The following is a 47,530-nucleotide window of genomic DNA, read 5'->3' as shown; positions in this document are numbered from 1 at the left end:
TTTTTTGTGTGCCTGCGGCCCGCCGAGGGCTGAGAGCCAAGGGCCGAGGGCAAAAAACAATTCAAACGAACATCTTTGATAAAGGTGCAGCACACTGTCTTGTACATAACAGGAGACCACATATTGGTCTCTTTGTCCGCTGCACCTTTATTTGCGTTGGTTTGTGTTTGTTTAAAGCCTTGACACCAGAAACTCTGGAGTCTACCTTGCTCTCGGCTCTCGGCTCTCGGCTCTCGGCTCTCGGCTCTCGGCTCTCGGCTCTCGGCTCTCGGCTCTCGGCTCTCGGCTCTCGGCCTTTCGCCGTATATGCCAGTGTGCATTTCACCCTAGGGTTTTTCACGCAAGCCGTGACATAATGCTATGCATGAGCATCATTCCATACGTCATCGAGCAAAGCGGCCGCGGCGAGCGCATGTACGACATCTATTCTCGCCTGCTGAAAGACCGGATCATTTTTCTGGGTACGCCCATTGATTCTCAGGTGGCGAACACCGTGGTGGCTCAGTTGTTGCTGCTGGACAGCCAGAACCCCGAGCGGGAAATTCAGATTTACATCAACAGCCCAGGTGGCGAGGTGTACGCAGGTCTGGCCATCTACGACACCATGCAGTACATCAAGGCGCCTGTTTCCACCATTTGCGTGGGCATTGCCATGAGCATGGGTTCCGTGATCCTGATGGCCGGAGACAAGGGACGCCGCAAGGCCTTGCCCCACTCCCGCATCATGATTCACGCTGGCTCTGCGGGCTTCCGTGGCAGCGTGCCTGACCTGCAGGTGCAGGCCCAGGAGGTCATGGCCCTGCAAGACATTCTGGTGGGGATGTACAATAAACACACCGGCAAAAGTGACGAGCAGGTCCGCAGAGACTTGCAGCGTGACTTCTTCATGACCCCCGAGTTGGCCCTTGAGTATGGCCTGATCGACGAGGTGGTCCAACCGACCCCCAAAGGTGAGATGCAATAATGGCAGACCGTTGTAGTTTCTGTGGGCGTGCGTACCCACAGATCGCCCACTTGATCGAATCCCCCACCCGCAATGCTTTCATTTGCAATGAATGCGTTGAGCGTGCCCATGAAATCCTTGGCACCCAGAAGGTGAAGCACGGAGACTTTGAGCTTTCCGACCTCCCGAGCCCCAAAGAAATCAAGTCTTACCTTGATGAATTTGTGATCGGTCAGGACGAGGCCAAACGTGCTCTGGCGGTTGCTGTGGTCAGCCACTACCAGCGCCTCAAGCACCCCGAGGCCGGTCTGGGCAAGAGCAACATCCTCTTGATTGGCCCCACCGGAACCGGCAAAACCCTGCTGGCCCAGTCTCTGGCAGAAATGCTGGAAGTGCCTTTCGCCATTGCAGACGCCACCACCCTCACCGAAGCAGGTTACGTCGGTGACGATGTGGAAAACGTGATTGTGCGCCTCCTGCAATCTGCCGACTACGATGTGGCCGCTGCCGAACGGGGCATCATCTACATTGACGAGATCGACAAGATTGCCCGCAAGTCCGAAAGCACCTCCATCACCCGTGATGTTTCCGGTGAAGGGGTGCAGCAGGCCCTGCTGAAAATCATCGAAGGGACCACCAGTCAGGTGCCCCCACAGGGTGGCCGCAAGCACCCCCATCAGGAACTCATTCAGGTGAACACCCGCAACATCCTGTTCATCTGCGGTGGGGCTTTTGATGGCCTTGAAGACCTTGCCCGTCAACGCAGCAACAAGCGCTCTCTGGGCTTTGGTCGCGTGAACAAGGGCGACAAGGAACTCGAAGACCTGCGCTTCGAACCCGATGACCTCGTCAAATTCGGTCTGATCCCCGAGTTTGTGGGCCGTCTGCCCCTGACCGTGCAACTTCAGGAACTCGACGAAGACGCTCTGGTGCGCATCCTCACCGAACCCAACGGTGCGATCATCAAGCAGTACCAGGCCCTCTTCGAATTCCAAGGTGTGAACCTGCACTTCAAGGAAGAAACCCTCAAAGAGGTGGCCCGCCGTGCCCTGAGCCGCAAAACCGGTGCCCGTGGCCTGCGTGCCGTCATGGAAAAAGCCATGACCGACCTGCTCTTTGAACTTCCCATGCCCGGCCTGACCGACATCGAGTTTGGACCTGAGCACATCGACAACCCTCTGGGTGCGATTCCGGATTACCTGAAAAGCGCTTGACCCGGGCGAGGCATGCCTCGCCCCTACAGGTTGTCCCCCTTAACGAAGGGGGACATTTTGTTTTATATCCAACGCTAATGGGGTCATTTGCAAGCAACGGGGGATCTGTACCCCAGCACACCCACACCCAATTCCAAAACTGTTATTCCAGACGGTATGCTCCATCCTTCCAGAGTCAAACCCCTCAACAATGCCCCTGAGCAGTCCGGGGCTTACGTGCTGTACTGGATGCAGGCGTCTGTGCGCAGCAGGTACAACCACGCACTGGAACACGCCATTCAGGAGGCCAACCAGAGACAGTTGCCGGTGCTGGTGTGTTTTGGCCTCACCCCATCTTTTCCAGAGGCCAACCTGCGACATTACGCTTTTCTTTTTGAGGGCCTGAGGGATGTGCAAAAAAGCCTTGCTGCCAGACGGATTCCTCTGGTGGTGGGTTTGTCAGATGAACCGTGGCAGTGGGCTTTCAAGTGGTCGGAAAAAGCGGCTCTGGTGGTCACGGACATGGGTTATTTGCGGATTCAAAGGCAGTGGAGGCAAAAACTGGCCGCTCAGGTGCAGTGTCCTCTGGTGCAGGTGGAATCTGAAGCGGTGTTGCCTGTTGAGGCAGCATCTCAGAAAGAAGAATTTGCTGCCCGAACCCTCAGGCCCAAAATCCACAAACTGCTGCCTGAGTTTCTGAAACCTCTGGACATGCAGGAGGTGCGGTTTCCTTTTGCAGAGGGGTTTGACTCTCTGGACCTTTCAGAGGACTTGCTGTACACCTTGCCTGTGGACCAGTCTGTGAAGCCATCTCAGCACTTTCAGGGAGGGGAGACCGAAGCGCAGCGCACCTTGCAGCAATTTATTCAGAAGAAATTGAAGTTCTACGCAGAGAACCGCAACGAACCTGCGCTGGACCTCACCAGCAACCTTTCTCCTTATTTGCATTACGGACACATTTCGCCACTCGACATTGCTTTGCAGGTGAGCCAGACCTCACATGAAAAGGCCATCGAAGAATTTCTGGAGGAAATCATTGTTAGACGAGAACTCAGCTTCAATTTCTGCCACTTCAATGACCGTTATGACCAATTTGAAGCCCTGCCAGAGTGGGCCCTCAAAACCATGCAGGACCACGCAGCAGATGAAAGGGCTTTTGTGTACGACCTGAAGGCTCTGGAGGCAGGCGAAACCCACGATCCTTACTGGAATGCCGCCCAGAAAGAAATGGTTCTGACGGGAAAAATGCCCAATTATTTGCGGATGTACTGGGGCAAAAAAGTGATCCAGTGGAGCCGCACCCATGAAGAGGCCTTTGACATGCTTCTTCACCTGAACAACAAATACAATCTCGATGGTCGAGATCCCAACAGCTTTACAGGCGTGGCATGGTGTTTTGGCAAACATGACCGACCTTGGGCGCGCAGGCCGATTTTTGGCACCCTCAGGTACATGAATGCTGGGGGTCTGGAACGCAAGTTTGACATGAAACGCTATGTGCAAAAGGTGCGGCAGATGACCTGAAAAAAGGCCTCCTTGTGGGAGGCCTCTGGATTTGAGGGCTTCAACGGTTGACAGAACTCATGTCTGGGTAACGGGTTCCTGCCACAGCATCTTTGGGTGCGATGGCGTCCAGTTGCTCCAGTTCTGCTTGGGTCAGTTCCACATTCAGGCTTCCCAGATTGTCTGCAAGGTATTTGACCCGTTTGGTGCCGGGAATGGGCACGATGTCCTGTCCTTGTGCCAGCACCCACGCCAGAGCCACCTGTGCCGGAGTGGCGTTTTTGGCGGCTGCAAATTCCTCGATTTTCTGGACCAGTTCAAGGTTCTTGTAGAAGTTCTCGCCCTGAAAACGGGGGTTGTATTTGCGGAAGTCGGTGTCTGGAATGTCCTCAGGGGTTTTGAAGGCCCCGGTCAGGAAGCCGCGTCCCAGAGGGCTGTAGGCCACAAATCCCACGCCCAGTTCACGCAGGGTGTCTAAAAAACCGTCTTCTGGATCGCGGGTCCACAGGGAGTATTCGCTCTGGACAGCGGTGATCGGGTGAACCTTGTGGGCGCGCCTCAGGGTTTCAGAGGACACTTCAGAGAGGCCGATGTGACGCACCAGACCCGCCTGCACCAGTTCGGCCATGGCACCCACAGTGTCCTCAATGGGGGTGTTGGGATCCACACGGTGGAGGTAGTACAAATCCACATGGTCGGTTTGCAGGCGTTTCAGGCTGCCTTCGATGGCCTGTTTGACGTACTCGGGTTTGCCATTGATCCCGAGGCGCTCGGTTTTGCTGCGCATGATGCCGAATTTGGTGGCCAGCACCACCTGATCCCGTCGGCCTTTCAGGTACCTGCCCAGCAACTCTTCATTGGTGTGTGGGCCGTACATGTCGGCAGTGTCCAGAAAGTTGATGCCGTGCTCCAGAGCATGATCGAGGGTCTTGAAGGATTCGGTGTCGTCGGTTTCGCCGTAAAACTCGGACATGCCCATGCAGCCCAGTCCCAGAGCGCTGACTTCCAGTGTGCCCAGTTTGCGTTTTTCCATGTTTTTTCTCCTCAGTTTTGGGTTTTGCGGTACAGCTGAATCTTGTATTCAATGGCCTTCAGGGCGTCTTGCAACTCTGCAATCTGGTCCAGCACCTGCTGGTGGTGGCGCTCCAGCATCCTCTGGCGTTCCATCTGGGTGCTTTCTCCCTGCCGTGCCAGTTCGATGTACAGGCGCATGTCCTGAATGCCCATTCCGGTGGTGCGCAGTTTGCTCAAAAAAGTCAGTCGGGTGATGTCCTGCTCGGTGTACCTTCGGTGCCCGCTGGAATTGCGATCAATCGGATCAAGGAGTCCCGCTTTTTCGTAATACCTGAGGGTATGCTTGGAAAAACCGGTCCGCTGGGTGATGTCCTCGATGCTGTAATCCATGGGGCCTCCAGATGGGGTGCAGCGCTGCACTGTTTTACTGTAAGAGTTGGAGCGCACTCTAAGTCAAGAGGAGGCTGCGCCTCGCCGAGGGCTGAGAGCCAAGGGCCGAGGGCTCAAAAGGCTTTTGCTAAAGCGTTCAGGGCGCAGCACGCTGCGCCCCTACAGGTATCTTGACGATTTTTTCGGCGTATTGGACGATGCTCTCGGCTCTCGGCTCTCGGCTCTCGGCTTCAAGGCGAGGTACGCGTAGCCCCTACAACCCCACTTACCCTTCGACTTTTTCCTGAGTCTCAACCACAAATTTCACTTCAATGTTGCCACGGGTGGCATTGCTGTAAGGGCAGATGTGGTGGGCTTTTTCCACCAGCTCCTCCGCAAGGGTCTGGTCCATGCCGGGCAGGTAAAGTTGCATGTCCACGGCCAGACTGAAGGTGCCGTTGTCCAGTTTGCCGATGCCCACATGTGCGGTGATGGTGCCTTCTTTGGGCAGGGGGGTTTTGTTGCGGAAGGCCACGCCCTGCAAGGCGCTCTGGAAGCAGGCTGCGTATCCAGCAGCGAAAAGCTCCTCGGGGTTGGTGGCAGTCAGGCCGGGGCCGCCGAGGCCTTTGGGGGTGCTGAGTTGCAGGGTGAGTTGTCCATCACGGGTTTGAATGGTGCCTTCGCGTCCACCTTGAACGGTGGCCTCTGCAGTGTAAAGAATCTTCATGAGGTTTATTTTGACCCGGTTGAAAAATCCAGAAAGCAACCCATGCACGGTGCTTTTGTCACAAATCTGACGGAGCAATGGGCCTGTGAAGCCTGAAATACAATTCTGCAACAATACAGACCTTTAAGGGTCCATAAAGGGAACCTAAACTTTTGATGACCCTGCGTAGCTTTTAACACATTCTGAAAGGTGATAGATTTTGAACAAAGGTCGGATGGCGTTTTTGCCGTCTGATGACTGTGTTTTCGTGCCCAAAACATTCATTCAACAGGAAGTCCGAAACTTTCTGTGAGGAGTTGTCATGTCCAAAAAAACCGCTCTGGGACTTGTTGTGCTGGCCCTCACCCTTGGGGCCTGTGGCAGTCAGAATGTGCCCCAAACCCGAGACCTCCCCTTGCCCACCGTCACCACTGGTGAGAAAAAAGCTCCGGTGATTGATGTTGATCCTCAGAATGCCGTACCAGAGCAGTACATTGTGGTGCTCAAGAAGCCTGTAGGAGGCATTGGTGCACAAGGGGTCAGCAAACTGAGCCGTGAGATTGTGGTTTCCAAACTGGGTTTGCAAAATGCTGCCAGTCGGGTCAAGAAGGTTTACAACGATGCCCTGTACGGGTTCAGTGCCCAGCTTTCCAAGGCAGAGGTGCAGTCTCTGCAGAACAACCCTCAGGTGGCTTACATCCAGCCTGTGCAGAAAGTGCGGAAATTTGGCACCCAGAGCAACCCCCCTTCTTGGGGATTGGACCGTGTGGACCAGCGTGACCTGCCCCTCAACAACAGTTACACCTCTGCCACCGACGGCTCTGGTGTGACGGCTTACGTGATTGATACGGGTATTTTTGTGGGTCACAGCAATTTTGGAGGCCGGGCCAGTGTGGGCCTTGACACTGTGGGAGATGGCAAAAACGGCATCGACTGTGATGGTCACGGCACCCATGTGGCAGGCATCATCGGCAGCAGCACCTATGGGGTGGCCAAAAACGTCAAACTGGTGTCGGTACGCGTGCTGGACTGTGAAGGCTCTGGCACCATGGATGGGGTCATTCAGGGCATCGACTGGGTGGTCAAGAACGCCAAAAAGCCTGCGGTGGTGAACGTCAGCTTGGGTTCTGAAGCAGATCAGGCACTCGATCAGGCCATCAAAAATGGCATTGCTGCAGGTCTGACTTTCGTGGTGGCTGCGGGCAACCAGAATGAGGATGCCTGCAAGTACAGTCCTGCCCGAGTCCCCGAAGCCCTCACCGTGGGGGCCACCGACTCTGGAGACAAGCGCACCTATTTCTCCAATTACGGCAGTTGTGTGGACCTGTTCGCTCCGGGCATGGACATCACCTCCACAGTTTTGAATGGTCAGACCGATTCCTACAGCGGAACCAGCATGGCTGGGCCCCATGTGGCGGGTGCAGCAGCCCTGTACCTCCAGAGCAACACCTCTGCCAGCCCTGCACAGGTCGGTCAGGCCATTCTGGGCAATGCCACCCCCAACAAGGTTTTGGATCCTGCTGGAACGCCCAACAAGCTGCTTTACATTGGCAATGCACCCATCACCACCACTCCACCTCCCACCACCACGGGGCCTTGCTCTGGAGCGAACTGCACCACCTACACCGGATCCTTTAAAGCTGCAGGAGAATACTTCTTCCCACCAGCCAACGATTACTTTGAGTACACGGGTGGCACCCTGAAAGGCTGGCTGAAAGGCCCCTCTGGCACCGATTTTGACCTGTACCTCTACAAGTGGAATGGTTCTGACTGGGATGTGGTGGGCCTGTCCGAAAGTCCCACCAGCGACGAGAGCATCACCTATACTGCCACCAGTGGCTATTACATCTGGTTGGTGACCTCTTACACAGGCACTGGAACGTACAATTTCTGGATGCAGAAATAACCTTCACAGCAAACACAGGACAGCAAACACAGGGCACCTTCGGGTGCCTTTTTTGTGTTTTTGGGTTGGCACTAAGCCAGATGGAGGATGCCTCAAAATACTTAAACGTTTAATAATTAATTCATGAATGATTGGAGTGTTTCATGTTGCTGATCTGGATGCTGGCGGTGCTGGCTGGAGCCCTGCTTCCGATCCAGTTGCTGGTCAATTCTTCACTGGCGCAGGCCAGTGGATCGGCCATTTATGCCGCGATGGTGTCCATGGCAGGAGGCACCTTGCTGCTCCTCTTGACCGGACGGGCCAGAGGTTTTTCTTTTGCCACCGTGCGCAGTGCGCCTCCTTTCATCTGGTTGGGCGGGTTCTGGGGCAGCATTTACATCCTGACCAGCATTGTGGTGACGCGGAACCTCGGGACGGCATGGACGGTGGTGCTTCTGATTGCCACACAGACGGTCCTGAGTTTGCTGATCGACCATTTTGGCCTGTTTGGTTTGCCCAAGAAACCTTTTGACTTCAAGCGTGGTGTGGCAGCGTTGCTGCTGGTGGCTGCCGTGTACGTGAAAGGACTGTGATTCGATGATTGCTCTGGGCGTTCTGGCAGGCATTGCTGCATGGCTGGGCCTGATGTTCAATGTGCGGTTCACCCAGCATCATGGGAACCGCTGGCACACCACTTTTTTGAATTTTCTGCTCGGTACACTCTGTACAGGGATGGTGTTTCTGTTCAGCCATCCTGCAGGGCTGCCTGCGGGTCCGTGGTGGTCTTATCTGGGAGGACTGGTGGGCATTGGCTTCGTGATCTCTGGTGTGATTTTCACACCCAAACTGGGAGGCACAGGCTGGCTGGTGGCCAGTGTGCTTGGACAGGTGATCATGTCGCAGGTGCTGGATGCTTTCGTGCTGCACAAAGACATCGGTTGGCCCCAGGTGCTTTCTGGCGTGCTTTTGATTCTGGCCCTCTGGTTGTTGATGGAGAAGAAAAATGGAACATCCAGTTCATCAAATTGAAGCCCAATGGAAAGCCAAACACCCCGAGCTGGACGTGCAGGAGATGCTCACCCTGATTGCCCTGCACCGGGCCAGTCAGGTGATGTTCAAAAAACACGACCAGTTTCTGGAGCCGTTTGGCCTGAACCATGCCGCTCTGGATGTGCTCCTGAGCCTTTACCGCTCGGCCCCTCCAGAGGGGTTGACCCTTGCCAAACTGGCTTCGGTGATGGCTGTGACCCCTCCAGCCATGACTGCCCGCATTGACAAACTGCTGGACTCCCGCTGGATCGAAAAAACCATGGACCCTGAAGACCGCCGGGCTTTCAAGGTGCGCCTGACGGCCGAAGGGGAGGCTCTGGTTCAGCAGGTCTTGCCCCTGCACATCGCAGACAAAAAGCAGGTGTTCTCTGGCTTTTCAGCAGAGGAGTTGGGCACCCTCCGAAGCCTGCTCACCCGCCTGATGGGTGAAGTTTAGTTTTCCCGCTCAATGGTTTTCATGCTGCCATACTGCCCTTCAAGGTGGTCCTGTAGGGCAGCTTTGATTTCATTGGTCAGGGGAGAGGGCAGATGGTGGGGGTCAAACCAGCCCACTTCTGCAACCTCCAGAGGATCCGCCTGAAAAGCAAGGCTGGCTGGAGGATGGGCCAGAAAAACGAACACGTCCCGCTCGGGTTTGTTCATCCCTACGGTTCGGTAAATGTCCACCAGACGCTCCAGAGCAACCTGAATCCCCAATTCTTCTTGCAACTCACGCAAAGCTGCATCGGTGATGGCTTCAGAGGGTTCGACGGCCCCTCCGGGCAAGCTGTATCTGCGTTGTCCGTAGTTGTGCCGGACCAGCAGCACCTGATTCTGAGCGTTTATTAGCAATACACCTGCAGCCTGTGGGGTCATGGGACTGGTTTTAAAGCATTTGACAGAGAAATAAAAGGTTGATGTTTGAGGTCGTGTTGTTTGAAAAGGAAGGATTCTTTTGAATCCTTCCTTTTCACTGTTTAACGCAGTAGCAGATGGCCCACAAAACCATCAACCGGCGTTCACCCTTGACAAATGACCATTGGTCATTAATGATGGGAAAGCCATGCGACGTGCCCGGAGCGACAGCCAGAAAGAAGACCGCAAGAACCAGATTCTGGACAGTGCCCTTGTGCTCTGGCACACCACCCCTTACAGCGAAATCACCATGCAAATGGTCGCAAAAACCAGTGAACTCGCCAAAGGCACCCTGTACCTGTATTTCCAGAGCAAAGAAGAACTCTTTCTGGAAATCCTCAAAAACAAGTTGCAGGACTGGTTTGCAGAATTGAAAACCGAGTTTCAACCAGAGCTGACCCCAGAGCAACTGGTGGGGGCCATCAGCACCTCTCTGAAAAACAAAGAGGACATGCTGCGTTTGCTGGGCATGCTCTCCGGGGTGCTGGAAGCCGGGGTCAGCACAGAAGTGGGCCTGAATTTCAAGATGTGGCTGAATCAAGAATTGTCCCAGATGGGAGAGGTGCTGGAGCAGGCTCTGGACCTGAAAAATGGAGTGCAATTTTTGCTGCACCTGTATGGCACCATCATGGGCCTGTACCAGACTGCCAACATCCCCCTTGCCCTGCAAGAAGCCCTCAAGGAACGCCCCGAGTTGCAGTGCCTCCTGCTGGATTTTCATGCTGAACTGGAACAGGCGGCTCTGGCCCTCTTGAAGGGACATGTTCGGGCAGAAGGCTGAAAGCAGAAAGCAGAAGGCAAAAAGGCTGTGGCTGCGTTTGAAACAGACTGGATGCTTCATGCCTCCTGTCAGAATTGTTACATTTTGAAGCCTTTTTCCGTACAATGAAACCAAATGCGCAAAACGATCTTTCTGTCCTGCACCCTGTTTTTGATGGCTTGCAGCAGTGCCAACGTCACCACAACACCAGAACCTGAAGGGCCTCTGCTCTGGTCCAATCCCAAAACATGGGGTGGCAAGGTCCCAGCACAGGGAGACACCGTCACCATTCCCAAAGACAAGACCATCGTGCTGGATGTGTCCCCTCCATCCCTCAGGGGTCTGGAAGTGGATGGAACCCTGTCTTTTGACCCCAAAGCCCGCCTGACCCTCAAAACCGATTATGTGATGGTGCACGGCACCTTGCAGGTGGGCACCGAAAAGGAACCGGTGCAGGGCAGCGCAGAAATCATTTTGACCAGCAACAACCTGTCGGACAGCATCCACAACATGGGAGCCAAAGTACTCGGGGTGATGGGAGGCACACTGGAATTGCAAGGTGCCGTGCCCACCCGCACCTGGACCCGCCTGAATGGCAATGTGACCGCAGGAAGCACCACCATCACCGTGCAGGACCCCATCAACTGGAAAGTGGGCGATGAAATCATCATCACCTCCAGCAGCTTTTACAACCCTTACAGCCCCAAATCCCAGACCGAGCGCAGGCAGATCAAGAAGATCGAAGGACAGACCCTCACCCTGAGCATGCCCCTCAGTTACGCGCACTGGGGCACAGATGCCTCTGGGGTCAACCAGAGGGCAGAAGTGGGCCTCCTCAGTCGCAATGTGGTGGTGCGCAGCGATGAAAGCATCCTCGACTCTGGCACCGAGGCAGGCAACAAGCAGATGGGTGGCCACCTGATGGCGATGTCCGGTTCCAAAGTGCACATCAACGGGGCAGAGTTCCGCGACATGGGGCAACGCAATGTGTTCGGGCGATATCCAGTGCACTTCCACCAGCTTTCCGATGGAGGGCTGGGTTCTTATGTGAAGAACAGCAGCATCTGGCGGTCTTACAACCGTTGCCTGACCATTCACGGCACCAACAAACTGAATGTGGAAAACAACGTGATGTACAACAGCCTCGGCCACTGCGTTTACTTTGAAGAAGGCACCGAGACAGGCAACACCCTCAAAAACAATCTGGTGGCACAGGTCAAAGCCCTCAGGGACAATGCCCGCCTGATTCCCACCGATGACCGTCCAGCCGCCTACTGGATCACCCATCCCAGCAACACCCTGACTGGAAATGTGGCCAGTGAAGCCCACGTGGGCTTCTGGTACGCCCTTCCAGAGAAACCCCTGCCTTTTGGCCGGAGTACGCAGGATGTGGCATGGATGGACAGCATCTACCCCAGAAGGTCTGCTCTGGGTGGTTTTGATGGCAACGTTGCACATTCCAACTGGCAAGGTCTGTTTGTGGACACCAGTTTGACCAGCACCCTCTGTCAGGACAGTGCTTCCAGAAACACCTGCAAAGACCACTCCAACCTGAGCAGCATGGGGGTGGGCACCAGTTTTTATGCACCCAGAGCCACCCCTTCCCAGAACATTGACATCGACAAGAAGACCAACCTGCCTGTGCCCGCCCGTTTCCAGAACTTTCTGGCGTACAAGCACGCAGATCAGGCTGTCTGGTTTCGTGGCGGTTATCTGGAACTGCTGAACCCCACCCTGACCGACAACCACATCGGGGCGATTTTTGCGTCCAGCAGGGCTTACCTGACTGGAGGGACCTTCATTGGCAAAACCGAAAACACCCTTGGAGATGTGCCAGAGTTGGAACCCCGCACCGGCTTCCAGTTCTACGATGGACCTGTGGGGATCCGCAACTCCACCTTCAAGAACTACACCGGAGACCGCACCGCTGCTCTGGGTTACCTGCGCCACACCAGTTTCAATTTGTCGGCCCAGAATTATGCCTCGGGTTTGAAGTTTGAGAACAGCAAACGGGTGTATCTGGACACCCCTCCTGCACCTGAATTTTCCAATTACGAAGACCCCCATGATGGTTACCGTGGGGCGGTGTTCTATGATCAGGACGGCAGCGTGACCGGAACAGCCAATCGGCATGTGACGGCCAGCACCCCATTCTTGACCTCAGACAAGTGCAGTTTCAAAGCGGAGTGGAATGCCTACACCTGTGACAACACCTACATGAACCTCAACATTGATGTTCTGGACGGAACTGAAGTGGCCAACACCAGCAGTGCCTACACAGTGCAACGCTCAGATGGCAAAGCCATAGAGCTCTGGGGGGTTCCCAACGGCAACAGCAAAGTTCAGGACGGCTTTGAGACACGCTTGGTGGCGACCACTGGAGGAAACACCCCCCTCTACAGCTACACCCTCAAATCTGGCACAAGGAACATCCCTTCCAAGATTTTGGTGGCGGCCACTGTGGATGCCTTGCCCACCGACAACGGCTTTGTGAACATCGCTGCCGTGCCGGGCACCACCGGGGCATGGGTCAAACTGACCATTCCTGCCTCTGGACCGGTTTTTGTGTACCGCACGTGGTGGTTTGACGAGAACTCTGGCGCAGGTATGCTCAAAGTCAGCAACATGCTGGATATTTTGGGAGAGAACAAAGGAAAAGCCTACTATCAGGACGATGCGGGTGTGCATGTGGTTTTGCCCATCACCGATCCCCTGAAAGGCCGTTACGTCAGTGTGCATGTATGCAAAACCAAAAAATGCGCCTGATCTGAAAACTGAGCCAATTCTGAATTTCTGATGAAGAAAGAAGTGACCATCGGCACCACAGAACATGAAAATCACTGACTAAGATGGATCTGGGCGTGCTTCAACTACCCCTCGCCCACAAAAAACGGAGCAGAAGTGAATTTCACTTCTGCTCTTTTTTTGATTCCAGAGGACCCTCAGGTGCTTTCCAGATTGCGTGGACGGCGTTTCTGGTAGCGTCCAGTGCGGATTTCCTGAATGTACTCTTTCACAAAAGGCATGTCGCTGTTTTCGGCAAAAGCAATTTCGGCCTCGCGATCGTAAATCACTCTGGCAAATCCCATGGTGAAACCCGAGCGCTCGAATTCCAAGGTCAGGTAAGTGGCCAGCACGCTGTCCAGCGGGTTGCCCACCGATCCGGTGTTGATGAGGGGACGTCCTTCCACATCCACCAGCAGAGCCTCGTGCACATCGGCGTAGACCACCGCATCTGCAAACTCGGTGAGTTCTCTCTCGGGCTGCGGATAAAACATTTCACGCTGCTCGGGGAGGCTGGAATGGGGGTAAACCCGGTGGAAAACCCCTTTGGAACTGGCATGCACAAAACGCCAGAGCAGGTTCCCAAAGGTTTCCTCGATGGCAAAAGGCAGGTTGCCCAGATAGCTGACCTGACCGGGAGAAAGCTGAGAACGGGGCCAGATGTCTTGCGGGCGGTGGCTGGCTCCGGCCACACGGGCATCCCAGTTGCCCATGATGACCCGATCGGCGGTGTCGGCCACCCACTCCACGACTTCTCTGGGCCGGGGGCCTTTGCCCACCAGATCACCCAGCACCCAAATTTCGCTCATCCCCCGCCGTTTGATGTCCTCATGGACCGCCAAAGTTGCGGTCAGGTTGGCGTGAAGATCTGCGATGACGGCGAGTTTCATGCGTACAAGTTTACCTTAAATTGCACGCATGATGGATTTTGAAGTCCAAGCCGAATCTTGTGTGCAAAATCAGGTTTCTGCAATGACTTGTGTGAAACCCGACAGACAAAGGTTTGGTTTTTGTTGGGCACCTGTAGTACAACGGAAACATGAACAAAATGCTGATGATCACCCTTGGTCTTGGTGTGTTGAATGTGGCCCATGCCCAGACCGTCATTCAAATGACGGCCCCCGCCGGAACCCAACTCTCTGGTGTGGTGCAGACCACCACCCGCACCACCAACGCCACCGTGGATGTGCAGCCCAAACCCAACGTCCGTTTGACTTCACAGGCCCTTGCAGACTTCCGCAAATCCTTTGCCACGCTGGGCAGCATCCCCACCGTGTCCCAGAGCATTCCTGCCACTCTGGAAGTCCTGCCCACCCAGGCCGATGGTGGCGTTCCCGTGCGCACCACCATGGACATTCCCATGCCAGAGGGCAAAAATCCAGTCAAGTTCAATGTTCGCAGCATTTATTACCCGGATGGCAATGTCAAGATGGAATTCGAGCCGATCAGTGATCCTGCCCTTGAATCGGCCATGTCAGGGCTCAAAGACCTCTTCAATGATCCTCAGAATCAGGCCCTGTACAAAAAAGCTTGGACCCCTGGCGAAGTGTACAACCAGACGGTCACCCTGCCGTTTGAGCAGTTCACAGGTGGCGCAGACCTGAAAATGGTTGGCAATTTCACCATGACCAGCAGCCTCACCTATGTCCAGCGGGGCGCCAACGATGAGTACATCTTCCAGGTCAGTGGCAAATCGGGCCTCAATGAAATCCGCATGGTGGATGCACAGGGCAACATCGTCATGAAGCTGTTCATGGCCAATGTGAATGTCTCTGGAGAAACCCGCCTGCGCAAAGACGGCCTGCCCCTGTTCCAGAAAACCACCCAGAGCATGAAAATGACCCTGATCATGAACATGCCTGAACTGCCTGTGACCGTGAAAACCAGCATGAACATGAGCATGGACCAGATCCTGAACTGGCAGTAAACCCTGTCCATCCTGTTTCAGAAAATCAGCATCAGAAAAACACAACAAACCACAACAAAACAAAGACCCCGAGCATGCTCGGGGTCTCTTGAACATCAATGAAGCATCAAGGCTCAGTGAGCGGTGATGACCAGTTTGACGGGGATGGACACGTCGTGGTGGGCTTTGTAGCTCACTTCGTACTCGCCGGTTTCTTTGATGGCTTTGGGCATCACGAACTTGTGGCGGTCCAGGGCTTTGCCGGTCTGGGCGTTGACAGCTTCGGCCACGTCACTGTTGGTGACTGCGCCGTAGATTTTGCCTTCTCCAGCTTTGACGTGCAGGGTCACGGAGAGCTCTTTGAGTTCTTCGGCCAGCTTCTCGGCTTCAGCCTTCAGAGCAGCAAGTTGCTTCTCTTTGGACTTGATGCGGGCTTCCAAGGTCTTCATGTTGCTTGCGGTGGCAGGCAGGGCGAGACCTTGGGGCACCAGGAAGTTGCGAGCGTAGCCAGCTTTGACGTTGACCACTTCACCGGCTTTGCCCAGTTTGGCCTGGGGTTCCAGCAGAATGACCTTGACGCTGCTCATTTGCGCACCAGTTTCTCGGTGTAGGGGATCAGGGCCAGTTGGCGGGCAATTTTGATGGTGCCAGACAGACGGCGCTGGTTTTTGGCGCTCAGGCCGGTGCGGCGACGGGGCAGGATTTTGCCGGTGTCGCTCACGAAACGGCGGAGCATCTTGACATCTTTGTAGTCCGTGATTTCCAGCTCACCGATGGCAAAAGGATCAACCTTTGGCTTGCGGGGACGCTTGGGTCCTTTTGGACGGGGTTTTTTCTCGGTCATGTTGGGTCCTCATGGGCCATCCAGTGGGCTGCCTGGGAACAGGAAGGGTTCTTTCTGTTCGGGTCAGGCTGGGCAGAGCCCACCCTGACCGGATGACTTCTTAGAAGGGAAGGTCTTCTTCCTCTGGTGGAAAATTGTCCAAGCCTTCATCAATATCCAAGCTTCTCGATTGGGTCCCTGCAGCTTTCGCTGCGTTGCCTGCATTCCCATAGGCTTTTTGAGCTGCGGGCTGGGTGGTTCCGACTGCACCAGATGGAGCCGGACCTCGAGTTAAAGCTTCGACGCGAGTCGCTTCTACTTTTGTAGAGTTGCGTTTTTGTCCATCACGGTCGGTCCAGGTTTCATTTTTGATCCGACCATGGACGAGCACCGAATCCCCTTTGTCCAGGTTGGCCACCAGTTCGGCGAGTTCTCGCCATGCGTTGATGTCCAGCCAGTGCGTTCTTTCTTGCCAGTTGCCGTCTTTGCCCTTCCAGGATTCGGAGACTGCGATGGAAAAACCCACCACGGCGTCCCCACTGGGGGTGTACCGGAGTTCAGGCTTGCGCCCGAGGTTGCCGACCAGCACAGCCTCGTTGAGGGCATTTTGCAGGCGGAAACCACCACCACTGTCACGCACCAGGTCCGACTCGGGACGGCTGAGGCCGTCGACACGAAGGGCTTTGATGCTGATCATGCTGCGTTTTTGCCCGTTGGGGTCTTCCCAGGAGCGCTGTTCCATGCTGCCTTCGACGATCACGGCACTGCCAGCTTTGAACTGTTCGGCGGCGCTTTCGGCGGGCTTGCCCATCAGTCCAACCCGGTGGTACCAGGGGAGGCTGCGGGTTTGGTGGTCAGATCCGAGGACCTGGTCTTCACCGGCAATGGTCAGATCGCAAACGGGGGTTCCGTTGGGGGTGTAACGCAGTTCGGGGTCTCTGGCGAGAGCGCCAACAAGAAAAACGTGATTCATTCCTCGAGCCATTTGTGTTCTCCTTCGTACTTTTGCACTACTAGTGGGTTTGCTTCTCTACTTTTGCACATAGCCCGAGCTTTCGGGATTCGGGAAAACCCTGTTGGGAACGCACTTTGAATGCTTAAGCACTGCGGGTGAATTCCCTGAAAGCGTCAAAAATTTACGCTTTTTTGGTTTTCCACTCGGGACGGTCCTTCACGAGCACCACACGGCGGACGTGGTCACGCAGGCGGAGAACGTCACCAATGCTGGTGAGGGGGTTGCCTCCGGCGTTGATGGTGTAGTACAGGTAGTACCCTTCGCGGTCCTTCTCGATGGAGTAGGCCAGACGACGGTTGCCGATCTCGTCGAGTTTGACGATTTCGCCTCCGGCGTTCTTCACGGTGGTCTCCACGTACTCCTTTTCGGTGAGGACTTGCTCACTGCTCAGGTTGGGGTTGAGGATCAGGTTCAGATCATACTGGGTCATGTTGCACCTCCTTTCATGCGGGAAACCGCAAGACACAAGTATACCAAAAATCTGGCAGCTTGGAAGGGTCTCTGAAGGGCCAGTTGATTATGATTATAGCATAATTCGAGGTGTGGTGTTGTGGGAAAAAGGGCATGGGTCGCTTGAGCTTTTGCTTTTTTGCCTTCTGCTTTCTGCCTTTTGCCTTCTGCTCCTCATCCTGTATCAAAAAACACGCTTGCCATGCATCGTTACGAATTTTGATAAACTGACAGCATGCCAACAGTCCTGGTCGTGGATGATGAAGCGTCCATCCTGCAACTCATTAAAATGACCCTGGAGCGGGCCGGATACGAAGTGATGACGGCCAGCAGTGCTTTCGCAGCACTCGAACTCCTGAGAAATCAGGTGCCAGACATCATTGTCTCAGATCTGGCCATGCCTTCCATGAACGGTCTTTCCTTCCTGCAAGTGGTGCGGGAAGAGATGAAAATCACCCATGTTCCCTTTGTGTTCCTCTCCAGCCATGCGGAAATCCAGCACATCCGCGCCGGGCTGGGCAGTGGGGCAGACGATTACCTCGCCAAGCCCTTTGACCGTCAGGAACTTCTGGATGCCATCGAACTGCGCCTCAGACGGGTGCAGGAATTCAAAGCCTCTCCAGAGCCCAGCGTCCTGATGCAGGTGTTTGCCCTGAACAAGTCGGTGGTGCTTTACCAGAAAGAAGTGGTCACCTGGGCCTCTCGCAAAGCCTGTGAGCTGTTCTATTTCCTGCTGGAAAAAGGACAGGTGTCCAGCTGGGAAGCTGCAGAAGCCCTCTGGCCTGAAAAGGACGAAGAGCGCGCCAGCAGCCTGTTCCACACCACCTTGCACCGCCTGAGAAAGTCCCTCTATCCAGAGGTGATTGCCACCAACAACCGCAGGTATTTCATCGACCCCAAGCTGTCTCTGGAATACGATGTGCGGAATTACACCCAACTGGCCCAGAAAGCCCTGACCAATGCCCAGAACTTTGAGCTGTTGCAGCAGGCGGTCAACACTTACGGCACTTTTCTGCCGGATTTTGACTCCGACTGGTGTGCAGACCGCCGTGCTGAACTGATGGAAACCCAACTCAGGTTGCTGCTCAGCCTTGCTGAAGGCTACGAGCAGGGAACCCAGATCCGTCTGGCCGCCAATGCTTACCAGCAAACCGTTCAGCTGGACCCTTTGCAGGACAGTGCCTGGGAAGGTCTGGCCCGCACCCTGACCTTGCTCAGAGACCCCCATGCCCCCAGAGCCGCCAAACGCGAACCCTGGTGGGCCACCAGCGATTTTTGATTAAGATTAAGAAAGGTTCATGCGCTTCTGTGCAATCTGAAGTGAGCAGCCTATAGCATGGGTGACAGTATGGTAGGCATGGTTTTCATCACTCTCGCAACCCTGGTCGGTCTGGGTTTCAACACCCTTCCGGACGGCACCCAGATTTTGATCACCAGCAAAGAGGGAGCCACGTCTATCGCCAGAGGAGAAATTCAGGATTTCACCCTGAACCTCAAAACCCTCAACAAAGGCATGTTGCCTGCAAACACAGAGGTCAGGATGCTGATCGTGACCCCTTTGCCGAGCCAGGTCAAAAAGGGTTTTGAAGGCATCACCACCAACGATGGCAAGGACATCTTGCTTGACCTCGGCACAGGACGGGGAAGTTTTCGTAAAATACTGAGTGAGAACTACAAAATCCGCCTGAAATTTGAATGACCTGAGCTTGACCCATTCCCTGACCTGAAGGAGAAGCGCAGATGGAAAAACGCATCCTGATCATTGAGGACAATCCTGACATCACCAACATCGTCACCTACGAATTGGAGCGTTCTGGATACCAGGTTCTGGCTGCTCCCGATGGGGTCAGCGGTCTGACCATGGCCCGTGAGCAAAACCCCGATCTGGTGATTCTGGACCTTGGACTTCCTGACTTTGACGGAGCAGAAATTGCCCGTCGCCTGAGAAAAACCAGCAGTGTGCCCATCATCATCCTGACCGCTCTGGACGCGGTGGACCGCAAAGTCAATTTGCTGGAAGCGGGTGCAGACGATTACCTCACCAAACCTTTCCACGCCGATGAACTGATCGCCCGTGTGCGTGTGCAACTCAGGCACCAGCAGCAAGGCGAAGTGATTGCCATTGGCAAGCTGGAAATCCATCCTCAAAAGCGCCTGTGCCAGTACGCTGGACAGGAAGTGCGTCTCTCTCCCAAAGAGTTTGACCTGCTGGCTTTTTTGGCCCGCCAACCCGGACGTGTGTACTCCAGAGAGGAAATCGAGCGTGAAGTCTGGAACGGAGAGCTCCCTTCCAACAGCAACGTGGTGGATGTGCACATGGCCAACATGCGTGCAAAACTGCGTGATCTGGACGGTTACGGCCTGATCCGCACGGTGCGTGGCATTGGTTACGCCCTGAAAACCCCCTGAGCGATGGCATGTCCCTTTTGAAATGACCCAGAGCAATTTCTTGCACCTGCGCCTTTTGCAGGTGCCTTTTTGTGGAACCGGTGGGATTTGATGCTGAGCATTCGTGCAAGAAACATTTTGCTGGTCAGTGCCCTCACTTTGCTGGTGATTCTGGTGGGCACCAGTGCAGCGTACATTGCCATGTTTTATGGACTGCAAAAACAAGAGGCCACCCAGTTGGAGCAGGACGCTTCCTTGATCGATGAAGCGTACCGCAATGGCCTCTCTGGTCGGCAGCCTGGAGGTCTGGAAGTGGATGTGTACGACCAGAAAAGTGGCGAACGCATTTACCCCAGTGATGTGCCCGCCTTGACCCTCTCAGACCTCAACCAGACCAGTGAATCTGTCTTGCGACGCAGTTATGCTGGACGCAATTACGTGATCGTTTTGCAACCCACAGAATTTGCCGGTGCCCCTTTGCTTTTGGCGGTGCGCAAAGACATCACGTACCTGCAGAATGTCGCCCGAGACGCCCTCACTGTGCTGGCTGGAGTGGTGCTGGGCATGCTGATCATTTCCATCGCTGCAGTGTACGTGGTGACGCGCACGGCACTGGCCCCTCTGGTGGATGTGTCAAGACAGACCCGGGCCATCAACGAAAACAACCTCAAACCCATCGAATATCAGGGGGCAGACGATGAGCTGGGTTTGTTGGTGGGGACCCTCAACCGGACCCTGAACCGCCTTGGTGAAGCCATCCACCAGCAGAAAATCCTGCTTGCCGAGGCCAGCCATGAGCTTCGCACCCCACTGACCGCGATCAGTGGCTATTTGCGTCGTGCAGAACGTGAAGTGCCAGAGGAGCAAAAACAATACATTCGGGATGCCGCTCGGGTGGCCGAAAGCATGACCCGTCTGGTCAATGACCTGCTGCAACTCTCCAGAGGGGAAATCCAGCAGTCTTACACCCCCCACTTCATCGAGTTGGAAGAACAGTTGCAAGAGGTCTCCAGAGATTTTCCCGGTCTGGAGGTGCAAACCTCTGGTTTGCTGGAAATGATTGGTGACCCTGAGCGTTTGATGCAGGTGTGGCGAAACCTGGTCAGCAATGCGGCTCGGGCGGCGGGGGACATCGAGAAAGTGCACATTCAGGCCACCCGAACCGGAGACCTGCTCAGGGTGGAAGTGGTGGACCGTGGTCCGGGCATTTCCGACGAAGAAAAAGAAAAAATCTTCCAGAAGTTTTACCGGGGCAAACACTCGGGCAGCAGTGGGCTGGGACTGACCATCGTGGCCCAGATTGTGCGGATGCATCAGGGGAACATCCAAGTGCTGGACACGCCCGGCGGAGGGGCCACCTTCAGTGTGGAGTTGCCTGCTCTGGAAGAAGAATGACCTGAAAGGTGACTGTCCAAAATCGGATGGTTTTGGACCCGGTCACCCGTTACCCTTGAAGCATGACATGGGAAAACATTCTGGCGATCCGGTCCCTCGGGATGTACGCGTTTCCAGAGGACTGGCATTTGCTGCGCGATCCCACCGACATGCTCTTCTTTGAGTCTGCAGAAGCAGCTCTGGCAGCAGGTTTCCAGCCGATGCCAGCGTCTTTGCGGGTCACAGAACGGGTGGCTGCCTTGTTGCTGGAAGATCCCCGTTTGAGCCCACAAGATCTTGCTCTTCAACTGAAAGTGTCTGTGCATCAGGTGGTGCGTGCATTCAAGAAGCACACCGGAATGACCCCCAGAGCGTTTGCCCGTTTGCAGCAACTGGAGATGTTCAAGACACACATTGCTCAGGGAAAAAACATCACCACCAGCCTGTATGATGCGGGCTTTGATTCACTTCGTGCCCTTTATGAGCGCAGCAACGGTTTTCTGGGAATGCAGCCCAGAGTGTACCAGCAGGGAGGCAAAAACATGACCATCTCACATGCAACCTTTGAGACCCCTTTTGGAGCCATGTTGATGGCAGTGACGGACCTCGGGGTGTGCAACTTGCAGTTTGGTGAACCAGAGGCTTTGCTCAACGCCTTGCAGAAAGAGTATCCCAGGGCTGCTCTGGTGCAGGATGAAGGTCGCATTGCTCCCCACAAGGAAGCTGTGCTGGCTTATTTGAGCGGAAAAACCTGCACGGTGGAGGTGCCACTGGATGTACAGGGCACGGATTTTCAGTGGAAGGTCTGGCAGGCCCTGCGGAGGATTCCCCACGGAGAGACCCGCTCTTATGCACAGGTGGCGGAAATGCTGGAAGCACCCAGAGCGGTTCGGGCCGTTGCTCGGGCCTGTGCCAGCAACAGTGTGGCCCTGATTGTGCCTTGCCACCGGGTGGTGCGCAGTGACGGTTCCCTCAGCGGCTACCGCTGGGGTCCAGAGCGCAAAGAACACATTCTGAGCTGGGAACACCAGACCCGAGGTTTGTTTTGAAGTTCAGCTCTGGGTGCGCCGACGGGTGCACTCGGGGCAGATCCCGTGAAACTCCAGACGCACCTCTTGAAGCTCGAAACCTGCAGGCAAAGAGGCCAGAGCTTTTTTCAGCTCTCTGACGTTTGGTGAAAACACATCCATGATTTTTCCGCAGCATTTGCACACGGCATGGTGGTGGTCTTCTTTGCGGGCATCGTAGCGGGTGACATCTCCAGCACTGTGGATTTTCACCAGATACCCATCGTCTGCGAGGGCTTCCAGAGAGCGGTACACGGTGCCCAGACTGATGTTGGGCAGCACCTGTTTCACCTGTGCATACACCCATGAGGCGTCTGGATGCACGTCGGTGCCCTGAACCACATCCAGAATGGCCTGACGTTGTTTGGTGAAGCGAACCACTCCCATACGGTTTTATTTTACATGGTTATGGAGATGGGGGCAAAATGCTGGGTCACGATTGAAGTTTAAAGTTCACAGGGGACTGGTGCCTTGAGCCGTGCAAAGCTTCACTTCAGGCATAAACCAAGGGGTGTTTTTAACTGTAAACTGAAAACTGTATACTGTTCACTGAATGCAAGACACCCTGAAACTCTCCGAACTGCTGCAATATACCAGCCTGATGGTGCAAAAAACCTTCTCGGGCTTTGTGTGGGTGCAGGCCGAGATTGCGTCCATGGCAGACCGCAGGCACCTGTACCTTGAACTCATCGAGATGGACGGCGCAGAGGAGGTTGCCAAGTGCCGGGCTTCCCTGTGGGCCAGAGACCGTTACCGCATCGAAAACAAATTCAAAGCCGCCACCGGAAACCCCTTGCAGGCCGGACTGGAAGTGATGCTCAAAGCCAACGTGGAATTCCACCCGAGGTACGGTTTCAGCCTGACCATTCTGGACATCGCTCCAGCGTTTACAGTGGGCCAGTTGCAAATCAAGTTGGACCGCATCCGCCAGAAATTGCAGCAACTCGGGGTGTGGGACCTGCAATCCAGACTGGGGTTTCCAGAGGTGCTCTCCAAAGTGCTGGTGGTCACGCCAGAGGAGGCCGCCAGTCTGGGAGACTTTCAACAGGGAATTGCTGCCATCGAGCAGGTGGGCCTCTGTGAATTTCGGTACCTGACGGCCACTTTTCAGGGAAAACAGGCGGTTCCCTCCATGGTCCGCACCCTGACAGAAGCCCTGCATTTGCGCTCAGAATGGGACTGGCAGGTGCTGGTGTTGATGCGCGGAGGGGGTTCGGTCACCGACCTGCACTGGCTCAGCGATGAAACCCTCACCCGAACCCTCTGTGAATTTCCATTGCCCGTGGTCACCGGCATCGGACACACCCGAGACCAGACTTTGCTGGATGAAGTGGCAGCCCTCAGCCTTGGCACCCCTTCCAAAGTGGCCCAGTGGGTGCTGGAATCAGCCCTCAAAGCCCCTCTGGAAGCCCTCGAAAACCACCAGAGCATTTTGCGGTTTGCCAGAGAGCGCCTTTCACAGCACAGGCAAAGTCTGGATGTCCTGAAACAGAACCTGCTGGATCAGGCATCCAGTGCAATCCAAGAGAAAAAGCACACCCTGGAACGCCAGATGGTGCAAATTCTGCAACTCGATCCGCAAAGCACCTTGCTGCGCGGTTATGCCTTGCCGTTTCATGGCAAAGAACGGCTCTCCACACGCGAGCAGGCTGCACAGCACAAGCATTTCACCCTCCGTTTTCAAGACGGAGACCTTGAGGTGACCCATGACCTATGAAACCCAATACCAGACCCTACGGCGCATCGCCAGAGAGATGGAAAACCCGGAGTTGCCACTGGATGAACTGGTGGCCCTGCTCAAAGAAGCCACCGAAGCTTATGCTGCCTGCAAAACCCATCTGGATGCTGCTCAGGAAGCTCTGGAAGCCCTTGAAGACCAAGCAGGATAGGGTCAGGCATCAAACATGGCCAGAGCATCCTCATCGAGGGTGTCCTGAATCCATTGCCTGAGGCTCTGGCGCAACTCCTCGGGCATTTCGTTTCTGTGCAGGTTTTTGAGGTGCTGCAATGCGGCAGGTGCTCCGCGGCCCACAAATTCACGCAAAATGATTTCCAGTTTGAACCACAAACTGTGGATTTCGGCGTTGCGTTTTTGCTGGTGGTAGGTGCGGTAAGCCATCATGATGTTGGGAGGCAAGGGATGCGGAACCTCCAGAACCTGATAGGTGGCACCTTCGGTTTCCTGCAAGGGTTGCAGGGCGTCACCATCCACCCACAAGCAGACCCGCGTGACCTTCCCGTTTTCTTGCAAGCAGCACCCTGTAAACACCTCCTGATACAGGCTGAGGTGCAGGTCTTGCCAGTTCTGGGGAACCACCGATCGGGGGATGCCATGGGTCAGGGCGAGCATGGCTCTGGCATGCTCGTAAGGCAACTGATAAGCACTGAAAGCAAAGTCAGGCAGGGTGTAGAGCAACTCCAGAGCACTCACCGCATCTTTGTTGCCACACTGTGCACTCACCAGTTCACCGCGAATGAACAGCAAGAACCCTTCCCGGTTTTTTGAAGCGATCACTGCGGTCAGGACATTTTCCTCGATCAGGGGGAGCAACTCCTGAATCACCTGTTCGGCCTGCATTTCGGTGCCCAAAGTTTCTGTGGTGGGCAGTTGAGACATCACCTGATCGCGCAAACTTTCAGGGATGCTCATGGGCTTTTCCTTGGGGAAAAGTAAATCAGGATGCTCATGCCAAGCAACCAGAGCAGTTCATAAACGGTGTGTGTGAAAGTGGACCAGGCTCCCACAATGGAAATGATTCGGCCCACATTGATCAGGGTCAGGGCAATGCTGATCACCTGAACCTGTTTGCCAATGCGGCCCCCTCCGATCAGGAAGCTTTGCAGCAGGTAAAGCACAAACACCAGCATGATGATGCCGTGAATCAAAATGTCCAGAAAGTTCATCTTGCTGATCTGCGTGGTGTACAGGTAGACGGTCACAGAACTGCAGACTGCTGCGATGCCAATCAACAAAGCAAAGCGTCCATTGGGATAAAGCCCTTGCTGTTCCATGATGTAAGGCAAACTGAAACTGCCCAGCATGATGCTCAGGGTGGCCAGCAAGAACACATAATCGCTGATGGGATCCAGGATGGAGGTGAGGTGAAGATACTGCTCTCCCGGAAACAACATGATGTCTCCGAGGGTCACCAGCACCACACCCCAGGCGAGGCCCAGAAAAGGGGTTTTGAGGGCTTTGGGTGCTTGCTGGTAGAACGTGGCAAGGGCTGCCGCCCCAAGGGCGTCACTGAGAACGACCGGGAGCAGGCGATAAGGAATCTCTGGACTGACCAGCACCAGAGCCAGCCAGACCACCCAGAAAAGCCCCATCAAAGTCAACCGCTGCGGTAGAGGAGTTCTCAGGAGCATGCTGGAATCAGTCTAACACAAGCTTTTGAGGGTCTGATGGGCCTCTGGCTGGGTATTGAGTTTGCATTGCCGCTTGTGCTAACATGGGGGCTTGAGTCCCCTTTTTGAAAAGGGGTGTTCTGGGAGGCACAAAAAATGTTTGCAATTGTCCAAAGTGGCGGCAAGCAGTACCGCGTCAGTGAAGGCGACGTGATCCGCGTTGAGCGCGTGAAAGCAGACGCCGGAGCTACCGTTGAACTGCCTGTTCTGCTCCTGCAAGGCGAAAATACCCTTCTTGGTGAAGGCGTACAGGGTAAAGTCGTGAAGGCCGAAGTGGTCGCTCACGGCCTCAGCAAAAAAATCTATGTCCGCAAGTACAAGAGCGGCATTCAATACCGTCGCCGTAACGGTCACCGTCAGCAGTTCACCACGCTGAAAATCACGGCGCTCGGTTAAGAGGTAACAGGCCATGGCACACAAAAAAGGTGTAGGTTCCTCTAAAAACGGTCGTGACAGCAACCCCAAATACCTCGGCGTCAAGAAATTTGGCGGCGAAGTGGTGCTTGCTGGCAACATCCTGGTTCGTCAACGCGGCACCAAGTTCCAGGCTGGCAACGGCGTGGGCATGGGTCGCGATCACACCCTCTTCGCTCTGCAAGACGGCGTTGTGACTTTCGCCGACAAAGGCACCAAGGGCCGCTTCATCAGCGTTCTGCCCCAAGTTGCAGCAGCAGACTGATCTTTAAAGTCCAGTGAGGGCCAGCTCAAAACTGGCCCTCACTTTTGTCATGTGGCTCATCTTCAAAAGCCTGAGACTCAAGCCATGTCCAAACCTGTTTTTCACACCCCTTTCCGTTGTTTTCTGACCGGCCTGCTCCTGAGCCTTCCAGCTCAGGCGGCACCTGAATTCAACACGGTGCACATGGTCACACCAGAGCAGATCTGGGGTTTCTCTGGAGGAGGCATCTACCTGTCCAGAGATGCAGGCCAGAGCTGGAACATGGTGACCCCCCAGTTTGCAGAGCCCGTGCAAAACATGCAAGGTTTCGCTCTGGACGAAAAACGGGCATGGGTGACGGCCCAGAGGGGATCCAAAGTGGTGCTCGCCCTGACCCAGGATGCCGGCCAGAACTGGACCGAACTGGTGTTGTCTGACAAAGGGCAGGGGGCATGGATCAAGTTCCGCGATTCCCAAAATGGCATGGCTGCGGTTTTTCTGGATGCAGGTGCAGGACATCAGGGTTTCACCCTGCTGAAGACCAGCAATGGGGGCATCAGCTGGCAGAAGGTGAACAGCAGCAAAGCCGGGTATTTTCAGCTCCCCGAGTTCAAAAACGGCAACCTGCCAGACGTGTGCTGCTTCACCGATGCGGTGGTTTTGAACGATCGGATGGCTCTGGTCACCGGGGCTTATGCGGCCATCGAAAAGCCTTATTTTTTCCGCAGCACCAACGCGGGGAAGACTTTTGTGGCGGGCAGTTCGGCCCTTCCCTTGAATGCCACCGAGCGCAAAAGCTTTGCCCGATTCGAAATCCCGTATGCTAAAGGGGATGTGGTGCTTCTTGCAGGCATCTTCAGCACCCCACAACAGGCCAGTTATCTGGTGACGTTTCTCTCTCAGGATGCAGGAAAAAGCTGGGTCCGCGGCGAGAAACTCAACCCGAAGGCCAAACCGCAACTGATACAGGTGCTCTACACGGACGCCAAAAATGCATTCTCCTGGGTGGGAGGGAAGCTCTACAAAAGCACCACCGCAGGACAGACCTGGCACGAACTCAAAGTGCCCTTTGAAAACACGGAAGATCTGAAACAGATCTCCTTTGCAGACCCCAACAGCGGTCTGGCTCTCCTGGACACGTCCCTGTGGATCACTTTGAATGGCGGAGAGTCATGGCAGGAAATCAAGAGGTGAAGTGTGGCTTTTCGAGATGTGCTCGAAATTGAAGTGATTGCAGGCAACGGTGGCGATGGATCCATGAGTTTCCACCGGGCCAAATACATGCCCAAAGGTGGACCAGATGGTGGCCACGGGGGCAAAGGTGGCAGTGTTTTCCTGAGGGCCGTGAACAACGTCAGCAGTCTGGACACCCTGATTGGCAAACGCAAGTACAAAGCCAGCAACGGCTGGTACGGTGAAGGCCGTTTGCGCAACGGCAAAGACGGCGAAGACCTTGTGATTGATGTGCCCGTGGGCACCACCGCTTTTGATGTGGAATCGGGCCGGGTCATCGCAGACCTCACGGAAGTCGGACAGGTCAAAAGGGTCGCCAAAGGCGGCTCGGGCGGACGGGGCAACAGCGTGTTCGTGACCCCCACCCGTCAGGCCCCGAGGTTTGCAGAGCTGGGCACCAAAGGCGAGAACCGCAAAATCCGTCTGGAATTGCGCCTCATTGCCGATGTGGGACTGGTGGGTTACCCCAACGCCGGGAAATCCAGTTTGCTCTCCAGACTTTCCAGAGCCAACCCCGAGATTGCCGATTACCCCTTCACCACCCTGAGCCCCATTCTGGGTGTGGTGACCCGCGAAGACCAGCAAGACCAGCGGTTCACTCTGGCAGACATCCCCGGCATCATCGAAGGGGCCTCTGAAGGGAAAGGTCTGGGACTGGAATTCCTGCGTCACATCAGCCGGACCCGTTTGCTGGTGTATGTGCTGGCCGGCGATCAGGACCCTGTCGGCAACCTGAGAAGCCTGCAAGAAGAACTGCGCAGCTACGACCCGAGTTTGCTGGACGCTGCTGCCTGCATCGTGCTCAACAAAATCGACCTCATCGAAGATGATGTGCAGGAAATGATCGAAGAGGAACTGCAGGAATTCGGACTGCCCATTTTGCGGATCAGCGCTCTGGAAGAACTGGGCTTGGACGAACTCAAAGAAACCCTCTTTGAATTGCTGCCCTCCCGTGAACTCTGGCGTGAAACCCACGCTCTGGAAGAGGAACCTGAAGTGGTTCGCATCGAGCCCCTGCGGATCGTGCGCCACGAAGAAATTTACCCCTCTGAAGATGGTTACGAACAGGAAATCGAAGTCGTCTGGGAAGTGGTCGGAGGTGGCTTCGCAGAAAGGTTGGGCCGTTTTGCCCGTTACCTTGACGATGCTGCCGAATACTTGCAGGCCTACTTCAAGCGCGAAGGGCTGTTCAATGCCCTCAAGCGTGCAGGGGCCAAACAGGGCGACACAGTGGAAATTGGCATCATGAAGTTTGAGTACTTTGAGGATGACAACTGAAGCAGAAGGCAGAAGAAAGCTGTGGCATCAGCAATGTAGGGCGAGGCCTGCCTCGCCCCTACATCTGCGCTCTGCCACAAGGCACGTCTAGCCTCTGTTCTCTTCTGAACCGCTCCCCACTAGGTTTTTCCACCCAAACTCTTATAATGAAACAGCTGAGCGTGGCATGATGACAATCCCCCCACACCTCGATTTCTGGGCAAGACGCATACAACTGATGGTGAAACCCCGCCGGTTTGAACATGTGTTGCGGGTGGCTGAACTGGCTTCACAGATTGCACAGGCCAATGGTCTGAATGCCGATCTGGCTTATGAAGCGGGTTTGCTGCACGACATTGCCCGGGATGTGAGCAGCACCGACCTCCTCAAACTGGCCCCACCAGAGTGCCCCATCGATGAGCAGCACCCTCTGGCGCTGCATGGTCGGGCAGGTCGGGCGTTGCTGGAGTATTGGGGATATGCCAATCAGGACGTGCTGTACGCTGTGGAAGAACACACCACTGGACCCCATCCAGAGCGGCCCATCAGTGCTGTGGTGTACATCGCAGATGTGAGTGAGCCCGGACGAAACGTGAACCACCACATCCGCGAGATGGCGTTCCATGACCTGAAAGGGGCTCTGGATCTGGCCATCGGCAGCAAAGTGCGTTACCTGCAAGGGCGGGGCATTCATGTGCATCCACGCACCATGCAGGTGTATGAGGCCATGAACCTGTGAAACACTCTTGCAGAAAGCACCACGGCACAGAGGACCAAAGCCCAAAGGACCACGCATGACACGGAAGACCAGCAATCAAAGGCGCGTCTGGCGCACCGTTCAACTCACCAGCCTGATGCTGGCCGCCAGCGGCTTGCTGGGATTTGCCCTGATGAGTGCACAGGGCATCACCGGAAAACGGGCCAGTCTGGTGACCGCCAGTGGAGAAGCACCGAGTTTCACGGTGCTGCTGGCCGGTCTGGAAGCCTCGTATTGTGCGTGGGCCACCCCCACTGCTCCTGCCCGCAAATGCACCCCTGAAGAAGCCACCGATCCCAACAAGGTGCTCGATGGGATGCACACCGACACCATCATGCTGGCCCGTTTCAACAAAACGGATGTGCAGATCCTCAACATTCCCAGAGACACCCAGGCCGAGGGGACGTTTCGCAAGATCAACTCCTCCTTCAAAATTGGAGGCACCGACCTGTTCGTCAGCGACGTGGAAACCCTGATTGGTGAGCGCATTGATTACCATGCTCTGGTCCGTCTGGACTTTGTCGCAGAAGTGATTGATGCTCTGGGGGGTCTGGATGTGGTGGCTCCGGCAGATGTGAATTTCGAAGACCGGGCTGCCGATCTGCGCCTGAAACTGACCGCTGGCCCCCATCATCTGAATGGCAAAGATGCGGTGGCGTTCTTGCGGATGCGCAAAGCCCCCGGCTGGGGGGACGATTATGGCCGCATTGACCGCCAGAAACTCGCCATTGCTCAGCTGCTGGACAAACTGCGCAGCACCCAAGGTCTGGCGGCGTTGCCGGGCATCCTGACCCAGTTCAACAACGGGGTGATCACCAATGCCGACCCGAGTTTGCTGGATGCCATGGTGCCTTTCCTGAAAAGCTACCGTTTGCAAATGGCCACCTTGCCCACCCTTGAAATTCAAGGTTCCAGCAATCTGGCGGTGGACCGTGCAGCTCTGGACGCTTTGCGTGCCCCCACCACTCTGGTGAACAGCCAGACCCTGCCAGAGGGTCCGGTCCGCATCGTGGATGGGACGGGCACCCAGTTGGGTCAGAAGCTCTCCCGTTACATGACCCAGCAGGGTTACAAGATTTCCCGTGTGGAGGTCCAGACCGCCAGTTCCGAGCAGAGTTCGGTGGTGACCCGCAATCTGGTGAACGATGCTGAAGCCGTGTCCACCCGCCTCGACCTTCCGAGAATCCAGACCCTGCGCCTGCCTGTGGAGTACGGCGAAGTGGTGGTGTTCCTCGGACAGGATGCCAACACCAAATACGCAGCTCTGGCTGCCCTTCCTGAAACCCCTTCCAGTCAGTAAAATTTCCTGCTGACAGGAAACCTGAACCCGGGTGAAGCTGAACTTGACCCGATTGAACCCCTTCAAGGAGAACCATGCAAGATCAAACCCTGATTCAACTGATTGTCAACGCTGCCCGCGACAAACGCGCCGAGGATGTGGTGGTCCTGGATCTGCACGACGTGAGCTCCACCCTTGATTACTTCATCATCTGCACGGCCAGTGCTGGTCTGCAAATCAACGCTGTGCAAAATGCCATCCGTGAAGCCACCAAAGAAAATGGGGTGCACGCGGTGGGCATCGAAGGCCCGAGTGACCGCTGGGTGCTCATCAACTTCGGCACGGTGATTGTGCACGTCATGACGAAAGAGGCTCGTGATTATTATGACCTTGAGGGTCTCTGGTCGGATGCCCGGAACGTTGCGATTTAGGCAAAACCACGTCCACTTGTGTTCCACCTCCATCGGGGGTGGACATTTTCAAATGGCCCCCGTGGGCTTCCACAAAACGCTTGACCACTGCCAGACCCAGACCCCAGCCTTTCTTGCCGCCATTGCGTTTTAAGCGGTAGAAAGGCTCCATCACTTTTTTCTGTTCTTCCTCGGGGATGCCGGGGCCATAATCGCGCACGCTGACCGTCACTTCTTTGCCAATGGCGTACACCCCGATGTCCACGTTGGTGTGGGCCGGAGCATATTTCAGGCCGTTGTCCACGAGGTTGCGGATCACCTGTTTGATGCGCACCACATCCACATCCAGCATGACCGGGGTGAGGGGCAGGATGCACTGCACACGGGGTTCTTCCTGTGCAAATTCACGGACCAGTTCGCGGATGTCGATGCGCTCCCATTTCAGTTCGAGGTTGACGTACACGTCTTCCAGTCGGCTGAGGTCGGTGAGCACGGTCAATTCCTGGGTGCTGTTGACCAGACGTTCCAGCAGGGTGCGCCTCTGGTCGGCGGTCAGGGAGTCCCGGCTCAGCAGGTTGGTGGCCAGCACCAGTTGCTGCAAAGGCTTGCGAAGCTCATGGGAGGTGATGGCGTTCAGTTCCATCTGGAGCTGTTTCTGGGCCTCCACTTTGGCTTTTTCTGATGTGTAATTCACCCAGATGCGGGTCATCATGGCAGCCAGCAAACCAAAGGTGATGGAAATCAGGATGCGCAGCCAGAACTGCTGGGTGCGCAGGGCGTACAAGACGCTCAGGCGGTTTTCCTGAATCAAATCTCGGGATTGCATGGAAAGCTGCATGGACTCCCTGTAGGCTTTTTCCAGCAACTGAAGGTTGGCAGGATTGGACTTGAGTGCCTCTTTCAAAGTGTCCAGAATGCTCCCGAGTCGGGCATCTCCGAACTTTTCCACATCCTGAATTTGTGGAAATTGTAGGGTGGGGTTCTGGAAGGTTTCATTGAGCAGGGCCACGTTCTCTTCATAGTTGGCACTGCAAATCTGGTGGTCTGCCACCTGCATCAGGATGCAGGCGATGCGCTGGTTGAGCTGGTAATAGTGGTGGTTGCTCCAGATCAGGTTCTGGCGGGTCAGGGCCTCATAAGAGGGCAAAAACGCCAGAGTGAACAGCACAAACGACAGGCCAGCCACCAGAATTGCGGCAATCAGAGGGGCAAACCTGTAACGCAACATGCTCACTCCACACGGATGCTCTTGAGAAACCACACCCACTTGCTGCCATATTCCAGCACATTGAACCGCTCAGGGTAGGCGTGGCTGGGAAAAACCACCAGCAAAGGGCCTTTGTCTGCGATGGTCAAGGGTTTGCCATCTCCTTTGAAGGCAATCATGACCGGGTAATCCAACACATCCTCGGCATTGATGAAGGTGCTGTAGTCGTTGGTGGCCACCATGTACAGTTTCTCGGGTTTGAGCTTCAGGTGGTCCATCAGGTCTGCAACCATCACTCCTTGATAGGTGTGCGGATTTTTGACATCGTCAGGACGACTGGTGCGGTATTCGATGGTCCGGAAAGACTCCAGTTGTTTTTGGGTGAAGGTGGTGGTGCCTGCCATGGAATTGATGGTCAAGACCACGGGATCGGAACCGGCTTCTGGCATGGCCTGTGCGGGTTGCACCTCCCGATAAACTTCAGGTTTCATGCAGCCCGAGAGCAGCAACAACACACCAGAGACCAGATAAGCCCGCATACTCTACAGGATACTATGCTTTTGTGACACCAATCATGTTGGCATGGAAAGTGCTTCCAGCCCCCAGATCGGTCAGGCGTTCCGAGGTGAGGGTGTTGATGCTTTTTCCGTCTCTGGCACTGAGTCCCCACCAGCTTCCTTCCAGCACCACCACCCCTTGCGTGACCCCTTCATGGAGCTTCACTTTGCGCAGCACCTCACCCTGAGGGCTGTACAGCACTGCGAGGTCCCCATCGTGCAGGCCGGACTTTTCGGCGTCCAGAGGGTGCATCAAGCAGGAAGGCTCTCCGCCTTCAGCCTGATTGAGGTTTGTCAGGTTTCCGTAAGTGCTGTTCAGAAAGTGGTGTGCAGGAGGGGTGAGCAAACGGAAAGGATGCTGCTCGGTGGGTTGCAGGCTGTCCGGGGTGTGATGCGGAGCAGGGGAGAGCTGCACTTTGCCCGACTTGGTGGGTGCCCCTTGCTGGTAAGGCAAGAAGCCCTCTTCAAGGTTCAGGCGAATCGAGCTTTCCTGCTTGATGCGCTCTGGGGTGATGCCTTTTAAGAAAGGATGGTCGGTGTCCAGTAGGTGCTCCAGAAGCTGGTCCATGCTCCAGTACAGGGTTTCTTCGGTCAGGCCCAGACGCTTGCCCAGTTCCTGAAAGACCCAGGTGTTGGGTCTGGCTTCGCCGGGGGCATTCAGCACTTTGGGGTTGTAACCCAGATGGGTGTGACCGTAACTGGTGTACAGGTCCTCGTGCTCCATGAAGGTGGTGGCAGGCAGCACATAATCCGCGAGTCTCGCGGTTTCGGTCATGGCCTGTTCCAGGACCACCACCAGCAGATCTTCCCTCTGGAAGCCCTGAATCACCCGGTCGCTGTCTGGAGCGACCACCACCGGATTGGAGTTGTACACGAACATGGCCTTGATGCCTTTTTCGGGTTCCAGAGCACTGGCAAGCTGGGTCATGTTGATGCTGAGGGTGCCCGGCCCAATCAGGTGTGCAGCCCCCAGCTTTTTGCGGTTCAGGTGGAAATAACCGCTGGTGGACAGGGTGACCCCTCCGCCCCGGTGTTTCCACTGGCCCATCACGGCAGGCAGCATCAGGACGGCACGCAGGTTGTTCCCACCGTATTCATGGCGGGTCATGCCGTAACCCACCCGGATGTAAGAGGGGGTGGTGGTGGCGTATTCTCGGGCCAGCGTTTCAATCTTGGCTGCTGGAATCCCCGTGATCTCTGAAACCTGCTCTGGTGTGTACTCTCTGGAGGCTTCGCGCAGGTCTTCACTTCCGATGCAGGCCTCTTCCAGATAGGCCCGGTCTTCCAGACCCCACTCGAAAATCAGGTGCATGAAACCCAGCACCAGAGCTGCGTCGGTGCCCGGACGGATTTTGATGTGCTCATCGGCAAACAGGCTGGTTTTGCTCTGGTAAGGGTCGATGTGGTAAATTTTCGCCCCATTCTTGCGGGCTTTTTTCAGCCAGGGGGTCAGGTGGCTGTTGGTGGTCAGGCTGTTGATGCCCCACAAAAAGATCAGTCTGGCATGGGGAACATCCTCTGGAATGACCCCGTAACGTGGGCCGTAAGTGGTCATCCACGCTTCGGTGCCTGCGGTGGCGCAAATGGTTTCTTCCAGTTCATTGGCCCCCAGGGCCCGGAAAAAGGCGTGCACGTGACTGCTTTCCCTGAGGCCCATGCTGCCAGCATAGTTGTAGCGCATCAGGGCATGGGGGCCGTGCTCTGCCAGAACCTGCTTCAGGCGTGCTGCAATCTCATCAAGGGCCTGATCCCACGAGATCCGCACAAACGCCCCATCCACTTTTTTCATGGGATGGAGGGGACGCTCGGGGTGGTACTGCCGGGCCGGGTAATGCACGGTCTTGGCGCAGGCAAAGCCCTGGGTGATCGGGTGGGTGGGGTCTCCCGTCACTTTGATGGCCTTTTCGCCCAGCACTTCATCGGGGGCAACGGTGATTTTCAGACGACAGGCGTCTGGGCAGTCCAGAGGGCAGGTGAGGATCACATCACGCATGTTGACTCCTTATATCACGCAACAGGGGATTTCAAAGGGAAATGCTTTCCATTCTTTTTGCCAGAGGTTTCGCCAGCACCAGATGCATGACGGCAATGACCAGACCGATCACCCCGCACATGGTCCAGAGGGTGACGTTGCCATAACTGCTCAGCAACCATCCGCCAAAGGCCGGGGCCATCATAGCTGCAAGGCCCCATGCAGCACCGTTGATTCCGGCATAGGTGCCCCTCAGGTGGGCTGGAGCAAGGTCTGCGGTCACACTGGAGGCGACGGTGTTCATGCCCAGTTCTCCGAGCGTCCAGACCACCACCGCCAGCATGAACCCGGTCAGGTCATGGGCGAGAATGTGCAGCATCAGGCCCCCTCCCATCAGGAGGGCAGACACCGCCATCACAGTGGGTCTGGGAAAGCGGGGAAGCACCATCTGGGCCGGAATCCCGAGCAACACAATGATCAGGCCGTTGATGGCAATGGTCTTCCCAAACTCTGCTGCCGAGTACCCGAGTTGCTGCATCGCCAGAGACAGCACCCCGAAGCCCTGCATCATGAGGACCCCGAACAGGAAACCCGCAAAGGTGTACGCGTACAGCAGGTTGTCTTTGGGCATCCGCATTTTCTGGCCTTTGGTGCGCTGGCTTCTGGACAGGGTTTCCCTGAAGAAAAACAGCATCAGGAGACCACACACCGTCGAGGTGACCGCATCCCCATAAAACAGGTAGCGGTAATTCTGATCGGCCAGAAGCCCAGCCAGAATGGGTGCAATGGCTGCACCCAGATTGATGGCCCAGTAATTCATCCCATAAGCCCGGACCCGTGCCTCTGGAGGGACCAGATCGGCAACGGCGGCTTTCATGCCCGGACGGGAGGTGTTCATGATGAAGCCCAGCAAGACAATCACCCCCATCAGCAGGTAAAAATGCTTGACCTCACTGACCAGAACCATGAACAGGGCACTGCCAAACATGGAAAAGACCATGACTTTTTTGCGGCCCAACTGGTCGGTCACAAACCCGGCCAGAAACTGGGCCAGAAAAGACCCCACCCCAAACAGGCTCAAGGCCAGAGCAGCACTCTGGGTGCTCCACAAAAGCTGGGAGGTCAGGTAATAACTCAGGAAGGGCACCACAAAATCCCCCACCCGGTTGATCAAAGTGCCCCACCACAAAATCCAGAACTGCTGGGGCAAAACAGGCAAGATGCGTTGAATCAGGGGCCTCGGGGATTCCATAGGTTACCGTACCTTTTTGTTTTTGGTGTCTGGAATACGCCAAGGTGCCTAAAGGCGCCGAGGGCATAGGGCCGAGAGCCGAGGGCAACAGGCAGAGCATTGTTGTTCCTAACGTAGGGGCGCAGTGCTGCGCCCTGAGCACTTGGTGGGTATCATGCTCACATGGACACCCAAATTGTGACTGTGAAAGAAGGGCAGACCCTGACCTTGCCTCATGAATGGCTGGAACAGGCAGGCATTTTCCATGAAGCCGAGATCCTGATCACCGAAGCAGGCCTGCTGATTCGCCCGAGGGTTCAACCTTTCGAAGAGGCATTGGAACAGGTGTTGACCGACCACCACGATCTGTTGCGGAGCCTTGCCGAAAGATGAAACCCCTCACCACAGAGCAGGTGCTGAAAATCCATGACCTCAACATCGAGCGCTTTGGGGGATCTGCGGGTGTGCGGGACCTCGGGTTGCTGGAATCGGCACTCTCCCAGCCTTTCTTGAATGCTTTCGGACAGGAGAGGTATGAAGGGTTGTACATGAAAGCCGCGGCCTACTGGTATTTTCTGGCCAGAAACCACCCTTTTGTGGATGGCAACAAACGCACCGCCCTGACCACCGCTCTGGTGTTCCTGCACATGCATGGGGTGAAGATCCAGACCAGCAAAAAGCTGGAGGATGCTGCTGTGGATGTGGCCACTGGAACTTACACACTGGAAGAGATGGCCCAGAAATTGCAGGGGTGGCGCAGGGGTTGATGGTGTTTTCATTGGGCGAGGCATGCCGTCTTGTGCAAAACGCGAATCCGTATGCTGGCTTCTCTGCACGCCTTGCCCCTGCAGGATGTTGTTCAAGATTCTTTCCCTTGGGCGCAGCACGCTGCGCCCCTACAATTTCCCTTGACCATTTTTGCTGTGTAACACATGATGCTCTCGGCTCTCGGCTCTCGGCTCTCGGCTCTCGGCTCTCGGCTCTCGGCTCTCGGCTCTCTATCCCCCATACACCCGAGCTTCCAGCCCCTTCTTCACCTCAGGCCATTCGTCTTCCAGAATCGAATACATCACGCTGTGGCGGTAAGAGCCATCTGGCATGATCACATGGTTCCTGAGGACCCCCTCCTTTTTGGCCCCGAGTTTTTCGATGGCCCGCTGGCTTTGCAGGTTCAGGTGGTGGGTTTTCAGGCTGACCCGGATGGCCCCGAGGGTTTCAAAAGCGTGTTTCAGCATCAGGTATTTGGCCTCGGGGTTGATCTGGGTGCCTTGCTGGTCTTTGCGAACCCACGTTCCGCCGATCTCCAGCCCCCGATTCAGGGGCTCGATGGTCAGGTAAGAGGTGCTGCCAATGATTTCTCCGGTGTCTTTCAGGCAGGTGGCAAAGACCACCCTTTGCTGCACAATCTGGTGGTAAGCCTCGATGAAGGCGTCCAGTGTGATGTTGCCCTCGCCGTTCAGTCCTCGCACGGAAAACCAGCGCAGCAAGCCCGGCGAGAGGGTGTGGTACAGGGCTTCAAAATCCTGCACCTCCAGAGGTCGAAGCGTGACATGCTGTCCGGTCAGGGTGACGGGGTGAATCCAGTTTTGCATGCATCCTCCTGTGTTCAAAGGGGCTTTCATGACCATACAGACGCTTAAACAAGCCCCTGCACAGCTTCAAGATAGCCTCTAGGATACGGGGATGGTGGTCTTCTTTTAAGAGCCACTTTTGGAATTTTGAGGAGTACCAATGTTGCCCCCGAGTGTGCTGTCCCACCTGAACCGTGCGTCCGAAGTCCCCCTGCATTTGCAGGTCTATGAGGGACTCCGGGAAGCCATTCTGGAAGGAACCCTCAAACCCGCTCTGAAACTGCCATCAACCCGTGCCATGGCCGGGCACCTTGGGGTGTCCAGAAACACGGTTCTCCTGGCCTTTGAGCAGCTTTTGCTGGAAGGGTATCTGGAAAGCCGTGTGGGAGACGGCACTTACGTGACCCACACCCTGCCAGACACCTCCTTGCAAAAAGTGGAAGTGAAGCCCATCTCGGAAGGGGTGCAACCCAGACTTTCCGGCCGGGCCAGAAAGCTTTTGGAGGTGCAGGTCACCCAGTACCTCAGCCAGCCCGAGTACCGGGCATTTCGCTCGGGGATGCCTGCCCTGAAAGATTTCCCCTTCGAGGAGTGGCGCAAACTGCATGCCCGGCACTGGAAAAACCCTCCGGTGCAACTCTTGTCTTACGGAGATCCCAGAGGCCATTTCCCCCTCAGGCAGGCCATCAGCGAGTACCTGAACGCCTCCAGAGGGGTGCGCTGCACGCCCGATCAGGTGCTGATCACCTCCGGTTCGCAACAAGGGCTGGAACTGGCTGCCCGTCTGCTCCTCGATGAAGGAGACAGCCTCTGGATGGAAGATCCGGGGTATCTGGGGGCCAGAGCTGCTTTTCAGGCGTCAGGCCTCAACCTCTGCCCGATTCCCATCGATCAGGAGGGAATGCAGGTGCAGCATGGGGCCAGGCACCATCCCCATGCCCGCATGGTGTACGTGACCCCCTCGCACCAGTACCCTCTGGGCATCACCCTGAGCTTGACCCGCAGGCTTGAACTCCTCAAATGGGCCCGTGAAAGCGGAGCATGGATTCTGGAAGACGACTACAACAGCGAATACCGCTACGAAGGCCGACCTTTAAACGCCCTGCAAGGCCTCGATCAGGATGGGCGGGTGATTTACGTGGGCACCTTCTCCAAAGTGCTGTTGCCTTCCATCCGCATCGGGTATCTGGTGCTGCCCGAGCACCTGATGGACCTGTTCGTGCATGCCCGTTCTCTGGTGGACCGCATGCCCCCGGGCATCACCCAGGCAGTGCTGGCCGAATTCATGGAAAACGGCGGTTTCGAGAGGCATGTGCGCAAAATGCGCCTTTTGTATGCAGACCGTCAGGCCCTTTTTCTGAAAATGGCGGCCCTGCATTTCCCAGACTGGTTGCCGTTTCAGCCTTCACCTGCTGGAATGCATCTGGTTTCCCATCTGGATTCCCCTTTTTCGGATCAAGCTCTGGTGGAGGAGGCCCGCAAGGTGGGCGTCACGGTCCGTGCCCTTTCCCCGTCTTACCTTCAGGGTGCAAGGCAAGGTTTGCTGTTCGGTTACACCGGCTTTCCCGAGGACGAGTCCATGCTGGCAGCGCATGATCTGGGGCGGGTTTTGAGGTCGTTGTAGGGCTTCGCCCTGCCGAGGGCAAAAGAGAGATGCCGAGAGCCCAGAGCCGAGGGCCGAGGGCTAAAAAGCCAAGGTAGAAGGCAGAAAACAATGACTCAGTGCGACCCAGTTGTCTGGGGAGCACGTAGTCACAGTCAAGACAGAAGGCAAAAAAGGCTTTGGCGAAAGCGATGAAGCGTGCTGCGCCCCTACAGACGTTTCCCTTGACGATTTTTACCGTGTGGTACATCACGCTCTCGGCTCTCGGCTCTCGGCTCTCGGCTCTCGGCTCTCGGCTCTCGGCTCTCGGCTCTCGGCTCTCGGCGAGACAAGCCTTCCAAGCCCGAGGCCCCCTTTCCGCAACCCCGCTGACGTTTTCTCAGAAATGCAAATTTTAAGATGGGGCCATGACCTCCTCTTTGCAACATGAACGCTGGGACATCGAGAGCATCTTCCCTGATTTTGCTGCTTGGGATGAAGAATTTCAGCAGGTTGAACAGGAAATCCACACCCTGAAGGCTTTTCAGGGCACCCTGACCCGAGATCCTCAAGACCTGCACCTGTTCCTGAATGCCTGGAATGAATTGTCCGTGCGGGTGGGCAGGCTCAGCATTTACACCTCCATGCGGGTGAGTGCAGACACCACCGACAGCGAGGCCAAACGCAAGCAGGCCGAAAGCCAGGCACTCAGTGCTGCGTTCCAGAGCCAACTGGCTTTCATTGAACCCGAGCTTTTGACCCTCCCTGAAGAAACCGCCCGGCTCTGGTTCGAGAAACACGAGGGATTGAAGGTCTACCAGACGTACTTCGAGAAACTCTGGAGCCAGAAAAAAGCCCTGAGGTCCGCAGAGGTGGAGGCGTTGCTGGGTTCGGTGTCAGAGGCTTTTCAGAGTGCTCGGGGCATCCATTCCACGCTGGTCAATGAACTGGACTTTGGGACCATTGAGACCCCCGAAAAGCCTGTCAAACTGGCGCACAATTCCTTGCCCGGATTGCTGAGTCATCCTGTGCGCTCGGTGCGAAAAGAGGCGTGGGAGCAGTATGCCCGCAAGCATCTGGAGGTGCAGCAAACCATGGCTTCGGCCCTCTCGACGGGGGTCAAGCAGAATGTGTTTGTGGCCCGGACCAGAGGGTTCTCCAGCAGTCTGGAGGCGGCCCTTTACCCCAACCGCATTCCCGAGCAGGTGTACCACAACTTCATGCAGGTCTATGAAAGAAACCAGCAGGTGTGGCACCGTTACTGGCGCATCCGCAAACAAGCCCTCGGGCTTTCGGATTTTGCGGAATACGACATCAAAGCGCCCCTCACCCAGCGTGCTCCAGTGGTGACTTACAGGCAGGCCGTGGATTTCATCACGGCAGGCATGCGCCCTCTGGGAGAGGCCTATGTGCGCACGATGCGCTCGGGTTTGCTGGAAGACTGTTGGGTCGATCATGGTCTGAGTCCGAACCGTCGGATGGGGGCGTTCAGCATCGGGAACCGCCTGACCAAGCCGTTCATTTTCATGTCGTTTCAGGAAAATCTGTATGGGATGTCCACCCTGGCCCATGAAGTCGGACACAGCATGCACAAGCACCTCAGCAACCAGAGCCAGCCCATCGTGTACGAGCGCTACACCCTGTTTGCAGCAGAGGTGGCCAGCAACTTCAATCAGGCCCTCACCCGTGCCTATTTGCTGAGAACCGTTCAGGAGCGTGAATTCAGGATTGCTGTGCTTGAGGAGGCTTTCTCCAACTTTCACCGCTATTTCCTGATCATGCCGGTGCTGTCCCAGTTTGAACTGACCCTTCACCAGCATGCCGAGCAAGGCAAGACCTTCAGCGCAGCACAGATGAACCGCCTGATGGCCAATTTGCTGGGCAAGGTTTATGGTCAAGAAGTGCAAATGGACGAATCCCTGAACGGCATCATGTGGTCCCAGTTTTCCAACCACCTTTACGCCAATTTTTACACGTGGCAGTACGGCACAGGGATTGCGGCAGCCAATGCTCTGGCAGATCGGGTGCTCTCTGGTGAAACAGGTGCTGTGGAACAGTATCTGGAGTTCCTGTCTCTGGGTGGAAAATTGGCCCCTCTGGAAGCCCTCAAGATTGCCGGAGTGGACATGGCTTCTCCAGAGCCCATTGAGGCGGGATTTCGAACTCTGGAGCGCTTGTTGGACGAACTTGAGCGCCTGCTTTAAGAAACCTCATCAGAAAACCCGAGGAAGATTCCTCGGGTTTTTCCATTGGGGGACGGAAGCGTGGATGTTCAGGGATAAAGGGAACGGATGCCTGCAATGTCTCCGCTGCTGAGGGTTTTGGCGGCCCCGAGCCTGCTGAGCGGGATGCTGGTGTTTTTGGGACGGATGGTGGGCTGTCCGTTGGTGCTGAAGGCGTAAGCCGGGTAGTGCATGATGGAGTCAAAATCGTAGGCCCCTACAGCACGGCTGTTGCTTTCGATCTGGAAGTTGTGTTCGGTGCCGCTCTTGATGTTGGCCCACACGATGGTCACGTACTGGTCGCGGTCTTTGCGGCTCTGCTCGTGCCAGAGGCCCATGGCGTGTCCAAATTCGTGGATGGCTCCCGCCACCCCACATCCACCGTTGGCCAGCGAAAGGGCTTGTCCCCCTCCAATGCGGCCCACGTAGGAGTAGCATCCACTGTCCACAATCACACGCACGTAGTTGGTTTCGCTGGCACGGGGCACAATGCGAACCTTGGTGTAGGTGTTGTAGGTGTTGATGGCGCTCTGGACGTGGCTTCGGACGGTGGAGGACACATTCGAGGCAAACACGTAAGGGATTCTTGCGCTGGGCCACAGACCGCCGGTGTTGGCAATCACCGTGGAGTTTTTGTCGATGGCCTGACCCTCGGGCAGTTCGGCCAGCAGGATGTCTCCTTCAAAGAGGACTTTGTTGCCACGGACTTCGGCAGTGACGGGCTCTTTGTACTGGGGCAATTTCACCTGTACGGTGGCGTCTGGTGTGCCGGTCTGCTGGAACAGGGCGGTTTCGGCCAGAGAAGGGGTCTCAGCGGTGGTGCTGGGGGTGCTGGGGGTGCTGCTGCACGCTTGCAACAAAACAGCGGTCAGAGCGAAGCCGACAATGCTTGCGGTCCGTTTCATGGGTCCTCCAGAGGGTTGAAATTTGACCAACTATAAGATGTGAAAGTCATGAATGTCAAGAAAGGGTAATGACCTATCCCTCAAAAGGGTGTTGCCCCATATACTTGGAAAATGCTTTACAACTCAGGTCTGCGGCCACTGTCTGCAAACACTTTCTTCAGATTTCCTGTACACAAATTCCTGCTTCTCGGGGTGTTTTCCCTGCCTCTGGTGCAAGCCCACGGCATCAACAACCCTGCCATGTTTGACAGTGTTCTGAAGTACCAGACGGGGACCGTCCAGCTTTCGGATCAGCTTCAGATTCGCACAGGAACAGAATTGCGCTTCTTGAACGGTCAGGATGCCAACCATGTGATCTATGACGTGTGGGGAGGCAGTGCCGATCCCAACATTGTGGGTATGCTGCTCCCCAGAGACCTCAGTCCGGTGTCAGAGGGTGGATGGGGCCTCAGCATGGAACGTGTGGAGTCTGGTTATGTGGATGCGCGTCTCTGGAAAAACCTGAAGGCGCAGGACCTCCTGAAACAAATGCAAAAACAGCAAGGTCAGGCCGAGGTGCTCAACTGGGCCATGCCTCCGCGTTTTGATCCCCAGAGCGGTGTGCTGGTGTTTGCCACAGAAGTGAAGCTTCCCAATGCCAAAGACACTGCGGTTTTGCCCAGAGTGGTGGTTCTGGGCCGGGAAAGCCTGATCCTGATGAAAGGGGTCATCGAGAAAAAGCACTGGAGCAGCATGCAGCCTTTGCTGGCCCAGGTGGGAAACGCAGTGCAGTTTCAGAAAGGACACCGCTACACCGATGTGCAAGCCGGAGACAGGGTGTACGACTACGGCATGACCGCCCTGATCACTGGAGAGCCTGTGCAGGACCCTCAGGCCCCTGAGCCTGTGAAGTGGTTGCCCATGCTGGCTCTGGTGGCCGGACTGGGCATGATGGTGGCCCTGATGGGCAGAACCGTGCGTTCCAGAGCCTTAAAGGTTCAGGCAGATTGAGAGGGGTCTTGTTGGGCTGAGCGGGCACGGATGCCCAGCACCGTGTGCACCATTCCACCTGTGAACAGCACCATCAAACCCAGAAACAGAAAACCGGTCCATATGTTCATGTTCACAGCATAACAGATGGACCGGTTTTTCCATGTGACAGATCTGGCAAGTTGTCTTGAAATCAGGGGTTTCCCGTAGAAATGCTCTGGGCGATGTCCAGAATGCGTTCTGCTTCAATGGCATGCAGTTCTTCGATCAAGAGGCCATCCACCACCGTGACCCCCTGCTGGGCATCTTTGGCCTGCCATGCAGCAATCACTTTCTGTGCCCACTCGATTTCTTCAAGGGATGGTGAAAACACCCGATTGGCGACTTCAATCTGTGCCGGATGGATCAGGGTCTTGCCATCAAACCCGAGGTCGCGCCCCTGCACACAAACATCTTCAAGGCTGTCCAGATTCCTGAAATCCAGATGCACTCCATCCAGAGCGTATTTTCCATACGCCCGTGCATGGGTGACCACCTGAGACAGGGCATACATCAGGTTCTCGCGGTTTTTCATGGGACGGGCCTGCAAGGCTTTCACCAGATCGGTGGTGCCCATCACCAGAGCCTCTACATCGCTGTGACGGGCAATCTCTTGGCTGTTCACCAGACCCAGAGGGGTTTCGATCATGGCCCACAGGGGGAGACGCACCTCGGGCAGGTCTGCTGCCTGTTCCACTTTGGGAAGCACCAGCACATCCGGTTTGAGGTCCTGCATCAGGGCCAGATCGGCTTCGCCCCAGGGGGTGTGAATCGGGTTGATGCGCACCGCCACCTCCATGGGAAAACCGTCTTTCATGGCCTGAGCTGCCTGATTGCGAGCAAGGGATTTTTGCTCAGGCGACACGGCATCTTCAAGGTCCAGAATCACCACATCGGCCTGCAAGGTGCGGGCTTTTTCAATGGCTCGACTGTTGCTGGCAGGCAAAAACAGGGCACTGCGTCTGCGTTTGTAAATGGGCATGCTCTGATTTTAACGCCCAGCAGATGGGCCACAGAAAACAGGCTGTGCAGCATGTGCCACACAGCCCGGTACGTTTTCAATGGACCTTCAAAAAAGCTTCAGCAGGAGATTTCTTCGTATTTGGGGTCCAGGGTGGTGCCATAGACTTTGTAGCACTTGGTCACAGGTGCATCAAAGTTGGCGGTGAAGATGGTGGACCATCCAAAGCCCCACATCTCTTCCACTTTCAGGTGGATGTTGGTGGCCCCGGCAGGAATGGAGATGGATTTGTTCACCCCCAGAGAAAAATCCCCACTGTCCTGCGTAAAGTTGTGACCATTCAGGGTGTAACTGACTGAGAATCGGGCAACGTAGCCTCCACTGTTGCGCACCAGAATGGATCCGGCGGCAGTGGCTTCCATGTGGGCCATCACGGCTTCTTTGAACATGTCCATCACGCTCCTTGTGAATTGAAGGTCCTGCCTGAGCAGTGCTTCCTTCTGATGGACAGTGTGCCAAAAGGTCCGTTAATGCCCCGCTAACCTGCAAACAGGGTCAGTTAACGTTGAAGCACTCCAGAGCCCTCTGCACTTTCTGGATGTCCTCTTGCAGTCTCGGATTGGGCAAATGGGCAAGGTTGCGCAGGCGTTTTTCCTGTTCCAGAAGGTGGGTGTAAAGCAAAGGATTTTGATTTTTGAGGGGCCATGGGCCAAACCTCAGGGCCACATCCAGAGGCAGATCTGTGTAAGCAGGATCCGGGCCTGCTTGCCTCTGAAAGTGCAACACAGGGTAATGCCAGAAACCCACCGTGATGGTTTCTTGTTTCACGTGAAACCCTGTCTGCAGAGCCCAGCGTCTGACGGGTTCTGCCGAATCGTTGGGTTGCACCACCACATGCTCTGGAACCTTCTCTGGGTGGGCGGTCAGGATTTTGGCCATGAGGGCAGCCCCCATGCCGCAAATGCTGATGCTGTTCACCTCGCCCACTTGCAGGGGAGCAAGGCCGTCGCCCAGACGGGCTTCTGCCCGGTCTCCAAACTTTTCCAGATTCTTGCAGGCCAGCTCAAAAGGCTCGCGGTTTTTCTCAATGGCAATGCCCTTCAAAATGCGGTTCTGGTCCAGCAAATTGCCCAGCAGGTACGCATGGTCTGCGCCAATGTCAGCGTGGTTTCCCAGAGGAATCCACTCCAGCACAGTCTGCAAACGGGGTTCCAGACTTTTCAAATTCACAGCAGACCCCTGAGCACTTCTGCCCCGAGCAGCTCTTTTTTCCAGCCGTCAGCGGTCTCTGAGTGGCCCCACACGGCAGACAGCACACAGCAGTAGATCCCCCACTTCAGGATGCGGTCTCTGGACAGGTTCAAATGTTCAGCAAACAGGTTCACCCGTTGATTTTGCAGGTTTTGCAACCCTTTTGAATCATGGGACGCATAAAGCGTCGGATAAGGGTTTCTGAGGTAAGCCCCAATCTCATAAGCCCGTTCTCCGACCATGCCTTTCGGATCAATGGCCAGCCAATCCTCGCCACTTTGCAGGACATTGAAATGGTGCAAATCGCCATGCAGCACCACCTCTGCCTCTCTGGATTCCATCAACTCCTGATAAAACCGTTCTGCCAGATTCAGCAGATCCAGAGGAAAGTCTGTGCCAGAACGGGGAAACCCTTGCAGGCTCTGGTGCCAGTCTGCAATGTGGGGAAAACCGTGCTGCTCGGGGACCGGATGCCAGATGCGCTGCATCACCTTGCACATCTGCTTTGTGGCCTCCTCCTCTGGAAGCTGGGTCAGCATGTGGCCCGGAGACAGGTGTTCCAGCAGCAAGGCACCACGTTCTGGATCGGATGCCAGCAAACGAACAGCCCCTTTCCCTGCATACAACTTCAGGGCAGCCATTTCAGAACGCAGTTCGTCTCTGGGCACCCCGAGTTTCAGCACCACATCCTTCCCATTTTGTTGTGCACGGGTCACGTGATTGAAAGACAGGTTCTCAAAAGGGTCTTGCAGTTCCAGAGCCCAGACTTCAGCAAAATGGTCCAGCAAAGCAGGAAGTCCCTCAAGCCATGCTTCCCCCTCATCTGGAAAGTACACTTGCAGGTTTTTCACCAACTCAGGATGGAGGTTCACGAATCCGATTTTACCTCTGGGAGGAGTTCCACCACATCGGTCAATCGAATGACCCCACCTGAAATCACCCTTGCGGTGATGCCCCCATGACCCCGCATGGCGTTGTACCCTCCGGGTCCCAGTTCCTCTTCCATTCTGCTGCAAGGGTGGCAGTCTCCAGTGCCCTCAAAAACCACCTCACCAATGCGAAAACGGGCTTTCTTCAGGGCATGCACATTGATGCCCCGGACCACCAGATTCCGGCGCACCTGCTCTGGGCGCACCTCAGGAAGGCGCATCAATTGGGCCACCACCTCCAGATGCTCGGCCTGAATCAGGGTCACCTGACGCTTGCTCGGGTTCTTGCCTCGGGTTTGCAGGTTCTTCAGACCCTGAGCACCTGTGTGGTCTCCAGAGAGCCCAGCATCAGCAAGCACTTCCACTTCATGGACCACCTGAAGGGGTTGACGGTAAGCGGGCCTCAGGCCCATCCAGACCAGTTCGCCCTGAAAAGGTTGGCTGGAAAAAAGATCTTTCAGCATGGTTGATTTTATGCCCTGCAGGGGTGAGAAGGTCGAGTTGCAGCAGAAGACACCTGTGCCGAGAGCCAAGGACCGAGTGCCGAGGGCAAAAGATGCTGTGGTTTAAGCTTATCGGGTGCAGCACGCTTCTTGTGCAGAACAGGAGATCAGATGTTGATCTCCTTGCCCGCTTCTTGTGCAGGACAGTTCACGACATGTTGGTTGCACCCCTACAGATCCCCTTGACGATTTTCCCTGTGTGACACATCATGCTCTCGGCTCTCGGCTCTCGGCTCTCGGCTCTCGGCTCTCGGCTCTCGGCTCTCGGCTCTGTCTTGACCCTACTACGCGCTTGCGGGACGGCCCGCGTCGCGCTGGGTCGCTCGGCTCTCGGCAAAAAGACAAAGCCCCGTCGCATAGTCCAGTCCCTTGAGATTCTGCCCCACAGCCGATACACTGTTTCCCATGCCAGAGAAGCGATATCATTCCGCAAGAGCGCCCCAGAGGACTGGCGTTTAAGCGAACTGTTGCTTCTTTGAACCCCAAACCCCAAAGGCGTGCCCAC

The 47,530-nt window shown here is 55.7% G+C and carries 53 protein-coding genes; 29 read left to right on the top strand and 24 right to left on the bottom strand.

Annotation, left to right across the window (positions count from 1 at the left end):
- Positions 1-355 precede the first annotated feature (355 nt).
- The 3 genes from Q371_RS17320 (at position 356) to Q371_RS17310 (ending at position 3,660) form a co-directional block, all read left to right on the top strand.
- Positions 356-964: an ATP-dependent Clp protease proteolytic subunit gene (locus Q371_RS17320; RefSeq protein ID WP_157442780.1), complete on the top strand. Its 609-nt coding sequence runs from the start codon at positions 356-358 to the stop codon at positions 962-964.
- Positions 964-2,157 carry an ATP-dependent Clp protease ATP-binding subunit ClpX gene (gene clpX / locus Q371_RS17315; protein ID WP_034342623.1) on the top strand — a complete coding sequence of 398 codons (1,194 nt, stop codon included), beginning with the start codon at positions 964-966 and terminating at the stop codon, positions 2,155-2,157. Before Q371_RS17320 ends, clpX begins: the two co-directional genes overlap by 1 nt.
- A gap of 156 nt (positions 2,158-2,313) precedes the next feature.
- Complete coding sequence (locus Q371_RS17310) at positions 2,314-3,660, top strand: deoxyribodipyrimidine photo-lyase (RefSeq protein ID WP_034342621.1); 1,347 nt, start codon at positions 2,314-2,316, stop codon at positions 3,658-3,660.
- Between the two features lie 40 nt (positions 3,661-3,700).
- Here Q371_RS17310 and Q371_RS17305 read toward each other — a convergent pair whose 3' ends face one another.
- The 3 genes from Q371_RS17305 to Q371_RS17295 form a co-directional block, all read right to left on the bottom strand.
- Positions 3,701-4,672, bottom strand: coding sequence for an aldo/keto reductase (locus Q371_RS17305; protein ID WP_034342619.1), 972 nt, complete (start codon positions 4,670-4,672; stop codon positions 3,701-3,703).
- Between the two features lie 11 nt (positions 4,673-4,683).
- Positions 4,684-5,043 (bottom strand): MerR family transcriptional regulator, encoded by a 360-nt coding sequence (locus Q371_RS17300; protein WP_034342617.1) that lies wholly within the window; start codon positions 5,041-5,043, stop codon positions 4,684-4,686.
- Between the two features lie 265 nt (positions 5,044-5,308).
- Positions 5,309-5,749, bottom strand: a complete 441-nt coding sequence (locus Q371_RS17295) for an organic hydroperoxide resistance protein (protein ID WP_084571503.1) — start codon at positions 5,747-5,749, stop codon at positions 5,309-5,311.
- 301 nt (positions 5,750-6,050) lie between these two features.
- Between Q371_RS17295 and Q371_RS17290 the strand changes: the two genes are divergently transcribed.
- The 4 genes from Q371_RS17290 (at position 6,051) to Q371_RS17275 (ending at position 9,099) form a co-directional block, all read left to right on the top strand.
- On the top strand, positions 6,051-7,634 hold the full coding sequence (locus Q371_RS17290) for a S8 family peptidase (RefSeq protein WP_034342614.1): 1,584 nt from the start codon (positions 6,051-6,053) through the stop codon (positions 7,632-7,634).
- A gap of 143 nt (positions 7,635-7,777) precedes the next feature.
- Positions 7,778-8,206, top strand: coding sequence for a DMT family transporter (locus Q371_RS17285; protein ID WP_034342612.1), 429 nt, complete (start codon positions 7,778-7,780; stop codon positions 8,204-8,206).
- 4 nt (positions 8,207-8,210) lie between these two features.
- Positions 8,211-8,642: a DMT family transporter gene (locus tag Q371_RS17280; protein WP_034342610.1), complete on the top strand. Its 432-nt coding sequence runs from the start codon at positions 8,211-8,213 to the stop codon at positions 8,640-8,642.
- Complete coding sequence (locus Q371_RS17275) at positions 8,617-9,099, top strand: MarR family winged helix-turn-helix transcriptional regulator (RefSeq protein WP_034342607.1); 483 nt, start codon at positions 8,617-8,619, stop codon at positions 9,097-9,099. Before Q371_RS17280 ends, Q371_RS17275 begins: the two co-directional genes overlap by 26 nt.
- Here the strand turns inward: Q371_RS17275 and Q371_RS17270 are convergent.
- On the bottom strand, positions 9,096-9,518 hold the full coding sequence (locus Q371_RS17270; protein ID WP_034342605.1) for an NUDIX hydrolase: 423 nt from the start codon (positions 9,516-9,518) through the stop codon (positions 9,096-9,098). The genes Q371_RS17275 and Q371_RS17270 overlap by 4 nt on opposite strands.
- A gap of 187 nt (positions 9,519-9,705) precedes the next feature.
- Between Q371_RS17270 and Q371_RS25925 the strand changes: the two genes are divergently transcribed.
- Positions 9,706-10,338 (top strand): TetR/AcrR family transcriptional regulator, encoded by a 633-nt coding sequence (locus Q371_RS25925; RefSeq protein WP_051964691.1) that lies wholly within the window; start codon positions 9,706-9,708, stop codon positions 10,336-10,338.
- Positions 10,339-10,452: 114 nt separating this feature from the next.
- On the top strand, positions 10,453-13,083 hold the full coding sequence (locus Q371_RS17260; protein WP_034342603.1) for a G8 domain-containing protein: 2,631 nt from the start codon (positions 10,453-10,455) through the stop codon (positions 13,081-13,083).
- Between the two features lie 176 nt (positions 13,084-13,259).
- On the opposite strand, the gene Q371_RS17255 is transcribed toward Q371_RS17260, so the two are convergent.
- Positions 13,260-13,991 carry a metallophosphoesterase family protein gene (locus Q371_RS17255; protein ID WP_034342601.1) on the bottom strand — a complete coding sequence of 244 codons (732 nt, stop codon included), beginning with the start codon at positions 13,989-13,991 and terminating at the stop codon, positions 13,260-13,262.
- A 149-nt stretch (positions 13,992-14,140) separates the two neighbouring features.
- Between Q371_RS17255 and Q371_RS17250 the strand changes: the two genes are divergently transcribed.
- Positions 14,141-15,028, top strand: coding sequence for a hypothetical protein (locus Q371_RS17250; protein ID WP_157442779.1), 888 nt, complete (start codon positions 14,141-14,143; stop codon positions 15,026-15,028).
- Positions 15,029-15,141: 113 nt separating this feature from the next.
- On the opposite strand, the gene rplI is transcribed toward Q371_RS17250, so the two are convergent.
- The 4 genes from rplI to rpsF all read right to left on the bottom strand — a co-directional run bounded on the left by rplI (position 15,142) and on the right by rpsF (position 17,275).
- Positions 15,142-15,594 carry a 50S ribosomal protein L9 gene (gene rplI, locus Q371_RS17245; protein WP_034342596.1) on the bottom strand — a complete coding sequence of 151 codons (453 nt, stop codon included), beginning with the start codon at positions 15,592-15,594 and terminating at the stop codon, positions 15,142-15,144.
- Entirely contained in the window at positions 15,591-15,851 is a 261-nt protein-coding gene (gene rpsR / locus Q371_RS17240) for a 30S ribosomal protein S18 (protein ID WP_034342595.1), read from the bottom strand. The genes rplI and rpsR overlap by 4 nt, the downstream gene beginning before the upstream one ends.
- 100 nt (positions 15,852-15,951) lie before the next feature.
- The gene (locus Q371_RS17235; protein ID WP_245618365.1) at positions 15,952-16,803 is read right to left on the bottom strand and encodes a single-stranded DNA-binding protein; all 852 of its coding nucleotides are present in this window, start codon (positions 16,801-16,803) and stop codon (positions 15,952-15,954) included.
- A 163-nt stretch (positions 16,804-16,966) separates the two neighbouring features.
- Positions 16,967-17,275 (bottom strand): 30S ribosomal protein S6, encoded by a 309-nt coding sequence (rpsF, locus tag Q371_RS17230; protein ID WP_034342591.1) that lies wholly within the window; start codon positions 17,273-17,275, stop codon positions 16,967-16,969.
- Between the two features lie 255 nt (positions 17,276-17,530).
- Between rpsF and Q371_RS17225 the strand changes: the two genes are divergently transcribed.
- The 5 genes from Q371_RS17225 to Q371_RS17205 all read left to right on the top strand — a co-directional run bounded on the left by Q371_RS17225 (position 17,531) and on the right by Q371_RS17205 (position 22,106).
- Positions 17,531-18,574 (top strand): AfsR/SARP family transcriptional regulator, encoded by a 1,044-nt coding sequence (locus Q371_RS17225; protein ID WP_034342589.1) that lies wholly within the window; start codon positions 17,531-17,533, stop codon positions 18,572-18,574.
- Positions 18,575-18,652: 78 nt separating this feature from the next.
- Complete coding sequence (locus Q371_RS17220) at positions 18,653-18,994, top strand: hypothetical protein (RefSeq protein ID WP_157442778.1); 342 nt, start codon at positions 18,653-18,655, stop codon at positions 18,992-18,994.
- A 41-nt stretch (positions 18,995-19,035) separates the two neighbouring features.
- Positions 19,036-19,704, top strand: coding sequence for a response regulator transcription factor (locus Q371_RS17215; RefSeq protein WP_034342585.1), 669 nt, complete (start codon positions 19,036-19,038; stop codon positions 19,702-19,704).
- A 90-nt stretch (positions 19,705-19,794) separates the two neighbouring features.
- On the top strand, positions 19,795-21,078 hold the full coding sequence (locus Q371_RS25915; protein WP_051964685.1) for a HAMP domain-containing sensor histidine kinase: 1,284 nt from the start codon (positions 19,795-19,797) through the stop codon (positions 21,076-21,078).
- Between the two features lie 62 nt (positions 21,079-21,140).
- Positions 21,141-22,106 (top strand): bifunctional transcriptional activator/DNA repair enzyme AdaA, encoded by a 966-nt coding sequence (locus tag Q371_RS17205; protein WP_051964683.1) that lies wholly within the window; start codon positions 21,141-21,143, stop codon positions 22,104-22,106.
- A 3-nt stretch (positions 22,107-22,109) separates the two neighbouring features.
- On the opposite strand, the gene Q371_RS17200 is transcribed toward Q371_RS17205, so the two are convergent.
- On the bottom strand, positions 22,110-22,511 hold the full coding sequence (locus Q371_RS17200; RefSeq protein ID WP_034342582.1) for a Fur family transcriptional regulator: 402 nt from the start codon (positions 22,509-22,511) through the stop codon (positions 22,110-22,112).
- Positions 22,512-22,677: 166 nt separating this feature from the next.
- On the opposite strand from Q371_RS17200, the gene xseA reads away from it, so the two are divergent.
- Both xseA and xseB read left to right on the top strand, forming a co-directional pair.
- Positions 22,678-23,841, top strand: coding sequence for an exodeoxyribonuclease VII large subunit (gene xseA / locus Q371_RS17195; RefSeq protein WP_034342580.1), 1,164 nt, complete (start codon positions 22,678-22,680; stop codon positions 23,839-23,841).
- Positions 23,831-24,013: an exodeoxyribonuclease VII small subunit gene (gene xseB, locus Q371_RS17190; protein WP_034342578.1), complete on the top strand. Its 183-nt coding sequence runs from the start codon at positions 23,831-23,833 to the stop codon at positions 24,011-24,013. Before xseA ends, xseB begins: the two co-directional genes overlap by 11 nt.
- A 2-nt stretch (positions 24,014-24,015) precedes the next feature.
- Here xseB and Q371_RS17185 read toward each other — a convergent pair whose 3' ends face one another.
- Positions 24,016-24,774 carry a hypothetical protein gene (locus tag Q371_RS17185; protein WP_034342576.1) on the bottom strand — a complete coding sequence of 253 codons (759 nt, stop codon included), beginning with the start codon at positions 24,772-24,774 and terminating at the stop codon, positions 24,016-24,018.
- Positions 24,771-25,493 carry a hypothetical protein gene (locus Q371_RS17180; protein WP_157442777.1) on the bottom strand — a complete coding sequence of 241 codons (723 nt, stop codon included), beginning with the start codon at positions 25,491-25,493 and terminating at the stop codon, positions 24,771-24,773. Before Q371_RS17180 ends, Q371_RS17185 begins: the two co-directional genes overlap by 4 nt.
- A gap of 135 nt (positions 25,494-25,628) precedes the next feature.
- Here Q371_RS17180 and rplU point away from each other — a divergent pair, with 135 nt between their 5' ends.
- From rplU to rsfS, 7 genes are all read left to right on the top strand, one after another.
- Complete coding sequence (gene rplU / locus Q371_RS26535; protein WP_084571502.1) at positions 25,629-25,928, top strand: 50S ribosomal protein L21; 300 nt, start codon at positions 25,629-25,631, stop codon at positions 25,926-25,928.
- Positions 25,929-25,941: 13 nt separating this feature from the next.
- Entirely contained in the window at positions 25,942-26,211 is a 270-nt protein-coding gene (rpmA, locus tag Q371_RS17170) for a 50S ribosomal protein L27 (protein ID WP_034342570.1), read from the top strand.
- Between the two features lie 84 nt (positions 26,212-26,295).
- A complete protein-coding gene (locus Q371_RS17165) occupies positions 26,296-27,384 on the top strand; it encodes a VPS10 domain-containing protein (protein ID WP_034342568.1) in 1,089 nt (362 codons plus the stop codon).
- Positions 27,385-27,387: 3 nt separating this feature from the next.
- Entirely contained in the window at positions 27,388-28,701 is a 1,314-nt protein-coding gene (gene obgE / locus Q371_RS17160) for a GTPase ObgE (RefSeq protein ID WP_034342566.1), read from the top strand.
- A 166-nt stretch (positions 28,702-28,867) separates the two neighbouring features.
- Complete coding sequence (gene yqeK / locus Q371_RS17155; protein WP_034342563.1) at positions 28,868-29,419, top strand: bis(5'-nucleosyl)-tetraphosphatase (symmetrical) YqeK; 552 nt, start codon at positions 28,868-28,870, stop codon at positions 29,417-29,419.
- 55 nt (positions 29,420-29,474) lie between these two features.
- Positions 29,475-30,737 (top strand): LCP family protein, encoded by a 1,263-nt coding sequence (locus Q371_RS17150; RefSeq protein WP_034342561.1) that lies wholly within the window; start codon positions 29,475-29,477, stop codon positions 30,735-30,737.
- A gap of 74 nt (positions 30,738-30,811) precedes the next feature.
- Positions 30,812-31,147 carry a ribosome silencing factor gene (rsfS, locus tag Q371_RS26530; RefSeq protein WP_084571500.1) on the top strand — a complete coding sequence of 112 codons (336 nt, stop codon included), beginning with the start codon at positions 30,812-30,814 and terminating at the stop codon, positions 31,145-31,147.
- Here the strand turns inward: rsfS and Q371_RS17140 are convergent.
- The 4 genes from Q371_RS17140 to Q371_RS17125 are packed head-to-tail and all read right to left on the bottom strand — an operon-like array spanning position 31,074 to position 36,114.
- A complete protein-coding gene (locus Q371_RS17140) occupies positions 31,074-32,354 on the bottom strand; it encodes a sensor histidine kinase (RefSeq protein WP_034342557.1) in 1,281 nt (426 codons plus the stop codon). The two genes, rsfS and Q371_RS17140, sit on opposite strands and share 74 nt — an antisense overlap.
- 2 nt (positions 32,355-32,356) lie before the next feature.
- Positions 32,357-32,872 (bottom strand): putative pterin-binding protein, encoded by a 516-nt coding sequence (locus Q371_RS17135; protein ID WP_034342555.1) that lies wholly within the window; start codon positions 32,870-32,872, stop codon positions 32,357-32,359.
- A gap of 13 nt (positions 32,873-32,885) precedes the next feature.
- Positions 32,886-34,883, bottom strand: a complete 1,998-nt coding sequence (locus Q371_RS17130) for a molybdopterin-containing oxidoreductase family protein (RefSeq protein ID WP_034342553.1) — start codon at positions 34,881-34,883, stop codon at positions 32,886-32,888.
- Between the two features lie 31 nt (positions 34,884-34,914).
- On the bottom strand, positions 34,915-36,114 hold the full coding sequence (locus Q371_RS17125; RefSeq protein WP_034342551.1) for an MDR family MFS transporter: 1,200 nt from the start codon (positions 36,112-36,114) through the stop codon (positions 34,915-34,917).
- 162 nt (positions 36,115-36,276) lie between these two features.
- Between Q371_RS17125 and Q371_RS17120 the strand changes: the two genes are divergently transcribed.
- Together Q371_RS17120 and Q371_RS17115 are read left to right on the top strand one after the other, a co-directional pair.
- A complete protein-coding gene (locus Q371_RS17120) occupies positions 36,277-36,486 on the top strand; it encodes a hypothetical protein (protein ID WP_034342550.1) in 210 nt (69 codons plus the stop codon).
- The gene (locus Q371_RS17115; RefSeq protein ID WP_034342548.1) at positions 36,483-36,860 is read left to right on the top strand and encodes a type II toxin-antitoxin system death-on-curing family toxin; all 378 of its coding nucleotides are present in this window, start codon (positions 36,483-36,485) and stop codon (positions 36,858-36,860) included. The genes Q371_RS17120 and Q371_RS17115 overlap by 4 nt, the downstream gene beginning before the upstream one ends.
- A 231-nt stretch (positions 36,861-37,091) precedes the next feature.
- Here the strand turns inward: Q371_RS17115 and Q371_RS17110 are convergent, their stop codons facing one another.
- Positions 37,092-37,685, bottom strand: a complete 594-nt coding sequence (locus Q371_RS17110; protein ID WP_034342634.1) for a GNAT family N-acetyltransferase — start codon at positions 37,683-37,685, stop codon at positions 37,092-37,094.
- A 139-nt stretch (positions 37,686-37,824) separates the two neighbouring features.
- Between Q371_RS17110 and pdxR the strand changes: the two genes are divergently transcribed.
- Together pdxR and pepF are read left to right on the top strand one after the other, a co-directional pair.
- Complete coding sequence (gene pdxR, locus Q371_RS17105; RefSeq protein ID WP_051964680.1) at positions 37,825-39,288, top strand: MocR-like pyridoxine biosynthesis transcription factor PdxR; 1,464 nt, start codon at positions 37,825-37,827, stop codon at positions 39,286-39,288.
- Positions 39,289-39,674: 386 nt separating this feature from the next.
- Positions 39,675-41,450, top strand: coding sequence for an oligoendopeptidase F (pepF, locus tag Q371_RS17100; RefSeq protein WP_034342546.1), 1,776 nt, complete (start codon positions 39,675-39,677; stop codon positions 41,448-41,450).
- A gap of 68 nt (positions 41,451-41,518) precedes the next feature.
- On the opposite strand, the gene Q371_RS17095 is transcribed toward pepF, so the two are convergent.
- Entirely contained in the window at positions 41,519-42,373 is an 855-nt protein-coding gene (locus Q371_RS17095; protein WP_051964679.1) for a M12 family metallopeptidase, read from the bottom strand.
- 111 nt (positions 42,374-42,484) lie between these two features.
- Here Q371_RS17095 and Q371_RS17090 point away from each other — a divergent pair, with 111 nt between their 5' ends.
- On the top strand, positions 42,485-43,363 hold the full coding sequence (locus Q371_RS17090) for a DUF2167 domain-containing protein (RefSeq protein ID WP_034342545.1): 879 nt from the start codon (positions 42,485-42,487) through the stop codon (positions 43,361-43,363).
- Here Q371_RS17090 and Q371_RS28105 read toward each other — a convergent pair.
- From Q371_RS28105 to Q371_RS17065, 6 genes are all read right to left on the bottom strand, one after another.
- Entirely contained in the window at positions 43,351-43,473 is a 123-nt protein-coding gene (locus tag Q371_RS28105) for a hypothetical protein (RefSeq protein ID WP_281174325.1), read from the bottom strand. The two genes, Q371_RS17090 and Q371_RS28105, sit on opposite strands and share 13 nt — an antisense overlap.
- 62 nt (positions 43,474-43,535) lie before the next feature.
- Positions 43,536-44,363 (bottom strand): HpcH/HpaI aldolase/citrate lyase family protein, encoded by an 828-nt coding sequence (locus Q371_RS17085; protein ID WP_034342543.1) that lies wholly within the window; start codon positions 44,361-44,363, stop codon positions 43,536-43,538.
- 98 nt (positions 44,364-44,461) lie between these two features.
- Complete coding sequence (locus Q371_RS17080) at positions 44,462-44,797, bottom strand: thiol-activated cytolysin C-terminal domain-containing protein (RefSeq protein ID WP_051964677.1); 336 nt, start codon at positions 44,795-44,797, stop codon at positions 44,462-44,464.
- A gap of 100 nt (positions 44,798-44,897) precedes the next feature.
- The gene (locus Q371_RS17075; RefSeq protein ID WP_034342541.1) at positions 44,898-45,572 is read right to left on the bottom strand and encodes a tRNA (adenine(22)-N(1))-methyltransferase; all 675 of its coding nucleotides are present in this window, start codon (positions 45,570-45,572) and stop codon (positions 44,898-44,900) included.
- Entirely contained in the window at positions 45,569-46,465 is an 897-nt protein-coding gene (locus Q371_RS17070) for an aminoglycoside phosphotransferase family protein (protein WP_034342538.1), read from the bottom strand. The genes Q371_RS17075 and Q371_RS17070 overlap by 4 nt, the downstream gene beginning before the upstream one ends.
- Positions 46,462-46,986: an MOSC domain-containing protein gene (locus Q371_RS17065; protein ID WP_034342535.1), complete on the bottom strand. Its 525-nt coding sequence runs from the start codon at positions 46,984-46,986 to the stop codon at positions 46,462-46,464. The genes Q371_RS17070 and Q371_RS17065 overlap by 4 nt, the downstream gene beginning before the upstream one ends.
- Positions 46,987-47,530: the final 544 nt, after the last annotated feature.

It is taken from the genome of Deinococcus misasensis DSM 22328 (genome assembly GCF_000745915.1).
In the GTDB taxonomy this organism is placed as follows: Bacteria; Deinococcota; Deinococci; order Deinococcales; family Deinococcaceae; genus Deinococcus_C; species Deinococcus_C misasensis.
This window is presented reverse-complemented; position numbering and strand designations above follow the sequence as displayed.

Coding starts and splice junctions, on each gene's coding strand:
- Q371_RS17225 (WP_034342589.1), top strand. CDS start 17,531: ATGCCAACAGTCCTGGTCGTGGATGATGAAGCGTCCATCCTGCAACTC.
- Q371_RS17285 (WP_034342612.1), top strand. CDS start 7,778: ATGTTGCTGATCTGGATGCTGGCGGTGCTGGCTGGAGCCCTGCTTCCG.
- Q371_RS17150 (WP_034342561.1), top strand. CDS start 29,475: ATGACACGGAAGACCAGCAATCAAAGGCGCGTCTGGCGCACCGTTCAA.
- Q371_RS25915 (WP_051964685.1), top strand. CDS start 19,795: ATGCTGAGCATTCGTGCAAGAAACATTTTGCTGGTCAGTGCCCTCACT.
- Q371_RS17215 (WP_034342585.1), top strand. CDS start 19,036: ATGGAAAAACGCATCCTGATCATTGAGGACAATCCTGACATCACCAAC.
- Q371_RS17065 (WP_034342535.1), bottom strand. CDS start 46,986: ATGCTGAAAGATCTTTTTTCCAGCCAACCTTTTCAGGGCGAACTGGTC.
- pdxR (WP_051964680.1), top strand. CDS start 37,825: ATGTTGCCCCCGAGTGTGCTGTCCCACCTGAACCGTGCGTCCGAAGTC.
- Q371_RS17295 (WP_084571503.1), bottom strand. CDS start 5,749: ATGAAGATTCTTTACACTGCAGAGGCCACCGTTCAAGGTGGACGCGAA.
- Q371_RS25925 (WP_051964691.1), top strand. CDS start 9,706: ATGCGACGTGCCCGGAGCGACAGCCAGAAAGAAGACCGCAAGAACCAG.
- Q371_RS17125 (WP_034342551.1), bottom strand. CDS start 36,114: ATGGAATCCCCGAGGCCCCTGATTCAACGCATCTTGCCTGTTTTGCCC.
- Q371_RS17140 (WP_034342557.1), bottom strand. CDS start 32,354: ATGTTGCGTTACAGGTTTGCCCCTCTGATTGCCGCAATTCTGGTGGCT.
- Q371_RS17115 (WP_034342548.1), top strand. CDS start 36,483: ATGAAACCCCTCACCACAGAGCAGGTGCTGAAAATCCATGACCTCAAC.
- Q371_RS17305 (WP_034342619.1), bottom strand. CDS start 4,672: ATGGAAAAACGCAAACTGGGCACACTGGAAGTCAGCGCTCTGGGACTG.
- Q371_RS17095 (WP_051964679.1), bottom strand. CDS start 42,373: ATGAAACGGACCGCAAGCATTGTCGGCTTCGCTCTGACCGCTGTTTTG.
- rsfS (WP_084571500.1), top strand. CDS start 30,812: ATGCAAGATCAAACCCTGATTCAACTGATTGTCAACGCTGCCCGCGAC.
- Q371_RS17085 (WP_034342543.1), bottom strand. CDS start 44,363: ATGCCCATTTACAAACGCAGACGCAGTGCCCTGTTTTTGCCTGCCAGC.
- Q371_RS17250 (WP_157442779.1), top strand. CDS start 14,141: ATGAACAAAATGCTGATGATCACCCTTGGTCTTGGTGTGTTGAATGTG.
- Q371_RS17260 (WP_034342603.1), top strand. CDS start 10,453: ATGCGCAAAACGATCTTTCTGTCCTGCACCCTGTTTTTGATGGCTTGC.
- Q371_RS17235 (WP_245618365.1), bottom strand. CDS start 16,803: ATGAATCACGTTTTTCTTGTTGGCGCTCTCGCCAGAGACCCCGAACTG.
- Q371_RS17220 (WP_157442778.1), top strand. CDS start 18,653: ATGGTTTTCATCACTCTCGCAACCCTGGTCGGTCTGGGTTTCAACACC.
- Q371_RS17310 (WP_034342621.1), top strand. CDS start 2,314: ATGCTCCATCCTTCCAGAGTCAAACCCCTCAACAATGCCCCTGAGCAG.
- Q371_RS17320 (WP_157442780.1), top strand. CDS start 356: ATGCTATGCATGAGCATCATTCCATACGTCATCGAGCAAAGCGGCCGC.
- yqeK (WP_034342563.1), top strand. CDS start 28,868: ATGATGACAATCCCCCCACACCTCGATTTCTGGGCAAGACGCATACAA.
- rpmA (WP_034342570.1), top strand. CDS start 25,942: ATGGCACACAAAAAAGGTGTAGGTTCCTCTAAAAACGGTCGTGACAGC.
- Q371_RS17270 (WP_034342605.1), bottom strand. CDS start 9,518: ATGACCCCACAGGCTGCAGGTGTATTGCTAATAAACGCTCAGAATCAG.
- Q371_RS17275 (WP_034342607.1), top strand. CDS start 8,617: ATGGAACATCCAGTTCATCAAATTGAAGCCCAATGGAAAGCCAAACAC.
- Q371_RS17255 (WP_034342601.1), bottom strand. CDS start 13,991: ATGAAACTCGCCGTCATCGCAGATCTTCACGCCAACCTGACCGCAACT.
- rpsF (WP_034342591.1), bottom strand. CDS start 17,275: ATGACCCAGTATGATCTGAACCTGATCCTCAACCCCAACCTGAGCAGT.
- rplI (WP_034342596.1), bottom strand. CDS start 15,594: ATGAGCAGCGTCAAGGTCATTCTGCTGGAACCCCAGGCCAAACTGGGC.
- Q371_RS17080 (WP_051964677.1), bottom strand. CDS start 44,797: ATGGACATGTTCAAAGAAGCCGTGATGGCCCACATGGAAGCCACTGCC.
- Q371_RS17290 (WP_034342614.1), top strand. CDS start 6,051: ATGTCCAAAAAAACCGCTCTGGGACTTGTTGTGCTGGCCCTCACCCTT.
- Q371_RS17185 (WP_034342576.1), bottom strand. CDS start 24,774: ATGAGCATCCCTGAAAGTTTGCGCGATCAGGTGATGTCTCAACTGCCC.
- Q371_RS17300 (WP_034342617.1), bottom strand. CDS start 5,043: ATGGATTACAGCATCGAGGACATCACCCAGCGGACCGGTTTTTCCAAG.
- xseB (WP_034342578.1), top strand. CDS start 23,831: ATGACCTATGAAACCCAATACCAGACCCTACGGCGCATCGCCAGAGAG.
- Q371_RS17165 (WP_034342568.1), top strand. CDS start 26,296: ATGTCCAAACCTGTTTTTCACACCCCTTTCCGTTGTTTTCTGACCGGC.
- xseA (WP_034342580.1), top strand. CDS start 22,678: ATGCAAGACACCCTGAAACTCTCCGAACTGCTGCAATATACCAGCCTG.
- Q371_RS17280 (WP_034342610.1), top strand. CDS start 8,211: ATGATTGCTCTGGGCGTTCTGGCAGGCATTGCTGCATGGCTGGGCCTG.
- Q371_RS17090 (WP_034342545.1), top strand. CDS start 42,485: ATGCTTTACAACTCAGGTCTGCGGCCACTGTCTGCAAACACTTTCTTC.
- rpsR (WP_034342595.1), bottom strand. CDS start 15,851: ATGACCGAGAAAAAACCCCGTCCAAAAGGACCCAAGCGTCCCCGCAAG.
- Q371_RS28105 (WP_281174325.1), bottom strand. CDS start 43,473: ATGAACATATGGACCGGTTTTCTGTTTCTGGGTTTGATGGTGCTGTTC.
- Q371_RS17135 (WP_034342555.1), bottom strand. CDS start 32,872: ATGCGGGCTTATCTGGTCTCTGGTGTGTTGTTGCTGCTCTCGGGCTGC.
- Q371_RS17205 (WP_051964683.1), top strand. CDS start 21,141: ATGACATGGGAAAACATTCTGGCGATCCGGTCCCTCGGGATGTACGCG.
- Q371_RS17120 (WP_034342550.1), top strand. CDS start 36,277: ATGGACACCCAAATTGTGACTGTGAAAGAAGGGCAGACCCTGACCTTG.
- Q371_RS17130 (WP_034342553.1), bottom strand. CDS start 34,883: ATGCGTGATGTGATCCTCACCTGCCCTCTGGACTGCCCAGACGCCTGT.
- Q371_RS17200 (WP_034342582.1), bottom strand. CDS start 22,511: ATGGGAGTGGTTCGCTTCACCAAACAACGTCAGGCCATTCTGGATGTG.
- Q371_RS17180 (WP_157442777.1), bottom strand. CDS start 25,493: ATGCTCCTGAGAACTCCTCTACCGCAGCGGTTGACTTTGATGGGGCTT.
- clpX (WP_034342623.1), top strand. CDS start 964: ATGGCAGACCGTTGTAGTTTCTGTGGGCGTGCGTACCCACAGATCGCC.
- pepF (WP_034342546.1), top strand. CDS start 39,675: ATGACCTCCTCTTTGCAACATGAACGCTGGGACATCGAGAGCATCTTC.
- rplU (WP_084571502.1), top strand. CDS start 25,629: ATGTTTGCAATTGTCCAAAGTGGCGGCAAGCAGTACCGCGTCAGTGAA.
- Q371_RS17110 (WP_034342634.1), bottom strand. CDS start 37,685: ATGCAAAACTGGATTCACCCCGTCACCCTGACCGGACAGCATGTCACG.